Annotated in this window: 53 protein-coding genes and 1 riboswitch (2 of these 54 running past the window's edge); of the genes, 25 read left to right on the top strand and 28 right to left on the bottom strand. The window is 72.2% G+C overall.

The genetic code is table 11. The features are described from left to right. From AC3EO4_RS11715 to AC3EO4_RS11660, 12 genes are all read right to left on the bottom strand, one after another. Positions 1-827 carry the beginning of a PucR family transcriptional regulator gene (locus AC3EO4_RS11715; protein WP_431895323.1) on the bottom strand. The gene continues 1015 nt to the left of window position 1, outside the view, so only the first 827 of its 1842 coding nucleotides appear in the window; it begins with the start codon at positions 825-827; its stop codon lies off the left edge, out of view. A gap of 125 nt (positions 828-952) precedes the next feature. Continuing rightward, positions 953-1978, bottom strand: a complete 1026-nt coding sequence (locus AC3EO4_RS11710; protein ID WP_431895321.1) for a DUF917 domain-containing protein — start codon at positions 1976-1978, stop codon at positions 953-955. Positions 1979-2110: 132 nt separating this feature from the next. After that, positions 2111-3208, bottom strand: a complete 1098-nt coding sequence (locus AC3EO4_RS11705; protein WP_431895320.1) for a hypothetical protein — start codon at positions 3206-3208, stop codon at positions 2111-2113. Next, positions 3205-4512 carry an MFS transporter gene (locus tag AC3EO4_RS11700; protein ID WP_379568361.1) on the bottom strand — a complete coding sequence of 436 codons (1308 nt, stop codon included), beginning with the start codon at positions 4510-4512 and terminating at the stop codon, positions 3205-3207. Before AC3EO4_RS11700 ends, AC3EO4_RS11705 begins: the two co-directional genes overlap by 4 nt. 140 nt (positions 4513-4652) lie before the next feature. After that, positions 4653-5021: a nuclear transport factor 2 family protein gene (locus AC3EO4_RS11695; RefSeq protein ID WP_431895318.1), complete on the bottom strand. Its 369-nt coding sequence runs from the start codon at positions 5019-5021 to the stop codon at positions 4653-4655. Positions 5022-5172: 151 nt separating this feature from the next. Further along, positions 5173-6108 carry an NAD-dependent epimerase/dehydratase family protein gene (locus tag AC3EO4_RS11690; RefSeq protein ID WP_431895317.1) on the bottom strand — a complete coding sequence of 312 codons (936 nt, stop codon included), beginning with the start codon at positions 6106-6108 and terminating at the stop codon, positions 5173-5175. Beyond that, positions 6105-6497, bottom strand: coding sequence for a hypothetical protein (locus AC3EO4_RS11685; RefSeq protein WP_379568367.1), 393 nt, complete (start codon positions 6495-6497; stop codon positions 6105-6107). The genes AC3EO4_RS11690 and AC3EO4_RS11685 overlap by 4 nt, the downstream gene beginning before the upstream one ends. A 129-nt stretch (positions 6498-6626) precedes the next feature. Next, positions 6627-7322: a polysaccharide deacetylase family protein gene (locus tag AC3EO4_RS11680; protein WP_379568369.1), complete on the bottom strand. Its 696-nt coding sequence runs from the start codon at positions 7320-7322 to the stop codon at positions 6627-6629. A gap of 90 nt (positions 7323-7412) precedes the next feature. Next, entirely contained in the window at positions 7413-8171 is a 759-nt protein-coding gene (locus AC3EO4_RS11675; RefSeq protein WP_379568371.1) for an ATP-binding cassette domain-containing protein, read from the bottom strand. Then, a complete protein-coding gene (locus AC3EO4_RS11670; RefSeq protein WP_379568373.1) occupies positions 8168-9196 on the bottom strand; it encodes an ABC transporter permease in 1029 nt (342 codons plus the stop codon). The genes AC3EO4_RS11675 and AC3EO4_RS11670 overlap by 4 nt, the downstream gene beginning before the upstream one ends. Next, complete coding sequence (locus tag AC3EO4_RS11665) at positions 9193-10191, bottom strand: sugar ABC transporter substrate-binding protein (RefSeq protein WP_431895314.1); 999 nt, start codon at positions 10189-10191, stop codon at positions 9193-9195. The genes AC3EO4_RS11670 and AC3EO4_RS11665 overlap by 4 nt, the downstream gene beginning before the upstream one ends. Before the next feature lie 377 nt (positions 10192-10568). Then, entirely contained in the window at positions 10569-11762 is a 1194-nt protein-coding gene (locus AC3EO4_RS11660) for an epoxide hydrolase family protein (RefSeq protein WP_431895313.1), read from the bottom strand. 136 nt (positions 11763-11898) lie between these two features. Between AC3EO4_RS11660 and AC3EO4_RS11655 the strand changes: the two genes are divergently transcribed. Further along, positions 11899-14571: a DUF7824 domain-containing protein gene (locus tag AC3EO4_RS11655; RefSeq protein ID WP_431895311.1), complete on the top strand. Its 2673-nt coding sequence runs from the start codon at positions 11899-11901 to the stop codon at positions 14569-14571. A gap of 47 nt (positions 14572-14618) precedes the next feature. Continuing rightward, positions 14619-15257 carry a TetR/AcrR family transcriptional regulator gene (locus AC3EO4_RS11650; RefSeq protein WP_379568381.1) on the top strand — a complete coding sequence of 213 codons (639 nt, stop codon included), beginning with the start codon at positions 14619-14621 and terminating at the stop codon, positions 15255-15257. A 67-nt stretch (positions 15258-15324) separates the two neighbouring features. On the opposite strand, the gene AC3EO4_RS11645 is transcribed toward AC3EO4_RS11650, so the two are convergent. Together AC3EO4_RS11645 and AC3EO4_RS11640 are read right to left on the bottom strand one after the other, a co-directional pair. After that, the gene (locus tag AC3EO4_RS11645) at positions 15325-16125 is read right to left on the bottom strand and encodes an HpcH/HpaI aldolase/citrate lyase family protein (protein WP_431895308.1); all 801 of its coding nucleotides are present in this window, start codon (positions 16123-16125) and stop codon (positions 15325-15327) included. Next, positions 16122-17309, bottom strand: a complete 1188-nt coding sequence (locus AC3EO4_RS11640) for a CaiB/BaiF CoA transferase family protein (RefSeq protein WP_379568385.1) — start codon at positions 17307-17309, stop codon at positions 16122-16124. Before AC3EO4_RS11640 ends, AC3EO4_RS11645 begins: the two co-directional genes overlap by 4 nt. A 20-nt stretch (positions 17310-17329) precedes the next feature. Here AC3EO4_RS11640 and AC3EO4_RS11635 point away from each other — a divergent pair, with 20 nt between their 5' ends. Beyond that, entirely contained in the window at positions 17330-17965 is a 636-nt protein-coding gene (locus tag AC3EO4_RS11635) for a GntR family transcriptional regulator (RefSeq protein ID WP_431895306.1), read from the top strand. 43 nt (positions 17966-18008) lie between these two features. Here AC3EO4_RS11635 and AC3EO4_RS11630 read toward each other — a convergent pair whose 3' ends face one another. Both AC3EO4_RS11630 and AC3EO4_RS11625 read right to left on the bottom strand, forming a co-directional pair. Beyond that, positions 18009-18773, bottom strand: coding sequence for an inositol monophosphatase family protein (locus AC3EO4_RS11630; RefSeq protein WP_379568389.1), 765 nt, complete (start codon positions 18771-18773; stop codon positions 18009-18011). Between the two features lie 3 nt (positions 18774-18776). Beyond that, positions 18777-20090, bottom strand: coding sequence for a PucR family transcriptional regulator (locus AC3EO4_RS11625; RefSeq protein WP_431895303.1), 1314 nt, complete (start codon positions 20088-20090; stop codon positions 18777-18779). Between the two features lie 88 nt (positions 20091-20178). Here AC3EO4_RS11625 and AC3EO4_RS11620 point away from each other — a divergent pair, with 88 nt between their 5' ends. From AC3EO4_RS11620 to AC3EO4_RS11595, 6 genes are all read left to right on the top strand, one after another. Continuing rightward, complete coding sequence (locus AC3EO4_RS11620; protein WP_431895301.1) at positions 20179-21174, top strand: S-methyl thiohydantoin desulfurase family protein; 996 nt, start codon at positions 20179-20181, stop codon at positions 21172-21174. Further along, positions 21171-22472: a hydantoinase/oxoprolinase N-terminal domain-containing protein gene (locus tag AC3EO4_RS11615; RefSeq protein WP_431895299.1), complete on the top strand. Its 1302-nt coding sequence runs from the start codon at positions 21171-21173 to the stop codon at positions 22470-22472. The genes AC3EO4_RS11620 and AC3EO4_RS11615 overlap by 4 nt, the downstream gene beginning before the upstream one ends. Positions 22473-22511: 39 nt before the next feature. Continuing rightward, on the top strand, positions 22512-23825 hold the full coding sequence (locus tag AC3EO4_RS11610; protein ID WP_379568397.1) for a purine-cytosine permease family protein: 1314 nt from the start codon (positions 22512-22514) through the stop codon (positions 23823-23825). Between the two features lie 14 nt (positions 23826-23839). Beyond that, a complete protein-coding gene (locus AC3EO4_RS11605) occupies positions 23840-25357 on the top strand; it encodes a hydantoinase/oxoprolinase N-terminal domain-containing protein (RefSeq protein ID WP_379568399.1) in 1518 nt (505 codons plus the stop codon). Beyond that, positions 25350-26408 carry an S-methyl thiohydantoin desulfurase family protein gene (locus tag AC3EO4_RS11600; protein WP_431895298.1) on the top strand — a complete coding sequence of 353 codons (1059 nt, stop codon included), beginning with the start codon at positions 25350-25352 and terminating at the stop codon, positions 26406-26408. Before AC3EO4_RS11605 ends, AC3EO4_RS11600 begins: the two co-directional genes overlap by 8 nt. A 202-nt stretch (positions 26409-26610) precedes the next feature. Then, complete coding sequence (locus AC3EO4_RS11595; RefSeq protein ID WP_379568403.1) at positions 26611-27351, top strand: GntR family transcriptional regulator; 741 nt, start codon at positions 26611-26613, stop codon at positions 27349-27351. On the opposite strand, the gene AC3EO4_RS11590 is transcribed toward AC3EO4_RS11595, so the two are convergent. Next, the gene (locus AC3EO4_RS11590) at positions 27295-27948 is read right to left on the bottom strand and encodes a DedA family protein (protein WP_431895296.1); all 654 of its coding nucleotides are present in this window, start codon (positions 27946-27948) and stop codon (positions 27295-27297) included. The genes AC3EO4_RS11595 and AC3EO4_RS11590 overlap by 57 nt on opposite strands. A 139-nt stretch (positions 27949-28087) precedes the next feature. Between AC3EO4_RS11590 and AC3EO4_RS11585 the strand changes: the two genes are divergently transcribed. Then, positions 28088-28480, top strand: a complete 393-nt coding sequence (locus AC3EO4_RS11585) for an NUDIX hydrolase (protein ID WP_379568407.1) — start codon at positions 28088-28090, stop codon at positions 28478-28480. Here the strand turns inward: AC3EO4_RS11585 and AC3EO4_RS11580 are convergent. Beyond that, the gene (locus AC3EO4_RS11580; RefSeq protein WP_431895294.1) at positions 28470-29057 is read right to left on the bottom strand and encodes a TetR/AcrR family transcriptional regulator; all 588 of its coding nucleotides are present in this window, start codon (positions 29055-29057) and stop codon (positions 28470-28472) included. The two genes, AC3EO4_RS11585 and AC3EO4_RS11580, sit on opposite strands and share 11 nt — an antisense overlap. A gap of 57 nt (positions 29058-29114) precedes the next feature. Between AC3EO4_RS11580 and AC3EO4_RS11575 the strand changes: the two genes are divergently transcribed. The 8 genes from AC3EO4_RS11575 to AC3EO4_RS11540 all read left to right on the top strand — a co-directional run bounded on the left by AC3EO4_RS11575 (position 29115) and on the right by AC3EO4_RS11540 (position 39693). Beyond that, a complete protein-coding gene (locus tag AC3EO4_RS11575) occupies positions 29115-31037 on the top strand; it encodes a fumarylacetoacetate hydrolase family protein (RefSeq protein WP_379568411.1) in 1923 nt (640 codons plus the stop codon). Between the two features lie 170 nt (positions 31038-31207). Next, positions 31208-32524 carry a purine-cytosine permease family protein gene (locus tag AC3EO4_RS11570; RefSeq protein WP_431895292.1) on the top strand — a complete coding sequence of 439 codons (1317 nt, stop codon included), beginning with the start codon at positions 31208-31210 and terminating at the stop codon, positions 32522-32524. Next, a complete protein-coding gene (locus AC3EO4_RS11565; RefSeq protein WP_431895291.1) occupies positions 32521-34059 on the top strand; it encodes a hydantoinase/oxoprolinase N-terminal domain-containing protein in 1539 nt (512 codons plus the stop codon). The genes AC3EO4_RS11570 and AC3EO4_RS11565 overlap by 4 nt, the downstream gene beginning before the upstream one ends. Then, positions 34052-35095, top strand: a complete 1044-nt coding sequence (locus tag AC3EO4_RS11560; RefSeq protein WP_431895290.1) for an S-methyl thiohydantoin desulfurase family protein — start codon at positions 34052-34054, stop codon at positions 35093-35095. The genes AC3EO4_RS11565 and AC3EO4_RS11560 overlap by 8 nt, the downstream gene beginning before the upstream one ends. 4 nt (positions 35096-35099) lie before the next feature. Beyond that, positions 35100-36122: a DUF917 domain-containing protein gene (locus AC3EO4_RS11555; protein ID WP_431895288.1), complete on the top strand. Its 1023-nt coding sequence runs from the start codon at positions 35100-35102 to the stop codon at positions 36120-36122. Then, positions 36119-37567, top strand: coding sequence for a PucR family transcriptional regulator (locus tag AC3EO4_RS11550; RefSeq protein WP_379568421.1), 1449 nt, complete (start codon positions 36119-36121; stop codon positions 37565-37567). Before AC3EO4_RS11555 ends, AC3EO4_RS11550 begins: the two co-directional genes overlap by 4 nt. A 523-nt stretch (positions 37568-38090) precedes the next feature. Next, positions 38091-39095, top strand: a complete 1005-nt coding sequence (locus AC3EO4_RS11545) for an aldo/keto reductase (RefSeq protein ID WP_431895286.1) — start codon at positions 38091-38093, stop codon at positions 39093-39095. A 13-nt stretch (positions 39096-39108) separates the two neighbouring features. Beyond that, on the top strand, positions 39109-39693 hold the full coding sequence (locus tag AC3EO4_RS11540; RefSeq protein WP_431895284.1) for a TetR/AcrR family transcriptional regulator: 585 nt from the start codon (positions 39109-39111) through the stop codon (positions 39691-39693). 125 nt (positions 39694-39818) lie between these two features. Here the strand turns inward: AC3EO4_RS11540 and menD are convergent, their stop codons facing one another. After that, positions 39819-41477 (bottom strand): 2-succinyl-5-enolpyruvyl-6-hydroxy-3-cyclohexene-1-carboxylic-acid synthase, encoded by a 1659-nt coding sequence (gene menD / locus AC3EO4_RS11535; RefSeq protein WP_379568427.1) that lies wholly within the window; start codon positions 41475-41477, stop codon positions 39819-39821. Continuing rightward, positions 41474-42400: an o-succinylbenzoate synthase gene (locus AC3EO4_RS11530; protein ID WP_431895282.1), complete on the bottom strand. Its 927-nt coding sequence runs from the start codon at positions 42398-42400 to the stop codon at positions 41474-41476. Before AC3EO4_RS11530 ends, menD begins: the two co-directional genes overlap by 4 nt. A 51-nt stretch (positions 42401-42451) precedes the next feature. Between AC3EO4_RS11530 and AC3EO4_RS11525 the strand changes: the two genes are divergently transcribed. From AC3EO4_RS11525 to AC3EO4_RS11510, 4 genes are all read left to right on the top strand, one after another. After that, positions 42452-43711: an AMP-binding protein gene (locus tag AC3EO4_RS11525; protein WP_431895280.1), complete on the top strand. Its 1260-nt coding sequence runs from the start codon at positions 42452-42454 to the stop codon at positions 43709-43711. A gap of 51 nt (positions 43712-43762) precedes the next feature. Continuing rightward, positions 43763-44083 carry a hypothetical protein gene (locus AC3EO4_RS11520; protein WP_379568433.1) on the top strand — a complete coding sequence of 107 codons (321 nt, stop codon included), beginning with the start codon at positions 43763-43765 and terminating at the stop codon, positions 44081-44083. 171 nt (positions 44084-44254) lie between these two features. Next, the gene (locus AC3EO4_RS11515) at positions 44255-45592 is read left to right on the top strand and encodes an RNA polymerase sigma factor (RefSeq protein WP_379568435.1); all 1338 of its coding nucleotides are present in this window, start codon (positions 44255-44257) and stop codon (positions 45590-45592) included. A gap of 279 nt (positions 45593-45871) precedes the next feature. After that, on the top strand, positions 45872-46939 hold the full coding sequence (locus AC3EO4_RS11510) for a DmpA family aminopeptidase (RefSeq protein WP_431895278.1): 1068 nt from the start codon (positions 45872-45874) through the stop codon (positions 46937-46939). Between the two features lie 106 nt (positions 46940-47045). Here AC3EO4_RS11510 and AC3EO4_RS11505 read toward each other — a convergent pair whose 3' ends face one another. Beyond that, positions 47046-47423, bottom strand: a complete 378-nt coding sequence (locus AC3EO4_RS11505; RefSeq protein WP_379568439.1) for a hypothetical protein — start codon at positions 47421-47423, stop codon at positions 47046-47048. A 170-nt stretch (positions 47424-47593) separates the two neighbouring features. Between AC3EO4_RS11505 and AC3EO4_RS11500 the strand changes: the two genes are divergently transcribed. Together AC3EO4_RS11500 and AC3EO4_RS11495 are read left to right on the top strand one after the other, a co-directional pair. Next, positions 47594-48166, top strand: coding sequence for a TetR/AcrR family transcriptional regulator C-terminal domain-containing protein (locus tag AC3EO4_RS11500; RefSeq protein WP_431895276.1), 573 nt, complete (start codon positions 47594-47596; stop codon positions 48164-48166). A 240-nt stretch (positions 48167-48406) separates the two neighbouring features. Next, positions 48407-48604 carry a DUF5999 family protein gene (locus AC3EO4_RS11495; protein ID WP_354906855.1) on the top strand — a complete coding sequence of 66 codons (198 nt, stop codon included), beginning with the start codon at positions 48407-48409 and terminating at the stop codon, positions 48602-48604. Between the two features lie 3 nt (positions 48605-48607). Here AC3EO4_RS11495 and AC3EO4_RS11490 read toward each other — a convergent pair whose 3' ends face one another. After that, entirely contained in the window at positions 48608-49189 is a 582-nt protein-coding gene (locus AC3EO4_RS11490; protein ID WP_379568443.1) for an alpha/beta hydrolase family protein, read from the bottom strand. 206 nt (positions 49190-49395) lie between these two features. Between AC3EO4_RS11490 and AC3EO4_RS11485 the strand changes: the two genes are divergently transcribed. Next, complete coding sequence (locus AC3EO4_RS11485) at positions 49396-49737, top strand: hypothetical protein (protein WP_379568445.1); 342 nt, start codon at positions 49396-49398, stop codon at positions 49735-49737. On the opposite strand, the gene AC3EO4_RS11480 is transcribed toward AC3EO4_RS11485, so the two are convergent. From AC3EO4_RS11480 to AC3EO4_RS11455, 6 genes are all read right to left on the bottom strand, one after another. Beyond that, the gene (locus tag AC3EO4_RS11480) at positions 49721-50548 is read right to left on the bottom strand and encodes a hypothetical protein (protein ID WP_431895274.1); all 828 of its coding nucleotides are present in this window, start codon (positions 50546-50548) and stop codon (positions 49721-49723) included. The two genes, AC3EO4_RS11485 and AC3EO4_RS11480, sit on opposite strands and share 17 nt — an antisense overlap. A 172-nt stretch (positions 50549-50720) precedes the next feature. Further along, the gene (gene gcvP, locus AC3EO4_RS11475) at positions 50721-53561 is read right to left on the bottom strand and encodes an aminomethyl-transferring glycine dehydrogenase (protein ID WP_431895272.1); all 2841 of its coding nucleotides are present in this window, start codon (positions 53559-53561) and stop codon (positions 50721-50723) included. 148 nt (positions 53562-53709) lie between these two features. Then, a riboswitch (glycine riboswitch) is annotated at positions 53710-53801 on the bottom strand. Positions 53802-53835: 34 nt separating this feature from the next. Next, on the bottom strand, positions 53836-54456 hold the full coding sequence (locus AC3EO4_RS11470) for a MerR family transcriptional regulator (protein ID WP_379568451.1): 621 nt from the start codon (positions 54454-54456) through the stop codon (positions 53836-53838). A gap of 193 nt (positions 54457-54649) precedes the next feature. Continuing rightward, a complete protein-coding gene (locus AC3EO4_RS11465; protein WP_183661379.1) occupies positions 54650-55120 on the bottom strand; it encodes a bifunctional nuclease family protein in 471 nt (156 codons plus the stop codon). Positions 55121-55354: 234 nt separating this feature from the next. Then, a complete protein-coding gene (gene ftsR / locus AC3EO4_RS11460) occupies positions 55355-55981 on the bottom strand; it encodes a transcriptional regulator FtsR (RefSeq protein ID WP_379568453.1) in 627 nt (208 codons plus the stop codon). 23 nt (positions 55982-56004) lie between these two features. Further along, positions 56005-56498 carry the 3' portion of a double zinc ribbon and FHA domain-containing protein gene (locus tag AC3EO4_RS11455; protein WP_354906861.1) on the bottom strand. 10 nt of this gene lie beyond the right edge of the window, so 494 of the gene's 504 nt are visible here — the last part of the coding sequence; the start codon falls outside the window, past its right edge — the gene reads right to left on this strand; the stop codon is at positions 56005-56007.

The raw sequence follows: 56498 nt of genomic DNA, 5'->3' as shown, positions 1-56498 counted from the left end.
CGCTCTGCTCCCAAGTCCAGCTCTGCGCCCAGGCTCTGTCCCTCGGCCTCGGTCGCGGCCTCGGCGAGCAGGCGGTCGGCCAGGGCGGACTGGAGGGCGAAGTCGCAGGACGCCGCGAGCCGTTCGGCCGCCGCCCACGCCACCAGCGGGGCGACGGCCAGGCCGAGCACCGTCCGCACCACCGCGGGCCATCCGGCCGACCTCGCTGGGCCGCTCGCCACCAGCCTGCCCAGCGCCATCCCGTCAGGTCCAGGAACCTCCACTTCGACGGGCCACGGCGGCGAAGCGCCGGGCGACAGTGCGGCCGCCCGCCCTGCCAGCCGCACGCCGTACTGGTCGACGAAGGCCGCCGACGTGCCTGGCAGCTCGGCGTTGAGCACTCCCAGCACCCGCCGCGCCGAGGCCCCGGCCTCGACGAGCCTGCTCGCGCAGCGCGCGACGAGCTGGGTGCGCGCGGCCGAGGGACGGGCCGCGGCCGACGCCACCTCCACGGCCGTCACCAGCGGATCGGCGTCCACGAAGATCAAGGTGACGCCCAGGCGCTCGGCCAGCACCGCGCTTGAGCCCATGCCGCCCCCCGTGCCCGCCCCCGCCGCGGGCGCGATCACGCACGCCGCCGCCTGCTCCCACGCCCGCCGCATCGCCATCTCCACCGCCCAGCCGCCACCGGCGGCCTGGCCGATCAGCACCACGGCCGTGTGCGGGGCCACCGCGGAGAACACCGACAGGTCGTCGACGATGCGCACGTGGTGGACGGGGAGCTCGCCGGTGCCGTACATCCGCGCGCCGGCCAGCGGCCCCCCGTTGACCAGTTCGGCCACCGTCACCGGCGCCTCCCAGCCCTGCGCCCCGCTCCCCCGTGCGCCGCTCGTCTGGGCCCCGCTCCCGCGTGCGCCGCCCCCCGGTGTGCCGCTCCCCTGGGCGCCGCCTCCTGGTGCGCCGCTCCCCCGGGTCACAGCGGGACCCCGAACGCGTGCAGGCCGCCCAGCGCGCGGCCCTCGTCGGTGTGCCAGGCAGGGGCGGCGGGCAGCACCAGCACCTCGACCCTCATCCCCGGCCGTGCCTTGTCCACGTCGACCACCACCCCGTCGTCGGAAGAGATCATGCAGATCTGGTCGGGCGCCATGGCGACCGCGGCCCCGTCGGCCAGCGCGAGCACGATCTCGTTGTGCGCCTCCAGCCGTACCCGCCTGCCGAGCCCCCCGCTCTCCTCCACCACGATGCTCGACGGCACCGACGGCATCGCCAGGTCGGCGCCGTGCCCGCTGCTGCTCTCGACGGCGACGATCCGCCCCTCGCACAACCGCCGCACGCCGTACGGCGCGGCGGCCGACCGCGGCGCGCCCGGCCGTCCCGCCGCCATCAGCATCGACACGGTGCCCGGCACCAGGACCCGCGCGAGGTCGGCGGCCCGCATCGGGTAGCAGGCGGCCAGGCCCCACCCGCCGAACGACAGCGCCACGGGCCGCAGGGTCTCCTCCACCCTGTCGGGCGCCGTCTCGATCAGCACCAGTTCTCCCCCTGGCCCCGCCAGCGCCAGCGGGGTGGAGCTGATGCCGCCGAGGGTGTAGGTGGTCTGCTCCACGAGCGGGAACACCCTGCCCGTCCCGTCGCCGTCGACCAGCGGCAGGCCGAGCGTGGCCGCGGTGATCAGCGAGAGGAGCGCGTTCTCGGCGGCCAGGTTCAGCGCGACGATCGCGCCCGCGCGCGTGCCGAGCCTGCGTTCCAGCGCCTGGACGGCTCTGGCGGGCTCGCCGCCGCCCGGAAGCTGCTCGCCTAGGGCCGTCGTGGAGCCGACCAGGGTGACCGCGACGCACAGACTGTCCGGCGGGAGATCGGTGGCCGCCGGGAGCAGCACCGGTGTGTCGAGGACGGCCTCGGCCCAGTCGGCCGCCAGGTGGAAGGAGGACTCGGCCGCCCCGGTGGCGAACAGCCTCGATCCTGCGGCGAGCGCCGGCAGTTCGTCCCGCCCGATCACGCGCCCGATCATGCCCTCCCCCCGATCACGCCCGCCTCCGCAGCGGGAGATCTGCCGCCGGGCCGCGTGGGGCGAGGCCTGCCGGAAGGCGGCGGGGCGGCGCCACCGGGACGCGGACTCCGGGCGGGGTGGTCATGGGGTGGTTCCCGTGGCGGTGACGCGTACCCGGTACAGGCCGTCGGGCAGGTAGGACAGGGGGTTGACCGTCATCTCCCCGACGCGGGCCGAGCCCGGGACGGCCCCCGCGCTCACCACCCGCGTCAGCGCCTCGTCGCGCGCGTCGCCCAGTTCCCTGTCCAGCTCGGCCCTGCCTCTCGCCTGCACGATGCGTTCGACCCCGGCCATCGGGTCCGCCAGCGTCGCGCCGAAGGCCACCGCGGCGCGGAGGCGATCCGCGTCCTGGTGCGGGGTCCCGGGGCCGGCCCCGCCTCGGACGGCGGCGGCGGTGGCGCCGGCTGCGCACACCAGCGGGTACCGGCGGAAGTAGTGAGCCGACACGAGTCCCTCGCCGGTCCGCGCGAAGTACACGGGGATGCAGGGAAGCCACGCGGCCAGGGCGTCGGCCACCCGCTCCGCCTCGGGCCGCAGCGACGCGTTGAGTATCGCCTCGCCCTCCCGCTCGCGCAGTCCCGGCCTGCCGAACTCGTAGGACAGGGTGATGCGCGCTCCTGGCACCTCGGCGGCCACGAGGTCGGCGACCGCCAGCTCGTGGTCGGCCAGCACGGGCGAGCCGGTCGCGGTCACCGCGAAGTCCACCAGGCCGCAGGCGGCGGCGAAGGTCCGGACGGCGTCGGCGTCGAGAGCGGCCAGGGGGCGGCCGGTGAGGCTGTGCCCGCCGCGCACGATCACGGCCGCTCCCCGGGGATGGGCGACGTGGGGGGCGAGCACGGGCGGGCACGGCGCTCCCACCCTGATCGCGGCCACCGGCGCGGTCGGCAGGGAGTCCAGGTCCATCGCCACGCAGGCCGCGCGGATCTCCCCTGGCCCTCCGGCCGCGCCGGGCCCGAGGCCGTCCGGCAGGGCGCACTCGAGCGTGTCCTGGGCCCAGGGAAGCGCCGTGCCCGCCGCGGCGGGCATGGCGGGAAGTGCGGGCGCGGGGGGCACGGCGGGCACGGCGGGAAGTGAGGGCATGGCAGGCACGGCGGGCACGGACCACGAGGACGTCGGGACGCCGTCGCGGACGGCCACGACGGTGGTCGCGAGCCGTCCGGGAGCGACGCCGAGGATCATTCCAGCTCGCGCCCCTCGGTCTCCGGAAGCGGCACCGCGAGCAGGGCCGTGACCACCATGAACGCGTTGATCACCAGCATCGTCGCGGTGAACCCCGTCGCGTTGGCCAGCAGCGCGCCCACGGCCGAGGGCGCCAGCGTCGTGGCCACCAGCTGCGAGGCCGTCGCCCACGAGTAGCCGGTGCCGCGCAGCGCGGTCGGGTAGAACTCGCCGTTCCAGGTGTTCCAGACGCCCCACGCGCCCAGGCTGAAGAACGACAGGACGAAGTTGCCCGCGTACAGCTCGAAGGTGGAGTCGGCGAGCGCGAACCACAGGCCGCCGAGCGCCGCCGCCACGACGTACACGAGGAAGACCTTCTTGCGCCCGAACCGGCCGGTCAGCAGCGACGCGCTGACGTAGCCCGGGATCATCATCAGCGCGCTCAGCGCGGCGAACCCGAGGGAGGCGTCGAGCGTGAGGCCCTTCTCCTGCAGCAGCGACGGCAGCCAGGTCTGCAGGCCCCAGTAGCCCCAGTTGAAGGCGAAGTTCAGCAGGAGCATCACCACGGTGATCTTCGTCAGCCTGCCGCGCAGCAGGTCGAGCGGGTTGCCCACGCGCCGGGTCGCGACGGTGAAGGTGGCGTCGGCGTCGGGGCTGCCCAGCGTGCGCAGCACCTGGCGGGCCTCGTCCTGGCGGCCGCGGGCGGCCAGCCAGTACGGCGACTCCGGCACCCACGCCCTGATGGCGAACGCCCACAGCCCCGCCGCCGCGCTGGCGATGACGACGACGTGCCAGCCGAGGTCGCCGAACGCCACGGAGGCGCCGATGGCGGCGAGCATGCCGATGGGCCACCCGATCGACAGGTAGACCGCCGCCCTGCCTCGGCTCCTGGTGGGCAGCAGCTCGAGGAAGTAGGGGAAGGTGATGGTGTAGACGCCCGCCAGGGCCAGCCCCGAGGCGACGCGGAGGGTGACGAGCGTGGCCATGTCCGGTGCGAAGGCCGAGCCGAGGGCGATCACTCCGTAGGCCAGCAGCGACCAGAAGCAGGCGGGTTTGCGGCCGATGCGGTCGGCGACGGGCCCCCAGACGAGCGCGCCGGGGATCATGCCGAAGGCCACCGCCGAGAGGACCACGCCGACGCCCGCCTGGCCGATGCCGAGGTCCTCACCCAGGTCGCCGGAGACGTAGATGAGCGACAGCTGCTCCCACGACTCGATCACGAAGGCGATGAACAGGGCCAGGGCGATGAGCACGTGCCGGCGGGTGAACGGCATGCGGTCGAACGCCGCCCCGATGGGCAGGGTTCTGGAGTCGGTGGCGGTCATGGGTACTCCTCGGAGGAGGGGGGCGCTGCTGGGATATGGCGCACCCTAGGACCGCCCCCTCTCTCACCTCGTGTGCACGACGCCCATGTGGGGCGGGACCGCCTGTGCACCTTGCCCTGATATTTCAGGATACGCCCAGGTCAGAGGCCGTTCTCATGGACGTGCACGATGAGCCATTCACCGTCGAAGCGCCGCAGCACGGTCGTGGTCCGCACGATCTCGGGCTCGCCCGTGACGTAGTCGACGCGCAGAAGGTAGCGGGCCAGCGCGGCGTCGCCCCATACGTCCACGACCTCGTCGTAGGCCGTCACGCCCGTCTCCTGCGGGCCGTCGGTCGGCCTGGCGTCGCGCACCTTGTCCAGCTGGGCCCTGCTGGTGATCAGGTCGGGCGCCGCGGAGTCGAAGATCGTGGCCTCGGGGTGCAGCAGGCGGTCGATGCCCGCCCTGTCGCCTCTGGCGTAGGCGTCGTACATGCCGGTCACAACCGCCCACACTGCCTGGCGTGTCATCGTTGCCCTCTCATTCGTGCTCAATGTTCGGTCGACCCAGTCACTTTAGAACGCTCTGTCGGTACCGCCGACCGCGCGGGCCTGATGACCGGGGCCATGACGGGCACCGCCCCGATCGTCCGCACGGTCGAGCGGGCGGGCACGCCGCTGTTCAGGTGAGCGCTTCGCGCAGGCCCTTCAGCCCCTCGTGATGGGAGGGGAAGGCGGGATGCCAGCCGAGCTCCCTCTTGGCCTTGTCGTTGGACAGCCTGATGCGCGTCGACACCATGAGCGCGTACAGGTAGGGCAGGGCGGCCAGCAGGCGGGCGGGCACCGTGAGCGGCGAGGGCGCGCCCACCGCCGCCGCGACGGCCCCGACGTAGTCGGCGAAGGTCACCGGCTGGTCGTCGACGATGTTGTACGCCTGGCCGGGCCGCCCCCTGTCGAGCGCGGCGACGGCCGCCGCGGCGGCGTCGTGGATGTGGACGAGCGCGACGGTGCCGGACGGACGCGGCACCGGCAGGGCTCGCCGCCGGGTGAGGGCCGCCAGCTTCAGCGTCGACGGCTCGGGTCCGTAGAACATGCCGTAGCGCAGCGCGACGCCCTCGATGCCGGGAGTGCCGAACGCCTGCTCCTCGTTGGCGCGCATCGAGCGCATGTGCCGGTCGAACGCCCGGTGCCCGGTCGGGCAGGCGAACGGCCGGTCCTCGGTCAGCGGCAGGCTTCCGTGGTCGCGGTAGCCGTACCCGAGGAAGAACGACTGGGTGACGAAGCGGCGGGCGCCCAGGAGGGCGGCGGCGCGCAGCAGGTTGGCCGTGCCACGCTCGCGCAGCGCGTCGGTCGCGTACAGGTCGCGGTGGAACAGCGGCGGGCCGGTGATCGCGGTCGCCTGGTGGATCACCGCGTCGGCCGTGTGCCCTTCGAGCGCGGCCAGCAGCCCGCCGGCGTCCATCATGTCGGCCCTCACCGGCTCGGCGCCCTCCGCGCTCAGCCGCGCGGCGCCGCGCTCCGACCTGGTCAGCCCGAGCACCTCGTGGCCCGCCTGTCGAAGGAGCGGCACCAGCGCGCTCCCGACCGTGCCGGTGGCGCCGGCCAGCAGCACCCTCACGCAGCCTCCTCCGCCCTCGTCCCGCCGGTGCGGCGCAGCCGCAGCCACAGACCCGCGGCCGCCACCACCGAGATGGCCAGCAGCGTCCACGGGTCGGACGCGTTGCCGCCCATGGCCAGGTCGAGGGCGTGGTTGACGGCGTGGAAGGTGTTGGTGAACACGAACCCGGCCAGCACCAGCGCGACGACGTCACGCCACCACAGCGCGCAGAGCATCATCACGCCGATGCCGAGCTGGAACACGCCCGCGTCGTGCAGGAAGTGCTCGTGGTTGGGCCAGTTGGTGAAGCGGGCGAAGCTCGCCGGGTCGAGCCTGGCCCATCCGCCCGCGGCCAGCATGGGTAGCGCCGCCAGTACGACGGCGGCCTTGACAAGGGGTTGGGTACGCACGCGCGCCTGTCCTCTCTCCCGATTCTCGCAACAGGGACGGGACAACGGCCGGCCCCTGTGACATCAGGAGGGTGTGACGTGGCGCACATGACACGGGGTGATCACCTACGTGACCCCGGTCGGCAGGGATCAGCCGCACCAGAGGCGGTGGAAGACGTAGCCACGCTCCTTCAGCGTCTTGATGATCTTCGGGAGGGCGGCCACGGTCTGCCTCCTGTCTCCGCCTCCGTCGTGCAGCAGCACGATGCCGCCCGGCTCGACCTGCTTCAGCGTTCGCTTGGCGATCGCCTTCGCGCCCGGCCTCGCCCAGTCGCGCGGGTCCACCGTCCACAGCCGCACCCTCTTGCCCAGCGCCGCCGCCCGCTTGCGGACGCTCTTGTCCACCGCCCCGTACGGCGGGCGCAGGCACTGCGGCGCGTAGCCGGTCTGCTTCCTGATCTCGGCGTCGGTGTTGAGCACCTGCCGCTTGAAGGCGGGCCACGACAGCCCGCGCATGTCGGGGTGCGACCAGGAGTGGTTCTGGACGCTGTGGCCCTGCTCGAACACCCTCCTGGTCAGCGCCCTGTGCTGCCTGATGTTGGCGCCGAGCTGGAAGAACGTGGCGTGCACGCCGTGCGCGCGCAGGATGTCCAGCACCTGGCCGGTGTACTCCGACGGCCCGTCGTCGAAGGTGAGGTAGACCACCTTCGGCTCCGGCCCCGCGGCCTTCGGTTCGGCGTGCGCGGACGGTACCGCGCCCGGACCCGCCACCATCACCGTGACCGCCATCGCCGTGGCCACCATCGCCGTGGCCATGCCCGGACCCAGCGCACGCCAGCCCACCATCGCTCCCCCTTGCCCCCACGTCCTTTTCCGGCTTATCCATCCTCTCGCACATAAAGGGGGTTAATGATCTCTATTGAGGCATTAGGTCTGTCACTCCCGGGTGAGCTCGTGCTCCAACTGCTCCAGCTCCGCCCCTCCCGCCATGAGCGCGGTGAGCTCCTGCCGGGAGATGTCGGCCTTGCCGTACTCGCCGAGGCTGGTGCCCCTGTTGAGCAGCAGGAACCGGTCGCCGACCGGGTAGGCGTGATGGGGGTTGTGGGTGATGAACACCACGCCGAGACCCCGGTCACGGGCCCTGGCGATGTAGCGCAGCACCACCCCCGCCTGCTTGACGCCGAGGGCGGAGGTGGGCTCGTCGAGGATGAGCACCCTGGCGCCGAAGTGGACGGCCCTGGCGATGGCCACCGACTGGCGCTCGCCGCCCGACAGGGTGCCGACCGGCTGGTCGACATCGCGGATGTCGATGCCCATCGCGCGCAGTTCGTCCCTGGCGACGCGCCTGGCCGTGGCCACGTCGAACCTGCCCAGCGACTTGACCGGTTCGGAGCCGAGGAAGAAGTTCCGCCACACCGACATCAGCGGGATCATCGCCAGGTCCTGGTAGACGGTGGCGATACCCCTGTCGAGGGCGTCGCGCGGGCTGGTGAGCCGCGTCTCCTGGCCGTCGACGAGGAGCGACCCCGAGTCGTGCTGGTGGACGCCCGAAAGGATCTTGATGAGCGTGGACTTGCCCGCGCCGTTGTCGCCGAGCACGCACGTGACCTGCCCCGCCGTCACGCTCATCGACACCTCTCGCAGCGCCAGCACGCTGCCGAAGGACTTGCCGATGCCCTGGGTCTGAAGGATCAATGTTTCACCTCTTCGGCGTAGCGGCGGACCATGCGGTTGGCGAGGGTGGCCAGCAGCAGCATCGCCCCGAGGAAGAACATGAACCAGTCGGCGTCCCAGCCGAGGAAGACGATGCCCTTGTCGGCCATGCCGAAGATGACCGCGCCGATGGAGGCGCCGATCGCCGAGCCGTACCCGCCGGTGAGCAGGCAGCCGCCGATGACGGCGGCGATGATGTAGATGAACTCCTGGCCGATGCCCGCGTTGGCCTGCACCGAGGTGAAGCGCAGCGCCATGATCGAGCCGACCAGCCACGCCGCGAACGCGGTCGTCATGAACAGTGCGATCTTGGTGCGGGCGGCGGGGACGCCGACCGCGCGGGCGGCCTGCTCGTTGCCGCCCACCGCGAAGATCCAGTTGCCCGCGCGCGAGCGCATCAGCACCCAGGTGGCCACAGCCGTGACCAGGATCCACCAGATGATCGCCACTCTGAACCCGCTGTCGCCGATCGTGCCGCCGAACACCACCCGCGCCGACTCGAAGCCGGGAGCCTTGCGCAGCCCCGACACCTGCACGGTGCCGGTGATCATCTTGGTGACGCCGAGGTTGATGCCCTGCAGCATCAGGAACGTGCCGAGCGTGACGATGAAGCTGGGCAACCTGGTCCTGGTCACGATGAGCCCGTTGGCGAAGCCGACGGCCAGCGCGACCACCAGGCCCACCAGCATCGCCGACCACACGTTGAGCCCGAAGCGGGTGGACAGCGTGACCAGCACCAGCCCCGTGGTGCCGGTCAGCACGCCCGCCGACAGGTCGAACTCGCCGCCGATCATGAGCAGCGCGATCGCCACCGCCATGATGCCGAGCGTGGCGGCGGGGTCGAGCCAGTTGGCGATGCCGCTGACCGAGCGGAACACCGCCGACTGGCTCGCGAAGAAGACGAAGACCGCGATCGCGCCGACCACCGCGCCGAGCTCCGGCCTGACGAGCAGGCGGCGCATCCGGCCGACATCGCCCAGTCGCTCGTCGGCGGCGAGTGAACTCATCTGGTGCCGCTCTCGGCCAGCTTGGCGACCTGCTCGGCGTTGTCCTTGGTGACGAACCCCGGTCCGGTGTTGACGGGCAGCCCGCCGCCGACGGTGTTGAGGTTGGTCTTGTACAGGTACAGGAACGTGATCGGCAGGTAGCCCTGCAGGTACTGCTGCTGGTCGACGGCGAACAGGATCTCGCCGTCCTTGATGGCCGTCACCACGTCGCCTGACAGGTCGAAGGTGGCCAGCTTGGCCTGCGAGCCCGCGTCCTTCAGCGCGTCGCGCGCCGCGACGGCCACGCCGGGGTTCAGGGCGAGCACGCCGTTGATCGACTGGTCGGCCTGGACGCGCGCGGTGACCTTGGAGCTGACGTCGGCCTGGTTGCTGCCGTCGACCTGCAGCCGCTCCACCGACCCGCCGAGCGTCGCCTCGGCGCCCTTGCACCGCTGGTCGAGGCCGACGTTACCGGCCTCGTGGATCACGCACAGCAGCTTGGTGACGCCCGCCGCCTTCAACTGCTCGCCTGCGCCGCGTCCCGCGACGTCCTCCGACTGGCCGACGTGGGTGAGCGCGCCGAACTCCTTGGAGCGGTCGAGCCCCGAGTTGATGGTGATCACCGGGATCTTGGCGGCGACGGCCTTGCCGATCGACTCCTTCAGCGCGTCGGGGTTGGCCATGGAGACCACGATCCCGTCGACCTTCTGCGAGACCGCCTGGTCGATGAGCTGCGACTGCTTGCCCGCGTCGCCGTCGCCCTGATAGGTGACGGTGGCGCCGTACTGCTTGCCCGCGGCCTCCGCGCCGTTCTTGACCACGTCCCAGAACGCGTCACCGGGTGCGGCGTGAGTGATGACGGCGAAGTTCCCTCCGCCTGTGGGTGCGGGCGCGCTGGGCGGCGCGGCGCTCGCCGGTGCGGGTGCGGTGGCCGCGGCCTCCTGGCCGCCGCCTGCCGAGCATCCTGTGAGGGTCAACGCCCCCAGCAGGGCCAGCACGATCGGAGTTCGGTTCATGCGACACCTCCATGACCATCGGCTCGTTGTCGATGTAACCGCCGCATTACCCCCTGCGTCAACAGTTTGTCGTGACATTAGGACTTATAGATGTTCTTGTTACCACCGTCGGCCGCGACCGATCGGATCGCATGTGCCACAAATGCCCATTGACCGCACAGAAATGCGCGGGCCGGCCACCTGAAGCGGGGCGCCTCGCGTCCTCGTGGCCCCCGTCGTTCTCCCGCCCCTGACCTGCCGCGCACTGGCGCGCGTGGACGGGAGCCACCCGCCCACCACGGCCGCCCGACGCAGGCTTCGTCGACGTCCTCCACCGCCGCTCTTCGCGCGCGGTGGAGGGCGAGGGTCGGACAAGGGCGACGGGCGGCTCCGAAGGGTCAGCGCAGGGAGCGGCAGAAGGTCCGGATGTCGTCGGCGAGGAGGCCGGGGACCTCCATCGCGGGGAAGTGGCCGCCCGTGCCGTACTCCGACCAGTGCGTGATCGTGCCCCGCGGGTCCATGAGGCTGCGGATCGTGGTGTCGGCGGCGAAGACGGCGACACCGGTCGGCGGGCCGGCCTGCTCCTGCTGCCACTGCTCGGCCGCGCCCGACTCCTGGTGCGCGGCGAACGCCCTCCAGGCCTGCATGCCTTCGTACACGGCGTGCGCGGAGGACGCCCCCGACCCGGTGAACCAGTAGATGCTGATCGCGGTGAGCAACTGGTCCCTGTCGACCGCCTCGTCGGGAAGCGCGGCGGCCGGGTCGGTCCACTCGTGGAACTTCTCGGTGATCCAGGCGAGCTGCCCGACCGGCGAGTCGTTCAGCGAGTAGGCCAGGGTCTGCGGTCGGGTCGACTGCAGCGTCAGGTAGCCGAGGCCCTCGCTGCGGAAGGTGTTGAACCGCTCGGCGCGGGCCCGGTCGGCAGGTGGCAGGCCGTCGAGCTCGAGGGCGGGCCCGAACGGGGTCGAGGCGGCGGTTCCGGTGAGATGGACGCCGACCACGCGCCCCGGATCGGCCATCGGCAGCATCCCCGCGACTCCCGAGCCGACGTCGGTGCCCTGTGCCGCGTACCGCTCGTAGCCGAGGCGGCTCATCAGCTCGGCCCAGGCCTGCGCGACGCCGAACAGGCTGAAGCCCGCCTCGCCCATCGGGTTGGAGAAGCCGTAGCCGGGCAGCGACGGCACGACGACGTGGAAGGCGTCGGCGGGATCGCCGCCGTGGGCGCGCGGATCGGTCAGCGGACCGAAGAGTTTGACGAACTCGACAGGCGAGCTGGGCCAGCCGTGCGTGAGGATCAGCGGCAGCGCGTCCGGCTCGGGCGACCGCACGTGGAAGAAGTGGATCGTCTGCCCGCCGATCTCCGTGGTGAACTGCGGGATCTCGTTCAGCGCCGCTTCCTGCGCTCGCCAGTCGAACCCGGTGGCCCAGTACGTGGCGAGCCGCTTGAGGTAGTCGAGCGGGACGCCGCGGCTCCAGTCGTCGACCGGTGGACGGACCGGCCAGCGGGTGCCGGCCAGTCGCGCTCGGAGGTCGTCGAGGTCGGCCTGCGGAATCTCGATGCGGAAGGGACGGATCTCGCCGGTGTTCGTCATGCCCCCAACGCTAGACGGGATTGCGGAAAGATTCTTTCCGCAATTGGCGCCGACGGTGCGGCGAGGAAGGAGCGGGCATCCGGCACCCGCGCCGGCCTGCTCAGGATTGTCGGCGGGCTGTCCTATGGTCCCGATCATGATGAACGCCTGGGATGAGGTCCGCGCGGCGATCGACGCCGAGGACGGCGACGCCGTCGCCACGCTGGTGGCGGGGTTCGACACGGAGCAGCGCCGCCAGGTGGCGCGCGAGCTGCCCGGCTTCCTGCCGATCGCGCGCCAGGCCGGACAGGACAGGGACCGGGAGCGGGACCAGGAGCGCCAGGCCCGGTGGGCCGAGCTCCACGACCGTGCGGAGAGGATGGGCCGTTCGGTCTATTCCCTGGACGAGGCGCAGAACGTTCTCGGCACCGTGAGGGTCCGCGGTCGCTGGATCGAGCCCATGCGCGTCGCGGGGGCGGGCGTCATCTCGGGCGCCGCGGCCGCCGCCACCTGGCTCAACAGGCGCGACTTCGAGCGCGACTGGGAGCCGCCCGAGGCCGACGACGTCGCGCTGGTCGTCAGGGCCGTGGCGACCAGGCCGGCGGCCTGGCAGCAGGAGTTCGCGGTACGGCTGTCGCTGCGGCTGCGCGACACGCGTCCTCTGGCCGACCGGCGGGTCAGGCTGGCCCTGGAGCTGCTGCGCCGTACGGGTGCCGAGCCGCCGAAGCACGACCCGCTCACTCTCGCCTGGATCGCCGCGACCAGCACCGAGGACCTGGCAGGAGACCCGCTGCTGGACGCGATGGTGCCGAGGCTGTTCGAGGCCGAAGGCGTGGGCAGGCTCCTGCGCGACGACCGCGCATGGCCCGCCGCCCTCGTCACGCTGGCCGGCGAAGGCCGGATCGGCCGCGAGGCGCTGCTGGGCGGCTGCCGTACCCGGTTCCTGTGCGGTGGTCAGGCCGCCGACCAGCGATTCTTCGTACGCCTGCACGACATGCTCGAACCGGCCGCCGAGGAGGTCGCTCCGCACGCCGACGACTACCTGGCCTTATTGCCCTCCGCCCCGGCGAACGTCGGCGAGCTGGCGTTGAGACAGGTACGCCGGCTGGGCCCGATGCCGCCCGCGCGAGCGGGCGAGGCGGTCGAGGGGCTGCTGTTCCGCGCCGAGGGCAAGCTGGTGCGGGCCGGACTCGCCTGGCTCGACCGGCTCATGAAGGATCCAGCGGGCGACCTGGACGCCTACGCGCCCGCGCTGGCCGCCGCGATGCTGTGCGCGTCGGGCGAGGCCCGGGAGCGCGCGGTGAAGCTGGCGGTCAGGCACGCGGCACGGTTCGGCCCGCTGGGCGCAGAGACGATCAGGGACGCCGTCGCGCTGCTGCCCGCCCGCCAGGGCGCGGAGCTGGCTGCGGTCTTCGGCGGTGCGGCGGCGGCCGGGCCCGAGGCGGTGCGGTTCGTTCCGTCGCAGCTCGGGAGCGTGCCCGAGCCGCCGCGGATGCCGCCGCCGGTGCGCGACCCCGGCACGCTGGCCCGGCTCAGACTCTCCGAGTTCGACTGGTTGAGCTCCGAGCTCTGGCTGGACGGTTTCGTCCGGCTGGCGGACCACCGTCGAGCCGGGCAGGAGCGAGCCCGGCTGGTCACCGCGCTGGCTCCGCTCGCCGCGGGCTGCGGGGACGACAGGTACAGATGGCGGCCGTGGTGGCACACGGCCGACTGGGCGGCGGCGATGGCCAGGGAACTGGCCGAGCCCGGCGCGGAGCGCAGCGCCGGCGTGGGCGGCCGTGCGACCGTCGCGGAGCGGGTTCCTGCCATGGCGCACGGTCCCGCGGAGAAGATCATGCCCCTCGCCCGGTACGCCGAGGTGTACCAGGCGCAGGTGGAGGGCCGGCTGCCGCCGTACCTGCTGAGCACTCCGACGCGCCTCAACGGCCTGCTCGACCCGGACGTGCTGGTGGAGCGACTGGAAGGCTACGAGCGTGACGGCGTGGAGGCCCTGCCGCTGGACCTGCGGCAGGCGCTGCTGCGGCTCGGCCGTACCGTCACCGAGGAGGTCGCCTCGCGGGCGGCGGGCCTGACGGGGACGGCGGGGCGCAAGGTCGCCCGCTGGCTCACCGACCGGCCCGCCGAGCCGCGGGTCGTGCTGCGCTGGACGACCCACCAGGGCGACACCCGCATCACCTCCGAGTTCGTCTCGGGGGCCGAGTACCAGGAGGTGCTGGGCGACCTCCTCATCCCGCGCTTCCACGACGAGTCGTGCGAACGGCTGCTCGCCGTTCTCGCCGGGCACAGGGATCTGGCCGCCGCCAGAGCGGCCTGGACGCTGAGATCGTACTGGCCGCTGAACAAGCCCTCGCTCCAGGATCTCGACCTGCTGGTCACCGCAGACGGGCCGGCCGGGCCCGGCCTGGCGCTGCTGCTGGCCCACCATCTGATGGAGGGGCCCGACGGCGGGGCCGTACCGCCGCTGCTGCGCCTGGCCGCCACCGGGGCCCTTCCAGGCGAGGAGCTCGGCAGGCAACTGGCCGACCTGCTCAGGCGGAGCGAGAGCGGCCCGGCCGACGCGGTCGCCGCCCTCAGGACGGCCGCCGAACAGGGCGCGCACCGCGAGGTGTGGCAGGTGATGAGGGGCCTGCTGCCCGCCTGCCTGCCGGGCCCGGGCGAGCGGGCCACGACCGCGCACACCCGGCTGATGACCTTCGCGGCCGAGGTGGCCTCGTGGGCGGACGCCCGTGGCGAACTGGCGGTGGTCGCGGAGTTCGCGGGCCGGACGCGCGGCAGCGAGCTCGTCCGGCAGGCCCGCTTCCTGCACGAGCGTCTCACCGGCACGAGCTGAGACGTCAATACAGAACGGAATTGTATGTTCCGTTATATGCTGGGGACATGACAGCTGCACCCTTGAGCGGCCGCCGCGCCCAGGCCGCACGCAACGACGAACTGATCCTCGAGGCGGCCAGAGCCGTCTTCACCGCCGACCCCGGCGCCCCGATCTCGGCCGTGGCCGAGCGCGCGGGCGTCGGGATCAGCGCGCTCTACCGGCGCTACGGCAGCAAGGAGGCGCTGCTGCAGAAGCTCTGCGGCGACGGGCTCAAGCTGTACATCGCCGCCTGCGAGAAGTCGCTGGCCATGGACGGCGACCCGTGGGAGGCGTTCGCGACGTACATGGTCGAGATCGTCGAGGCCGACAGCAGCTCGCTGACCATCGCGCTGGCCGGCACCTTCCATCCCACCGAGGAGCTCTACCGCGACTCGACCCGCGCCGCGGAGCTGGCCGTCGAGGTCCACCGCCGGGCGATCGAGGCGGAGGTGCTGCGGCCGGACATCACCGTGGCGGACATCTCGCTGCTGTTCGAGCAGCTCGCCTCGATCAAGCTGGGCGACGAGCCGCGCACGGTGGAGCTGCGTCACCGCTACCTCGCGCTGATGCTCGACTCCATGCGGATGCCGCCCGCCCACCGCCCGCTGCCAGGCCCGCCCCCTTCGGAGGCGGAGCTGGAGCAGCGCTGGGCTCCCCCCTCCTGAACACGGCGGCGGGTGCCCGCAGCGAGCCGACCGGCCGCCGGCGCGCTACCGCGAGCGCCGAATGCGCTCAGGGCGCGAGCCGATCGGCGAGGGCCAGGGTACGGCGTGCGCGGGCGAGCACCGGCGCGTCCACGAACCTGCCGTCGGGCAGCGCCACCGCGCCCACGTCACCGGCCCGCTCGGCGGCCTCGGCGATCTCCCTGGCCCTGGCCACCTCCTCGGGCGTGGGTGTGAACGCCTCGCGGATCACCGGCAGCTGCCTGGGATGGATGGCCGCCCTTCCGAACAGCCCGAGCCCCCTGCCCCGCCTGGTGGAGGCCAGCAGCCCTGCCTCGTCGCCGATGCCGGCGTACACCGACATCGGCACGGGCGGCAGCCCCGCGGCGGCCGCGGCCAGCACCACCTGCAGCCGCAGGTGGTCGAGGGCCGCCTCGTCGGTGATGGACAGCTCGGCCGTCAGGTCCTGCTCCCCCAGCGCCACCCCGGCCACCCTGGGATGGGCGGCGATGGCGGCCGCGTTCACCACCCCCGCCGCCGATTCCAGCAGCGCGTGGATCGGCACGTCGAGGTCCACCAGGTCCAGCGTCGCGACCGACTCGACCTTGGGCACCCGCAGCGCGGCCGGCGGCGAGCCGGCCAGCGCCCGCAGGTCGCGGCGGCCCGCCTCCGTGGTGGGGTCGTTGACGCGCACGTGCACGGCGGCCCGTCCCGCGCCCAGGTAGTCGACGACGTTCCGCCTGGCCTCGTCCTTGCGGGCCGGCGCGACCGCGTCCTCCAGATCGACGATGACCACGTCGGCGCCCGACGCCACGGCCTTGTCGAACCGCTCGGGCCTGTCTCCGGGCACGTACAGCCAGGTCAGTGTCATGCGACCACCCCGTTCCCGCGCAGTTCGTCGATCTCCTCCTGCGTGTAGGCGAGCTCGCCGAGCACCTCGTCGGTGTCGCTGCCGAGGCTGCGGCCCGTCCAGCGCACCTCGCCGGGGGTCTCCGACAGCCGGAACAGCACGTTCTGGACGGTGATCGGGCCGAGTTCCTCGTCGGGCAGCTCGACGAAGGTGTCCAGCGCCGCGTACTGCGGGTCCTCGGCGATGTCGCGCACGTCGTAGATCGGGGCGATCGCGGCCTGCGCCTCCTCGAAACGGGCGACGACCTCCTTGGCGTCGCGTTCGGCGATCCAGGCGCCGACCGCCTCGTCCAGCTCCTCGACGTGCTCGACCCGGCCCGCCCCGCTGGCGAACCACGGCTGGGCGACCAGGTCGGCCCGTCCCACGAGGGTGACCACGCGCTCGGCGATGGTCTGCGCGCTGGTGGAGACGGCCAGCCAGCGGCCGTCCCTGGTGCGGTAGGTGTTGCGCGGCGCGTTGCTGCTGGAGCGGTTGCCCGTGCGCCGGGGGACCACGCCGAGCGCCTTGTAGGCGGTCATCTGCGGGCCGAGCAGCCCCAGGATCGGCTCGATGATCGCCATGTCGACGACCTGGCCGCGCCCCGTCCGCTCGCGGGCGTGCAGGGCGACCATCACGGCGTAGGACATGGCCAGGCCCGCGATGCCGTCGGCGAGTGCGAGCGGGGGCAGTGTCGGCGGCCCGTCGGGCTGGCCGGTCATCGCGGCGAACCCGCTCATCGCCTCGGCCAGCGTGCCGAACCCCGGCTGTGCCGCCATCGGCCCGAACTGCCCGAACCCCGTCATCCGCGCCACGATCAGGCGCGGGTTGAGCTCCATGAGGTCTTCGGGCGCCAGCCCCCAGCGTTCGAGTGTGCCGGGGCGGAAGTTCTCCACCAGCACGTCGGAACGGCGTACGAGGCGGCGCAGGATCTCCTGCCCCTCCCGCCTCGACAGGTCCACGGCCGCGGCGCGCTTGTTGCGCGACAGCGACTTCCACCACAGGCCGACGCCGTCCTTGGCCGCGCCGTGCCCTCGGGAGGGGTCGCCGCGGCGCGGATGCTCGATCTTGATGACGTCGGCGCCGAAGTCGCCCAGCATCATCGCGGCGGAGGGCCCCGCGAACAGCGTCGCGGCGTCGATCACCCGGATATCGGCAAGACTGCTCATAATCCTATATCTTATAAGTTATGCGACCGCCGTTGAGCAAAGCGGACTACGTCTACGAGGCGCTGCTGGAGGAGATCCGCACCGGGCAGATTCCCGGCGGCACCCCCCTGCGCGCCGCCGCCGTCGCCACCAGGCTCGGCGTGTCGGTCACTCCCGTCCGTGAGGCACTGCGCCGCCTGGAGAAGGACCGGCTGATCAGCTACGAGGCGCATCACGGGGCGACCGTGGTCGACCTCGGCGACGAGGCGCTGGAGGAGTTCTACGGGGTGCGAGCCGTCGTCGAGGGCCTGGGCGCGCGGCTGGCGGCCGCCCGCATCGGCGCGGCGGAGCTCGACGGGCTCAGGCGGCTGCACGAGTCGATGGTGGCGGACGCGGCGCAGGGAAGGCACGACCTGTTGGGCGGCAAGTCAGAGGAGTTCCACCTGCGGATCGCCGACATCGGCGGCCCCGCCTTCCTCGGCCGGCAGGCCAGAGCGGTCAGGGCCAGCTTCCCCGTCCCGGCTGGGGCGTCGCTGTGGCTGGACGTCGAGCTGGCAGGACGGCAACTCGACGCGCACGAACGGATCCTGCGGGCGCTGGAGACCGGCGACGGCGAGACGGCGGAACAGATCATGATCGAGCACGTCCGGGCAGGCGCCGCCCACCGCAGGGGCTGACCCCTGGATCCGGGGCCGCACCCGCCGGAGGCTCAGGGACCGGTCAGCGGGCCACGTCGGCCAGGGCCGAGGCGGCCAGGTCGAAGCCGCCCACATGGGCCAGGTAGTCGCCGGGGACCAGCGGATCGCCGAGATAGACGCCGCCCGCCTGCCGTACCAGCAGCGCGCCGGCGGCCACGTCCCACGGGTGCGACAGCCGCCCGTAGGCCACGTCCGCCCAGCCGCCCGAGACGTGCGCCAGTTTGAGCGCCGCGCTGCCCAAGCGTCTCACCGCGGCGAAGGAGCCGATCACCCTGGCATAGCGGTCCAGCGCCGCCTGCCCGTGCTGGTCCAGGTCACGGGGGGTGGGATAGCTGCTCAGCAGCATCGCCTCACGGTCGCGCGCGGCGCCCCTGGAGCGCAGCGGGGTCCCGTTGCACCAGGCGCCCTCGGTGGAGGCGGTGAACTCGTCCTCCCGCACCGGGTCGTAGACGACGCCTGCGACCAGCTCACCGTCCACCGCCGCGGCGATCGACACGCAGAAGAACGGGATGCCTGCGGCGAAGTTGGCGGTGCCGTCGATCGGGTCGACGTACCAGGTCACCTCGCCGGATCCGGTGGTGCCGCCCTCCTCCCCCACGATCACGCTTTCGGGGCGGTGCGAGAGGATCACCTCGCGGATCGTCTCCTCGGCGGCGCGATCGTGCTCGGTCACCGGGTCGTGGAAGTCACGCTTGGTGTCGACGGGCGGGCGGGAGCGGAACGCCTTGCGCAGCGGCCCTCCCACCGCTCTTGCGGCTTCCGAGGCGATGTCCAGTAGTTCCGTCATGTCTCATATCCTTGCCGCTCTGCACGCCAACTGCAGCGCCAGGCGCTGTTGGGGGTCGTCCAGGTCGGCCTGCAGGAGCGTCTCGATGCGCTTGATGTTCCTGCTCACGGCATTGCGGTGCATGCGCACCTCCTCGGCGGCCTTCGCAGGCGAGCCGTGATGGTCGAGATATGCCCGCAGGATGTCCAGCAGCAAACCCGCCCTCTTCTGTCGCAGTATCGGCTGCAGCAGTTCCCGCACCGCCTGCTGGGCGGCGTCGGAGGAGTACCACTCCTCCAGCATGCGGTCCAGGCCCGCCAGGTCGTAGGTGGCCAGCGCGGTGGAGCCGCGGCGCAGCGCCGTACGGGCCTCCGACGCCGAGGTGCGCAGCCCGAGCACGCCCTGGTGGGCGGTGCTGACGCCGCAGCGCAGCTCGACGCCGGCCGGCCGTACCCGCTCGAGGAGCCGCGCGGCGTCGGCGACGGCCGCGCGCAGGCCCGCCCGTCCCTGGTCGCGGGGCGAGGTGCGGACCACGATCAGCGCTCCGTCGGCCATCGCGACGCTCCACTCGGGCCCCACCAGCTCCCGCACCACCCTGCCCGCCCGCGCCGCGACGGTGTCCAGCAGCGCGTACGGCTCGGGCCCCTCCACGCGCAGCACCACGTGCCAGCCGTCGACGGGCAGGCCGAGCGTCCTCGCTCGGGGTGCGAGCTCCTGCGCCTGCTTCTCAGGGGCGATCAGCAGCTCGGTCAGCACCTGCGCGCGCGAGCGGGCGGGCGCCTCGTCCGTGGGACCCGCCGCGGCCGCGAGCTCGGCCAGCCGCAGCACGATCCTGGTCGCCCGCCCGAGATGGTCGTCCCTGTCGGGCGCGGAGAAGTCGGCGCCCACCTCGACGCCGAGCGCGGACCCCGCCTCCTGGGCCATCCGCGAGGGCACGCCGCCGGCGCCGAGCACGCCGCGCACCGCCTTCTCGGCCCTGACCAGCGCGTCCGAGGCGTCCCCCGCGATCGCCCCATTGATCGCCACCACGAGTTCGGCCAGATCGCCGTCCGCCGCGAGCAGCGCGACCCCGGCGCGTTCGGCCAGCGCGGCGGCGCCGCGCCCCACCTCGGCCTCCGCCGTCAGCACCAGCGCCGCCGCCTCCGCGGCGCCCGCGTCCCGCAGCGCCACCTCCAGGCGGTAACCGGCGGCCTCGAGGGAGGCGGCCGCGGTCAGCACCAGCACCGAGCCGCGCGACTGTGACACGACCCGCCGCAGGTCCTCCACCAGCCGCACCCCGGTCGCGGGGCGCGGCGTCAGCGGGCCCGCCAGATGCCGCAGGTCATCCACCCAGTACATCCATGAAGTGTGCCACGGGCACACTGATCCCCCAAAGAGGGTCTCTCGGCACATCAACACTGACCTGCGACTTCCTACTGTGGGAGGCATGGACATCGACACCGGGTCCCTGCCCGCCTACGCCAGGGGATGCGCCGTCCTCGGCTCCGGCGGCGGCGGCCCCGTGACGATCACCAGGTCCGCCGCCCTCCAGGCGCTGTCCGACCACGGGCCCGTCCGCGTCGTCCAGCCCCGCGACCTCGACCCCGACCTGCTGGTGATGCCGGTCGGCAGCGCGGGCTCGTCCGCGGTGATGGCCGAACGCGTCGGCGGCGCCGACGAGCCCCTGTACCTGCGCCGGAAGGTCGAGCAGCTGTACGGCACGCCCGTCGGCGCGGTACTCGCCAGCGAGATCGGCGGCGCGAACGGCTGCCTGGCGGTGGCCTGGGCCGCCCGCCTCGGCCTGCCCCTCGTCGACGCCGACGGCATGAGCCGTGCCTTCCCCCGCATGGACCAGACCGTCATGCAGTTGCGCGGCATCTCCCCCACCCCCGCCGTGCTCTGCGACGGCCGCGGCAGGACCGTGGTCATCGACCACGTGGACGGACGCTGGCTGGAACGGCTGGTGCGCGCCGCGCTCGAACCGTTCGGCGGCCAGGTGGCGACCACCGAGTACGTCATGCGCGGCCGCCAGGTCGCCGCCGCCACCGCGCTCGGCTCGGTCACACGCGCGCTGCGGCTCGGCTCCGAGCCGCCCGCGCCCCTCGTCTCGGGGAAGGTCGCCGAGACCGGCTCGATCGTCATCGAGGGCCTCGGACCCGACCTGGGCCGTCTGGTCCGGATCGAGGCGGGCACCGAGTTCCTGGCCGTCCTGGAGGACGGCGCGCCGCTGGCCGTGGTGCCCGACGTGATCGCGCTGCTCGACGCCCGCACCGGTGAGGTCGTCGACGCCGAGCACGTCAGGTACGGCCTGCGGGTGGACGTGGTCCGCGTGCCCTGCGACCCGGTCTGGCACACCGAGGAGGGCCTGCGCATGGCCGGCCCGGAGGCCTTCGGCCTCAACGGTCTCAGCGGCCTGCCCGCGCCCACCGAGGTGAGGTCGTGAAGGCCGGGGTCGACGTCGGGCCCACCAACACCGACGCCGCCCTGCTCGACGACGCGGGCGCGGTACTGTCCACCGTCAAGGTCGCCTCCGTCCCCGGCGACCCGGTGGCCAGCGTCACCGCCGCCCTGGCCCGTCTCGCCGCCCCTCCACCGGCCCAGGTGGCCGTCGGCCTGCACGGGGCGGCCGCCGCGGTCGACGGCAGGCGCGGCCTGTGCAGGGTCGCGGTGTTGCGCCTCGGCGGTCACGAGGCGGAGGCGGTCAGGCCGCTGTTCGGCTGGCCCGACGACCTGCGGCGCGCCGTCGACGCCGGCAGCGCCATCGTGGACGGCGGCGGCGGGCTCGACCGCGAGGACTGGACCCCGCTCGACAGGGACGCCGTCGCCCGCTTCGCCGCTTCCGTCGCCTCCACCGCGCAGGCGGTCGCCATCACCGGCCTGTTCTCGCCCCTTGACGGCGAGCAGGAGCAGGAGGCGGCCGAGATCGTCCGCGCGGAGCTCGGCGACCTGCCGATCGCGCTGTCGGCCGATCTCGGCACGCTCGGACTGCTCGAACGCGAGAACGCCACCGTCCTCGACGCCGCTCTGTCCGGGTTCGCCACCGGCGTGGCCGAACGCCTGGCGGCCGCGCTGGCCCCGGTGACCGCCGTCCACGTCACGCGCGGCGACGGCACCCTCATGAGCCTGGAGCACCTGGCCAGGCACCCCGGCCTGAGCCTCGGCAGCGGCCCCGCCAGCATGCTGCGCGGCGCGGGCGTGCTGACCGGGCTCGGGGACGCCGTCGTCGCCGACGTCGGGGCCCGCAGGATCAGGGTCGGGGTGCTGGCGGGCGGCTTCCCCGAGGAGGCCGTCAGCGGCGCCCGCATCGGCGGCGTGCCCGTCGGCCTGCGCATCCCCGAGCTGATCAGGGTGGCCAGGCCCTTCGAGCCGGCCGAGCTGGCCGAGGCCGTCGACCGGATGCAGCCGGGCGCCGGACGGCTGCCCCTGGTGGTCGTGGGCGGCGGGGCGCATGCCGTACCGGATGGGCTGCACCCCGAGCACGCGACCACGGCCGGCGCGATCGGCGCGGCCACCAGCCCCGTCGGCGGGCAGTACGAGCGCGTCGTGCGCCTGCCCGACCGCGCGGATCTGCCCGCGGCGATGGAGGCGGTGGTCGAGCAGGCCAGGGCCAGCGCCGTCCGCGCCGGAGCCGACCCCCTGCACGTGCGGATCCTCGAGGCCGCCGACACCCCGCTGGGATACCTGCCCGGCCCCTTCGTACGGCTGCGCGCCAGGGCCGCGGGCCCGCCCGCGCGGCTGTGACCACCCCCCTGTGAAAGCCCCCGTGAAAGGCATGTCTCCATGGCGACAACGACAACGGATGAGGACTACCCGCTGGAGCGGGTGCCGCCGAGCGCCCGCTACCCCTGGTTCAACGTGGCGGTGCAGCGTTTCGGCCAGCTGTCGGACCTGACCCAGTTCCTGCTCGGCGCCACGCTCGGCGCGGGCCTGTCGTTCTGGGGCGCGTTCTGGGCGTTCACGCTCGGCTCGGTGATCCTGGAGATCGTCTGCATCTTCGTGGGCATCGCCGGCATGCGCGAGGGCCTGTCGACCTCGGTGCTGGCCAGGTGGACCGGTTTCGGCCGCTATGGCTCGACGCTGATCGGCGTCATCATCACCCTCAGCCTGTTCGGCTGGTTCGGCGTGCAGACCGCGGTCTTCGCGGCCGGCCTGCACTCGATCATGAGCTGGCTCCCGCTGTGGGCCTGGTCGCTGATCGCGGGCCTCGGCGTGACCGCGCTGGTCATCCGCGGATTCAAGGCCATGGGCATGACCGCCTTCATCACCGTGCCCGCCTTCCTCGGCCTGGCCGGATGGGCGATGTGGGTGGAGATCTCCCGCCATGACCTGGGCGCCCTCGTCGCCTCGCCGCCGTTCGGGGAGCCCATCTCGATCGCCACCGGCGCCACGATCGTGGCCGGCTCCTACATCGTGGGCGCGGTCACCACGCCCGACATGACGCGCTTCAACCGCAATACTGGCGATGTGATCAAGCAGACGCTGGTGGGCATCTCGCTCGGGGAGTACGTGCTCGGCCTGGCCGGCGTACTGCTGGCCTACGCGGTGAAGTCCTCCGACGTCATCGCCATCATCACCGCCTCCTCCGGCGTGATCGGCGTCATCGTGCTGATCTCCGCCACCGTGAAGATCAACAACTGGAACCTGTACTCCTCGGCGCTCGGCCTGCTCAACGCCGTCGAGTCCACGATCGGCCTGAAGCTGAACAGGGTCGCCGTGACCGTCGGCATCGGCGTGCTCGGCAGCGTCCTGGCCGCGATGGGCATCCTGGAGCGCTTCACCGACTTCCTGCTCATCCTCGGCGTCATCACCCCGCCGATCGCGGGGATCATGGTGGCCGAGTACTTCGTGGTCAAGCGCTGGCGGCCCGCCCTCGAGTCCTCACGCGAAGAGGGCAGGCTGCCGGAGACCGAGCCGACCTGGGTGCCGGCGACGCTGGTCATCTGGGCGGCGGCGGCGCTGGTCGGCTGGCTGAGCGAGCATCACCAGTGGATCGGCATCCCCGCGCTCAACTCCCTCCTGCTGGCCGGCCTGGCCTACATCGTCGCGGGCAAGCTCGGCCTGGTCCGAGGGACCCGCGAACTCCTCACCGTCTGAAGGAACCCACCTACATGCGCATCGGCATCGACGTCGGCGGCACCAACACCGACGCAGCCCTCATCGGAGACGGCGGCGACGTGCTGGCCACCGTCAAGTCCCCCACCACGGAGGACGTGACCAGCGGCGTCGCCGCGGCCCTCGCGGGCCTCGGCGCCACCCGGGTGTCCGCGGTCATGATCGGCACGACCCACTTCGTCAACGCGCTCGTCGAGGCGGCCCGCCTGGAGCCGGTGGCCGCCGTACGGCTCGGCCTGCCCGCCACGGCGGCGCTGCCGCCCATGGTCGACTGGCCGCAGCGCCTGCGCAAGGTCGTCGAGGGCGCCGTCCACCTGTGCCACGGCGGCCACGAGTACGACGGCACCCCCATCGCCGACCTCGACCCCGGCGAGCTGCGGCAGGTCGCCGCCGACATCAGGCGCAAGGGCCTGCGCACGGTCGCGATCTCGTCGGTCTTCTCCCCCGTCAGCGACTCCTCCGAGAGGCGCGCCGCCGACATCCTGGCCGCCGAGCTGGGCCCCGAGGTGCACATCTCGCTGTCCAGCGAGATCGGCCGCGTGGGCATGCTGGCCAGGGAGAACGCCACGATCGTCAACGCCGCGCTGCGCCCCCTCGCCGAGCGCACCGTGGCCGCCTTCGGCCAGGCGCTGGAGGTGGCGGGCATCGACGCGCCGCTGTTCCTGTCGCAGAACGACGGCACGCTCATGGACGTCTCCAGGGCGCTGCGCTACCCGGTGGCGACCTTCGCCTCGGGTCCCACGAACTCGATGCGCGGCGCCGCCTACCTGTCGGGGCTGACCGACTGCGCGGTCGTCGACATCGGCGGGACCACCACCGACGTGGGCATCCTGGTCGGCGGCTTCCCCCGCGAAGCCTCAGGTGAGGCGATGGTCGGCGAGGTGCGGACGAACTTCCGCATCCCCGACGTGCTGTCGATCGGCATCGGCGGCGGCTCCCTCGTGGCGGACGACGGCTCCGTCGGGCCGCGCAGCGTCGGCTACCGGTTGCCGGAGGAGGCGCTGGTGTTCGGCGGCGGCACGCTGACCGCCACCGACCTGGCCGTGGCCGCAGGATACGCCGCCATCGGCGACCCCGCGCTCGTCGCGGGCGTCGATCCGTCCCGGTCGCTGAAGCTCATCGCCGACCGGGTGGCCGACGCCGTCGACAGGATGCGCACCACGCCCGACCCGCTGCCGGTGGTGCTGGTGGGCGGCGGCAGCGTCCTGGTCTCCGACCTGCCGGGCTTCGACGACGTGCGCAGACCCGACCACTTCGCCGTGGCCAACGCCGTCGGCGCCGCCATCGCCCAGGTCGGCGGAGAGGTGGACAAGGTCTACTCCGGCCCGCGCGAGACCGTCCTGCGGGAGGCGAAGACCGAGGCCGTGACCCGCGCCGAGCGGGCCGGCGCCCGCGCCGGCAGCGTGCGCATCGCCGAGGTGGAGGAGGTCCCGCTGGCCTACCTGCCCGGCGACGCGACCCGCATCAGGGTGAAGGCGGTCGGCGACCTGGACTTGGAGAAGATCAATGCGTGAGATCGGCGTCGAGCAGCTGGACGACATGGCCAGGGGCGCGGGCATCCTCGGCACCGGCGGCGGCGGCGACCCCTACGTCGGCAAGCTGCTGGCGAGGGAGGCGATCAGGCGTCACGGCCCGGTGAAGCTCTACGACATCGCCGAGGTCCCCGCCGACGCGACCGTCGTCCCCGTCTCCAGCATGGGCGCGCCCACCGTGCTGCTGGAGAAGCTGCCGGCGGGCACCGAGGAGCTGGCCGCGCTGCGCGCCCTCGAGGCCGTCATCGGCCGCCGCGCCACCCACATCGTGCCGATCGAGGTCGGCGGCGTGAACTCGATGATCCCCATCGCCGCCGCCGCGCAGGCGGGGCTGCCGCTGGTCGACGGCGACGCCATGGGCCGCGCCTTCCCTGAGGCCCAGATGGTGCTGCCCACCCTGATCGGCGTGTCGAACACGCCCATGGCCATCGCCGACGACAAGGGCAACACGCTGGTGCTCGACGCCGTCTCCAACCACTGGGCCGAACGCATCGCGCGCGCCGCCTGCGTCCAGATGGGCTGCCAGGTCTCCTGCGCGGACACCGTGCTGCGCGGCGACCAGCTCGCCGACGGTCTGGTCCCTGCCACGCTGACGCTGGCGGAGGATCTCGGGCGGGCCGTACGGCGGGCACGCGCCGCCCACGCCGACCCGGTCGCCGCGGCGACGTCCGTGCTCGGCGGCGTCACCCTGTTCACCGGGAAGGTCGTGGACGTCGAGCGGCGCACCACCGGCGGGTTCGCCCGCGGCAAGGCGCTGCTGGCCGGCGAGGGGAGCTTCGAGCTGAGCTTCCAGAACGAGCACCTGCTCGCCCGCAGGGACGGCGCGATCGTGGCGACCACGCCCGACCTGATCTGCGTGCTCGACACCGACACCGGCGAGCCGGTGACCACCGAGGCGATGCGGTACGGCCTTCGCGTCACCGTGATCGGCGCGCCCTGCGACCCGCGGTGGGTGACGCCTGCAGGGCTCGAGCTGGCCGGGCCCCGCTACTTCGGCTACGACTGCGACCACCGGCCTCTTCCTGCCGCCTGACCCCCGGCTCCTGGCTGCCACCCGGAGCCCGCCTCCGGCTCCGGGACCGCGACCCGGGGCCCTCCCCGAGGCCGGGGCCGCGTGCGATCCCCTTCGCCACGCGACCCCGGCCCGCTCCTCGGACCGGCAGGCCCCTCACCCGCGCCTGTGCAACGTCGATGAAATATTTGTCAGGACATTCTGACCTCGCTAACCTGATCACATGACCGCGAACCTGGCGATCGACCTGGACCGCTCCAGTCCCGTCCCCCTGTACTTCCAGGTAGCCGAGCAGATCGCCGAGGCCATCAGGCGTGGCGACCTCGCCCCCGGCTCCCGGCTCGACAACGAGATCCTCCTCGCCGACCGGCTGGGCCTGTCCAGGCCGACGATCCGCCAGGCCATCCAGTACCTCGTCGACAAGGGCCTGCTGGTCCGCAAGCGCGGTGTCGGCACCCAGGTCGTCCACGGCCAGGTCAAGCGCTCGGTCGAGCTGACCAGCCTCTACGACGATCTGCGCCGGGCCGGCCAGGAGCCCGCCACCCAGGTCCTCGCCCTCGAACCGCGGCCCGTGGACGAGCAGGTCGCCCAGGTTCTCGGCCTGTCCCCCGGCGAGGAGGCCCTCTATCTCGAACGGCTCCGCTTCGCCTCCGGCGAGCCGCTGGCGTTGCTGCACAACTGGCTGCCCGTCGGCCTGGCCCCGCTCACCTCCGAAGGCCTGCAGGGGCGCGGCCTGTACGAGCTGCTGCGCGCCGCGGGGGTCCGCATGCGCGTCGCCAACCAGCGCATCGGCGCCCGGGCCGCCTCCGCCACCGAGGCCAAGCTGCTCGACGAGCGCAGGGGCGCGCCGCTGCTGACCATGATCCGCACCACCTACGACGACCAGGGCAAGGCCGTCGAGCACGGCTCACACGTCTACCGGGCTTCCCACTACTCCCTCGAGGTCACGCTCATCGAGCGCTGAGGCCCGGCCGGCCTTCCTCTTGACGTACCAGGTGGTGCCGATCCCGAACAGCACGGCGGCGGCCAGGCCCACCCACGAGAACCCCTTCAGCCACTTCTCGGCGACGATCCCCAGGTAGTAGATCACCGCCGTGGTGCCGCCCGCCCAGACGACGCCGCCCAGCACGTTCGCGACCAGGAACTTCCAGTACGGCATACGCAGGGCCCCCGCCAGCGGCCCTGCCAGGATCCGCAGGAGGGCGATGAACCGCCCGAAGAACACCGTCCACATCCCGCAGCGGTGGAAGTAGTGCTCGGCCTTGGCGATGTGGCTCGGGCCGAAATGCTTGGGGAAACGCCTGCCGAGCCGGTCGAAGAGCGGTTTGCCGCCCCGGCGGCCGATGCCGTACCCGATCGAGTCGCCGACGATCGCGCCCACGCTCGCGCACACGCCCACCCAGACGGGGCTGACCACTCCCTTGGCCGAGAGCAGGGCGGAGCTGACCAGGACGATCTCGCCGGGGAGCGGGATGCCCAGGCTCTCCACGCCGATCACGAGGCCGACCAGCGCACAGATCCACAGCGGCGGGATCGCCTGCAGCCACTCGTCGATATGCATCCGGCCACCTTAGTCAGTCGGCACGACCGGTTCGAGGCCGTGAGCGTTCACGGATGGCCGCCGAACAGGAGGAGCTACCCTGTGAAAGGGCCTGTTTCGGGCTGACGACCTGCGGCAATCGTCGAGAAGGGAGAAGCTGATGATCGACAAGGTCGCATGGGTGCTCCTGGAGGACGGCAAGCTGCTGGGCACCCGTTCCCACGGCAAGGAAGCCTTCTACCTTCCCGGTGGCAAGCGCGAGCCGGGCGAGAGCGACACCGACGCCCTCCTGCGCGAGATCGCCGAGGAGCTGACCGTCGAGCTCGTGCCGGGCACGTTCCACAACGTGGGCACGTATGAGGCGCCCGCCCACGACAGGGCCGGCGTCACGGTGCGCATGACCTGCTACACCGCCGACTACAAGGGCACGCTCCGGCCCAGCGCCGAGATCGCGGAGATCGCCTGGCTCACCCACGCCGACCGCGACCGCGTCTCCGCCGCCAACCGCCTCGTCCTCGACACCCTGCACACCCAGGGGCTGCTCATCCCCTGACCGTCAGCAGCGCGCCCGAGATCAGCATGCCCAGCGTGCCGAGCACCTCCTCGGGGTCGATGCGGTCGGGCGCCAGAAGCCACTGCTGGTGGATGCCGATGACGGCGCCCACGATCGTGACGGCGAGCGCCTCGGCGCACACGCCGGGAGGCAGCGGGAGGTGCTCCAGCCATCTCCTGCACTGCTCGCGCAGCGTGTCGTGGATCTGGACGTACCGGCCGCGGATGGGCGAGTCAGGCTCCAGCGCCTCCACCAGGAGCGTGACGAAGAGCTTGGAGGTGGGTTGCCTGAGCAGGGCCTCGACCCCTTCCATCAGGTGGTCGAGCTCCGCCGCGCCCCGCTCGAGGTGCCCGGCGTAACCGGACCTGATCAGGTCCACCGAGCGTTCGAGCACGGCCAGCAGCAGGCCCTCCTTGCTGCCGAAGTGCCACGGGATGGATCCCCTGCTGATCCCCGACCGCTCGGCCACGTCGGCGAACGTCGTCTGCCGGTAGCCCTTCTGCGCGAACAGCTCGGCCGCCGCGGCAAGGATCAGCTCGCGGCTCTCCTGACTGGTCTGCTCTCGTCGCGTTGTCACGCCACCTCCTCTTGTGCTAGCAATCATATTCTATGCTGGCCAACACAGGAGGTCGTTTTGCGCTTCGTCACCTACGCCTCGGCTGACGGCGACAGGGTCGGTGTCATCGACGGGGACCTGATCCGCGCCCTGCCCCGGGGCACGGCTCTGATCGAGCTGCTCCCCTCGCTCCACGAGGCGGGCGAGCGGGCGCTCGCCGAACCCGACGAGAGCGTCGCGCTCGCCGACGTCAGGCTGAAAGCGCCCGTTCCCAGGCCGCCGTCCCTGCGCGACTGTCTCTGCTTCCTCGACCACATGCGCGGCTGCCTCAAGGCCGCCGGCGGCGCGGGAACGCTGGATCGGGTCTGGTACCAGATCCCCGCCTTCTACTTCGCCAACCCCGCCACCGTCATCGGACCCCACGACGACGTGCCCATCTCCCCCGGCAGCGCCTGGTTCGACTTCGAGCTGGAGATCGGCGCGGTGATCGGGGCGGCCGGCCGCGACCTGACCCCGGAGCAGGCGGAACGGCACATCGCCGGCTACACCCTCTACTGCGACTGGAGCGCCCGCGACCTGCAGGTCCTCGAAACCCAGCTCAGGATCGGCCAGGCCAAGGGCAAGGACGGCGCGACCACGCTCGGACCATGGCTGGTCACGCCCGACGAGCTGCCGTTCCTCGAGAACGGCAGGCTCGCCGTCCAGGTGCGGGCCGAGGTCAACGGCGTGCCGATCGGCGAGGGCGGCACCGACGCCATGGACTGGTCCTTCGGCGAGGTGATCTCCTACGCCTCCCGCGGAGTGGAGCTCCAGCCGGGAGACGTCTTCGGCTCCGGCACCGTCCCCGGATGCTGCCTGCTGGAGCACCTCGACTTCGGCGACCTCGGCGCGTTCCGCGGCTGGCTCAAGGACGGCGACGTGGTGTCCCTGCGCGCCGAGGGACTGGGCGAGGTGCGGCAGACCGTCCGGGCCGGCGTGGCCCCTCACCCTCTCCCGGCCAGGCAGGACCCGGCCGCCACGGTCCGCCGGCCGCGGGTGAACCCGGCCGCCTCCGCCCTGCCGTACACCAAGGGGCTGCACCAGGTCGGTGACGGCGTCTGGGCGTGGCTGCTGCCCGACGGCGGGTACGGCTGGAGCAACGCCGGGCTCGTCGCCGGCGACGGCGGCTCCCTGCTGGTCGACACGCTCTACGACCTGCCGCTCACCGCCGAGATGCTCGCAGGCATGCGGCCGATCACCGATCGGCATCCGCTCGGCCACGCCGTGCTCACCCACGCCAACGGCGACCACACGCACGGCGGACAGCTCCTGCCGGACGCGGTACGCGTCATCGCCGCCGAGGGGACCGCGCACGAGATGCGCACCGAGATGCCGCCGGAGCTGACCGCCGCCCTGCAGGTCATGGACCTCGGGCCGACGCTCTCGCCGTACCTGCGTGACCGGTTCGAGCCGTTCGACTTCGGCGGCATCCGCCTGCGCACCCCCGACGAGACCTTCGACCGGCGGTGCACGATCGACGTGGGCGGGCGCGAGGTCCACGTGCTCAACCTGGGGCCCGCCCACACCGAGGCCGACACGGTCGTGCACGTCCCCGACGCCGGCGTGCTGTTCGCGGGCGACCTGCTGTTCATCGGCTGCACGCCGATCGTGTGGCACGGGCCCATCGCCAACTGGATCGCCGCCTGCGACACGATGATCGGCCTCGGCGCGCACACCGTGGTGCCGGGACACGGCCCGGTGACCGACGCCTCCGGCATCCACGCGGTCCGCGGCTACCTCGGCCACGTCGTCGAGCAGGCCGACGCCGCCCACGCCAAGGGGCTGGACCTCCAGGAGGCGGCGTTCGGAGTCGACCTGGGCGAGTACGCCGACTGGCTGGACGCCGAAAGGGTCGTGGTCAACATCTACCAGCGTTACCGCGAGATCCACCCCGACCAGCCGGCACTCGACCGGTTCGCGCTGTTCGGCCTGATGGCCGAATGGGACCGCCGACGGTCGTGACCCCCGCACCCTTGTAGCTCGGCCGAGGAGACCCCGCCCCGCCGTCCGCGGGGTCGGGTCGCCGCGGTGCAAGGTGCCCCACGTATCCGGATATATGGTGCGATCTGCATCTATGCAGGTAAACGTGTCGTCCTTAGCGTTCTCCCAAGCTTGTCTCTTGGGAGGGCACCATGGCCCCTGCAGTCGACGACCACTCACTCAGCCGAGTACCCGCGAGCGCCCGCTACCCCTGGTGGTCGGTCGCCGTTCAGCGGTTCGGGCAGGTCTCCGCGCTGACCCAGTTCATGCTGGGCGCCGCGCTCGGCTTCGGCCTGAGCTTCTGGGACGCGTTCTGGGCCCTGACGTTCGGCGCGCTCATCCTGGAGTTCGCGATGATCCTCGTCGGGATCATCGGCATGCGGGAGGGCCTGTCCACCTCCATGCTGGCCAGATGGACCGGCTTCGGTCGCGGCGGCTCCGCGGTGATCGGCCTGGCCATCGGGATCAGCCTGGTCGGCTGGTTCGGCATCCAGTCCGGGATCTCCGCCCGCGGCCTGCACGCCCTGATCGGCGGCCCGCCGGAGTGGGTGTGGGCGATCGGCTTCGGTCTGGCCGTCACCGCCATCGTGATCGCCGGGTTCCGTTCGATGGCCTGGACCGCGTACGTCACGGTCCCGCTGTTCCTCGCCCTGGTGGCCTGGTCGATCATCTCGGAACTGAGCGGGCACTCCCTCCGCGCGCTCGTCTCCTCCCCGCCGCCCGGCCCGCCCATGACGGTGTTGCAGGGCACGGCGCTGGTGGCGGGCAGCCTCATGGTCGGTGCCGTGATCACCTCGGACATGACGCGGTTCAACCGCACCGCGGGCGATGTCATCAAGCAGACGGTCATCGGGGTCACGCTGGGCGAGTACGTCATCGGGCTGGCCGGAGTCCTGCTGGCGCACGCCGTCGGGAGCTCCGACATCATCGCGATCGTCGTCTCCTCCGTCGGCCTCGTCGGGACCCTGGTGATCGTCGCGGGCACGCTGAAGATCAACGACTGGAACCTCTACTCGGCGGGCCTCGGACTGCTCACCTTCATCGGCGTGGTCAGCGGCCGCCGTCCGAGCCGCGTCGCGATCACCGCGCTCGTCGGCGTCGCAGGAACGCTGCTGGGGGCCGCGGGCATCCTCGACCGGTTCACCGACTTCCTGATCCTGCTGGGCGTGGTCTTCCCGCCGATCGCCGGAATCATGATCGCCGAGTACTTCGTCGTCCGCCGCTGGCGCGGCCGGCTCGCCGAGGGCCGCGACACCGGCGCCGCCCCGGCCAGCGCCCCCATGTGGGTGCCTGTGACGCTGGTCATCTGGGTGGTCGCCACGCTGATCGGCGTGTTCGTCACGGCCGGACTGGGCAGCGTCAACTCGCTGGTGGCCGCCTTCGTGCTCTACGCGGCGTGCGGACGGCTCGGCCTGATCACCGAAATCGGAGCCAGCACGACCGAGACCGTGGAAAGGGCGAGAGCGTGAGGATCGGCATCGACGTCGGCGGCACGAACACCGACGCCGTCCTGATGGACGGCGACCGGGTGGTCGCCGCGGTCAAGCGGAACACCAGCAAGGACGTCACCAGCGGCATCGTCTCCGCCATCGCGGGACTGGACCTCCAGGGCCCGGTGCACGCCGTGATGATCGGCACCACGCACTTCATCAACGCGCTGGTGGAGGCCGACCGTCTCGCGCCCACCGCCGCCGTACGGCTCGGCCTGCCCGCCACCACGGCGCTGCCGCCCTTCGTCGACTGGCCCGATCCGCTGGTCGAGGCCGTCTCGGGACGCGGCTACCTGTGCCACGGCGGTCACGAGTTCGACGGGCGGACCATCTCCGAACTGGATCAGGACGAGCTGCGCCGTACCGCCGAGGACATCAGAGCCCGCGGCATCCGCTCGGTGGCGATCTCCTCCATCTTCTCCCCGGTGAACATCGAGTTCGAGGAGCGGGCCGCGCAGATCCTGGCCGAGGAACTGCCCGGCGTGCCCATCTCGCTCTCGCACGAGATCGGCAGGATCGGGCTGCTGGAACGGGAGAACGCCACGATCGTCAACGCGGCGCTGCGGGAGCTGGCCGACGACATCGTGGACGGGCTGGGCCAGGCGATGGCGGGGCTCGGGATCGCCGCGCCCCTCTACCTCAGCCAGAACGACGGCACGCTGATGGACCTCGAGTTCGCCAGGCGCTATCCGGTGGCCACGTTCGCCTCCGGCCCGACGAACTCCATGCGCGGCGCCGCCGTACTGTCCGGGCTCGGCACCTGCGCCGTCGTCGACATCGGCGGGACGACGAGCGATGTGGGCGTGCTCAACGCCGGCTTCCCCCGGGAGGCGACCGCCGAGGTCACGGTCGCCGGCATCAGGACGAACTTCCGCATGCCCGACGTGCTGTCGATCGGCATCGGCGGCGGCAGCCGCGTGCACCCGGGCCACCGGGTCGGTCCCGACTCCGTCGGGTACCGGCTCGCCGAGCACGCGCTGGTCTTCGGCGGCTCGACGCTGACCGCGACCGACATCGCCGTCGCCGCGGGGCGCGCCGACATCGGCGATCCCTTGCTGGTCTCGCACCTGGACAAGGAACTGGTCGGCGCGGTGCTCGAGCGCATCGCCGACGACGTGGCCGAGGCGGTGGAGCGCATGCGGACCAGCCCCGAGCCGTTGCCCGTCGTGGCCGTGGGCGGCGGATCCATCCTCCTGCCCGACGAACTGGCGGGGTGCGGCGAGGTCCGCAGGCCCGAGCACTACGCGGTGGCCAACGCGATCGGCGCCGCCATCGCGCAGGTCGGCGGCGAGGTGGACCGCATCTACACGGTCGCGCCAGGGCGGAGGGAGAAGATCCTCGACGAGGCCCGGCAGGAGGCGGTGGACCGGGCGATCGCGGGCGGCGCCAGGCCCCGCAGCGTCGACATCGTCGAGCTCGACGAGATCCCCCTGCCCTACCTGCCGGGAGACGCCATAAGGATCAAGGTCAAGGCGGTAGGAGAGCTGTCCATCGAGGAGGCCGCGCATGCGTGAGATCGGGCTCGACCACCTGGCCGACATCGCCAGAGGGGCGGCGATCCTGGGCACCGGCGGAGGCGGGGACCCCTACATCGGGCGGCTGATGGCCCGCGCCGCGCTGCGCGAGCACGGGCCCGTCGAACTGGTCCCGCTGGCGGAGGTTCCCGACGGCGCGATGGTGCTGCCGGTCGCCGGGATGGGCGCGCCCACGGTGATGGTGGAGAAGCTGCCGTCGAGCGCGGAGATGTCCAACGCCGTCGAGGCCCTGTGCGGCTACCTGGGCCGCCGCCCCACCCACATCGCCTGCGCCGAGGTGGGCGGGGTCAACTCGCTGATCCCGGTGGCCGCGGCCGCCAGGCTCGGCCTGCCGCTGATAGACGCCGACGGCATGGGCCGGGCCTTTCCCGAGCTGCAGATGTTCATCCCCGCCCTGTACGGCGTGCGCGCCTCCCCCATGGCGTTGGCCGACGACAAGGGCAACAGGTCGGTCCTCGACACCGTCGGCAACCACTGGACGGAGCGGCTGGCCAGGGCCGCCACCGTGGAGATGGGCGGCTCGGCCACCACCGTCCTGTACGCCATGGACGGAGCCAAGGCCCGCGAGTCCATGGTGCCCGCCACGCTCTCGCTCAGCGCCGAGCTCGGCGCGCTGGTGGCGGCCAGGCGCGGCGAGGCCGCGGCCGCGGTCGCCGAGCGGCTGGGCGGCCGGGTCCTGTTCGCCGGCAAGGTCCTCGACGTCGAGCGCCGCACCCAGGGTGGCTTCGCCCGCGGTACGGCCAGGCTCCACGGCGGCGCGGGCGAGCTGCGGCTGTCGTTCCAGAACGAGCACCTGCTGGCGGAGCTGGACGGCGTCCCCGTGGCCACCACGCCCAACCTGATCTGCGTCCTCGACCAGCAGACCGGTGACCCGGTGACGACCGAGGCGCTGAGGTACGGCCACCGCGTCACCGTGCTGGCCGCGCCGTGCGACCCGCGCTGGCTGACCCCCGAGGGCCTGGCGCTGGCCGGGCCCAGGTACTTCGGCTACGACCTCGACCCCGTGACACTCTAGAAGGGTGATCGAAGAGCAGGACGTCGCCGCCCTCGAGCGCGGCTGCGTCCTGCTCGGCTCCGGCGGCGGCGGCCGCACGGCGACGGCCGCACGGCTGCTGCGGGTCAAGCTGCGCGCGGCGCCCGTGCCGCTCGTTGCCGTGTCCGAGCTGCCGCCCGGCGCCATGGTCGTCCCTGTGGGGCTGGCTGGAGCGACCGGGATGCTGGAGGAGAAACCGCCATCGGGCACCGAGATGGTCGCGGCCATCGCGGCCGTGGCCCGCTGGAGCGGCAGCGAGGTCAACGCGATCATGTCGATCGAGGCCGCCGGCATCAACGGGCTGATGGTCTTCGCCTGCGAGCGTCCCGTGGTCGACGCCGATCTGATGGGGCGGGCCTTCCCCAGGTTGGGGCAGTCGTCGACCTCGCGCAAGGGCGTGCAGGCCGGGCCGTACGCGCTGGTGGACGCGGCGGGCCGTACCACGATCATGGACAGTTTCGACCCCGAGGCGGGCGAGCGGCTCATGCGCGGCGCGCTGCGGGCCTGCGGCGGGTGGGCCGCGTTCGCGCACTGGCCGATCCGCGCGGCCGACCTGCCGGAGCAGGCAGTCGTCGGCAGCCTCTCCCGGGCGCTGGCGCTCGGCCGTACGATGCTGGCCCTGCCCGAGCGGGCGCCTCGCGCTCCCGCGCTCGGCGGGCGCCTGCACGGAGCGGGGCGCGTCGTCGAGGTGGTCAGATCGGCGGGCGGCGACGGCAGGGTGACCATCCTCGACGACGGCGGCGCGGTGCTGCGCGTGGAGATGGAGAACGAGTATCAGGTCGTGTTCGCCGACGGTGTGCCCGTCGCGACCACACCCGATGTGATCTGCCTGCTCGAAGCGAGGACGGGCCGGCCCCTGGCCTGCGACGAGGTACGGCAGGGCCCGCGCGTGGAGGTGCTGCAGCTGCCCGGTCCCTCCTTCTGGCGGCGGCCCGACCGCCTGCCGCAGGTCTGGCCCGCCGCCTTCGGCATCGACGTGCCGCCCCGCCTCATCGACGGCCGGCCATGAACGTCGCCGACCTCCTGGACAGGGCCGACCTGACCGTGCTCGGCGGCCCTGCCGCGCCCGGACGGCAGGTGACCGGCATCCGCATGGCGATGGGCGCGGCCGGTGCCGGTGACCTGGTCGTCCTGCTCGATCCCGACAGGACCAGCTGGCGGCTGGACGCCGAGCTGAGCAAGGCGGTCGAGGCGGGCGCGGCGGCGCTGATGGTGCCGGGGACCGAGCCGCTGCTGCGCAGCACCGTGCTGCTGGCCGAGCGGCTGGCGACACCGGTGCTCGGCTGCCCCGCCGACCCGCTGGACACGGCCGTACGGCTGGCGGTGCTGATCGCCTCCCCCGACGTGGACGTGGCCAGGCGGGTGCTGGCCGCGCACCAGGCGCTCGACACCGCCACCCCCACCCTGGAGGAGATGCGCGACCTGGCCAGCGCGGTGGTGCGGGCGGAGGTCACGGTGCTGGCCAGGGACGGCGCCCTGTTGCTCGGCCCGCCGATCGACGAGCGGGTCAAGGTGTCGCTGCCGGTCCGCCAGCGGCTGGCGGGCGGCGGCGTCGCCGTACCGGTGCTCGCGCTCGAAGGCCGCAGCGCGGAGTTGTGGCTCGTCGTGGCCGGTACGGCCGGCGGCGAGGAGGTGCTCGCGGTCGCCGCGGCCGCGGCTCAGCGGTCGCTGGCGCTGCGCAGGCTGGAGCTGGAACGCGACGCCAGGCGCAGCTCGGCCCTGCTCGGCGAGCTGCTGCAGGCAGGCGATGACCCCGGACCCTCCCTGCGCAGGCGGGCGGCGGAGGCGGGCTGGCGGCTGGACGGCTGGCACACGGGCATCCGCATCGACGTGAGCCGTCCCGTCGACGTGGTGACCCTGACCGGCGACATCATCGCCACCCTGTCGGCGGAGTCCGTCGACGCGGTCGTCGTCGCCGAGGACGGCGGCTGGGTCGCCTGGGTGACCACCGACATCGAGCCGGGCGCCGACGCGGTGAACCGGCTCGCCCTCCTGGTACGGCAGGCCCAGCGCCGCATGGCCGACCTGGACCCGCTCGTCGGCATGGCCCGCCCGCACCACGGCCCCGGCGGCATCGCGCGCAGCCTGTCGGAGGCCCGTGACGCCGCCCGGCTGGCCGCCGCCCGCGCGGAGACCGGCAGGTTCGTCCACGTCGACCGGCTCGGGCTCGCCCAGCTGCTGCTGGCCTGGACCAGGACGGACACCTTCGTCCCCGCGGCCAGATCGCTGCTCGCCGCGCTGGCGGCCGACCCCGGTGACCTCACCAGGACGCTCACCGTGTACCTGGACACGGAATCGTCCCTGATCGAGACGGCGGCCGTGCTCGGCGTCCACCGGAACACGGTGGCCCGCAGGATCGCCAAGATCGAGCGGCTGCTCGGTGTCGATCTCACCGATGCCGACACCCGCCTGGCCCTCCACCTGGCCTGCCGCGTCGCCGTCCCGGACCAGTGAGCGGGCCCTCCACACCTGACGAGCCCGAAGCCGCCACACCCCCGGCCACCCTCTCCATCCAGCGGTACCCCACCAGCCCCGCCACCCGCCGGCACCCCACCGTCCCACCACCCTCTCCACCCGCCAGCACCCCACCGTCCCACCACCCTCTCCACCCGCCAGCACCCCACCGTCCCACCACCCTCTCCACCCGCAGGCACCCCACCGTCCCCGCCGCCCGCCAGCACCCCACTCCTTCCCGCCGCCCTCTTCGCTCGCCGGCGCCCCATCCGTTCCCACCACCCTCTTCACTCGTGCACCCCAGCCGCCCCGCCACCCGTCAGCGCTCCACCCGTCCCGCTCCCCACCCGCCGGCACCTCGCCCATCCCCGCCACCCTCGCCCCGCTCGCTGCGCCGTGCGGCTCGATCGCTCACCCGCGTCGGCCTCTGCTCGCCGGCTCGCCGTGCACTTTGGCCGAACATTGCACAATCATGGGATGACAGATTTTGAAATCTGTCAGCCCATATGCCATAGTCGTCACCATGAGAACTCTCGGAACCACCGGCCCCCGCGTCTCCGACCTCGGCCTGGGCACCATGGGCATGTCCGACCTGTACGGCCCCGCCGACGGGGCCGAGTCCATCGCCACCATCCACGCCGCCCTCGACGCCGGCATCACCCTTCTCGACAGCGGCGACTTCTACGGCATGGGCCACAACGAGCTGCTCATCCATGACGCGCTCAAGGATCGCGACCGCGACGCCGTGCAGATCAGCGTGAAGTTCGGCGCCCAGCGCGACTACGACGGCAACTGGCTCGGCTTCGACGGCCGCCCCGCCGCGGTCAAGACGTCACTCGCCTACACCCTTCGCCGCCTGCGCACCGATCACGTCGACATCTACCGGCTCTCCCGCGTCGACCCCGCCGTACCCATCGAGGAGACCGTGGGCGCCATCGCCGAGGAGGTCGAGAAGGGCCACGTCCGGCACATCGGCCTGTCAGAGGTCGGCGCCGACACCATCAGGCGCGCGCACGCCGTCCACCCGATCGCGGACCTCCAGATCGAGTACTCCCTGCTGTCCCGGGACATCGAGGCCGCCATCCTGCCGACCTGCAGGGAGCTCGGCATCGGCGTCACCGCGTACGGCGTGCTGTCGCGCGGCCTGCTCAGCGGCCACTGGTCGAAGGACCGCCGGCTCGCCGCGGGCGACTTCCGCTCGGTCAGCCCCAGGTTCGGCGGTGACAACCTCGCGCACAACCTGGCCCTGGTCGAGGGCCTGCGCGATCTCGCCGCCGCCAAGGACGCGACCGTCGCACAGCTCGCGATCGCCTGGGTCCTCGCCCAGGGCGAGGACATCGTCCCGCTGGTCGGCGCCCGCCGCCGTGACCGGCTCGCGGAGGCGCTCGGCGCGCTCGACGTAAGCCTGACCCGCGACGACCTCGACCGCATCCAGTCGATCATCCCGGCAGGCGCGGCCGCCGGAGGCCGCTACGCCGCCGCGCAACTGGCCCACCTCGACAGCGAGCAGCCTGTCGTCGACAACTGACAGACTTGGTCACATGACAGATGGCACCCTGACCGCCGAGCAGATCATCACCGCCGCCCAGGACGTCCTGCGCAGGTACGGGCCTGCCAAGACGACGGTGGTCGACGTGGCGCGGGCGCTCGGGGTCAGTCACGGGAGTGTCTACCGGCACTTCCCCAGCAAGGCCGCGCTACGGGAGGCCGTCACCCAGCGCTGGCTCGACGAGTCGCACGCCCCGCTGATGGCGGCGGTCAGGACTCCAGGGCCCGCGGGCGCCCGGCTGCACAACTGGCTGGCCGTCCTGTTCGCCGCCAAGAGGAAGAAGGCCCTCGACGATCCCGAGCTGTTCGCGACCTACATGGTCCTGGTCGCGGAGTCGAGTGAGGTCATCGAGCGGCACCTGGCGGACCTGGTCGGCCAGCTGGAACGGATCATCGGGGACGGCGTGGCCAGAGGTGAGTTCACACCGGTGGACGTGCGTGCGACGGCGCGTGCCGTGTTCGACTCGACGGTGCGCTTCCATGATCCCGTCTTCGCGCCGGACTGGGGCAAGCCGGGCATCGAGCGCGCGTTCGACGCCGTCTGGAACCTCATCCACGCAGGCCTCGCCAAACGCTGACCAGCAGCCCGATCGCCCGACCATCCGCCGCCCACCCGAACCTGCCGGCTCCCGGACTTCGGCGACAGCCGCGGCACCAGGTTCGCCAGGGGACCCGTGGGCTCGCTCCAGCGGCCGGTCGGCCGTCAGCCGAAGACGTCGCGGACCGCCGCCTGTGCGACCTCTCTCAAGTGCGCGTGCAGGACCGCGTTCGACTCCCGGTCGGTGCGGACCTCCACCAGGCGCAGTCCCTCGCCGCGAATCGCCTTGGGCAGGTCGGAGATCTCCTCCACCAGCTGGTACGGCGTCCCGGTGGCGGCCGCCACGTACCCCAGGTCCACCCCGTGCGGCGTGCCGAACACCCGCTCGAACGGATCTCTGACTCCCGCCTGCGGCAGCAACGAGAAGATCCCGCCCCCGTCGTTGTTCACCACGACCAGGCACAGGTCGGGACGCGGTTCCCTGGGACCCAGGATCAACCCGTTCTGGTCGTGCAGGAAGGTCAGGTCCCCCAGCAGCGCGTATGACGGCCCGTTGTGCGCCAGCGCCGCTCCGATGGCCGTCGACACGAGCCCGTCGATCCCCGAGACGCCTCGGTTGGCCAGCAGCCGCAGCCCGCGCCGGGGCCGCATTGCCTGGTCGAGGTCTCTGATCGGCATGGACGATCCGCAGAACAGCAGCGCCCCGTTCGGCAGCGAGTCGGCCAGGTCCCTGGCGATGCGCGGCTCGGTCATCCCCGACGAGTCCAGGAGGGAGTCGACGGCCGTCCTGGCCGCGGCGTCGGCCCGCCGCCAGGAGTGCAGCCAGGCGTCGTCGCCGGCGGCGACGGGGATCTCGACCGCCTGCGCCACCTGGGTCGCCGACCGTGTCGGGTCGGGCCAGCGGGCCAGGTCGGTGGCCACCACGATGTGCTCTTCGGCTCGCCGCAGCCATGACAGCAGCGGCCTGGACAGTCCTGGGCGTCCGAGCGTGACGACCACGTCGGGCTGGTGGGCGTCGGCGAAGGACTGCGTCCCCAGCAGGAAGTGGTAGGTGGAGATGGCGTGGTCGCCGTACCGGCCGCCCCCGTTGGGCTCCGACAGCACGGGCCAGCCCGCCATGCCGGCCGCGGCGATGTAGCGGCGCACGTTCGCCGCGCCGTCGCCGACGACGAGCACGCCGCGCCTGGTCGGCGGCAGGTGCAGCGCCACGGGCGGCGGCGCGACGCGGGCCCGCACCCACGATCCGGCCGTGTCGCCGTCGAGGGACTCGACCCACGAGGTGTCGCCGTCGGGGATCAGAGGCTCCCTGAAGGCCAGGTTCAGGTGGACCGGGCCGGGGTCGGAGGGCCCGAGCGCGCGCTGGTAGGCGCGGGCCGCCAGCGACCGCCAGTAGGCCACCTGGCCGGGCCGTTCCTCGGGCGCTCCGACCTCGGCGAACCATCTGGTGGCGTTACCGAAGATCTTCAGCTGGTCGATGGTCTGGTTGGCGCCGGTGCCGCGCAGCTCGGGCGGCCGGTCGGCGGTCAGCACCAGCAGCGGCACCCCCGACTCGCTCGCCTCGATCACCGCGGGGTGGAAGTTGGCGACCGCCGTGCCGGAGGAGCAGATCAGCGCCACGGGCCGCTCGGATCTGCGGGCCAGTCCCACTGCCAGGTAGGAGGCCGAGCGCTCGTCGATCCGCACGTGCAGCCGCACCCGCGACTCGGAGTGGAGGGCCAGCGCGAGCGGAGCCGAGCGGGACCCGGGAGCCATCACGACGTCGGTGAGGCCGCAACGCACGAGCTCGTCCACCAGCACGGTGGCGAGCGCGGTAGCCGGGTTCACAGGTCCGCCTCCTGCATCCGCCGCAGCCACGACGGCGACTCGATCTCAAACTCCGACAAAAGCGAATAATCCACTGCCGGACGGGACACCGGCAAGAACCCGTCGACAGGCGTCAGCGAGTCGCCCACCACGTCGCCCGACAGCAGCGACATGGTGCCGAGGCCGCACGCGTACGGCAGGCTGGGCAGCGCCGCCGCCAGCGCGACCCCCGCGGCCAGCCCCACCGAGGTCTCCACCGCGCTCGACACCACCGCGGGCAGCCCGCACGCCTCCACCACCCGCAACGCCGCGCGGACCCCGCCCAGCGGCTGCACCTTCACCACCGCGATGTCGGCGGCCTCCGCGGCCCGTACCTTCAGCGGATCCTCGGCCCGCCTGATCGACTCGTCCGCCGCGATCGGCACGTCGACCGCCCGTCGCACCGCGGCCAGCTCGTCCAGCGTGGCGCAGGGCTGCTCGGCGTACTCCAGGTCGAAGGCGTCCAACGCCTTCAGGTGGCGTATGGCGGTCGGCACGTCCCAGGCGCCGTTGGCGTCGACCCGCACCTTGCCCGAAGGCCCCAGAGCGTCACGGACCGCCTCGACCCTCGCCAGGTCGTCGGCGAAGGTCTGCCCCTGCTCGGCCACCTTGACCTTCGCGGTGCCGCAGCCCGCCTGCCGTACCAGCTCGTGGGCCTGCTCGGCCGAGACCGCGGGGATCGTCGCGTTGACCGGGATCCGCGAGCGTACCGGGGCGGGCCAGCCCTCGAAGGCGGCCTCACGGGCGCACGCCAGCCAGCGCGCGCACTCGCGCGGGCCGTACTCCGGGAAGGGTGAGAACTCCCCCCACCCCGCGGGCCCCTCGATCAGCACGCCCTCGCGCGCCGTCTGGCCGCGGAAACGGGTGCGCATCGGGATCCGGAAGACCCGCGGCCCAGAACCCATCAACGCACCTTCCCAGCTGACACCTCGTCTGTCGCCACTAACCTTACGAGCATGTGGAGGAACCCGTCGCATCCGGACCGGCCCCTGCGGGCGCTCGTTCTCCCGCCGGGCCCCCGGCTGTTCGAGGCGGTCGCCGCGGCGCTGGCCGGCGAGGGTCCCGCCGTCCTCCCCCTGTCCCCCGACCACGCGGGCGCGGCCCTGCGCTCGCTGCGCCCGACGGAGATCGAGACGGTCGACGGGGTACGGCAGGCCGCGGGCCCCGGCGTGCCTGCGGACGTGGCTGTCGTCATCGCCACCTCGGGAAGCACCGGCGCCCCCAAGGGCGTCATGCTGACCGCCGCCGCGCTCACGGCCTCCGCCACCGCCTCCCTGCGCCGTCTGGAGGCCTCGCCGGGCCAGCGATGGCTGTGCTGCCTGCCGCCCTCCCACGTCTCCGGCCTGCAGGTGCTCGTCAGGTCGTTGCTCGGCGGCACCGAGCCGATCATCCACGACCGCTTCGACCCCGAGGCCGTCGCCGCGTGCGGGGCCGAGCACGTCTCGCTGGTGCCCACGCAGCTCCACCGCCTGGTGGAGCGGGGCGCCGACCTGCGCGCCTTCGCGACCATCCTGCTGGGCGGCGCCGCGCCACGACCGGGCCTGGTGGAGGCCGTGCGCGCGTCGGGCGCCAGGGTCGTGACGACCTACGGCAGCAGCGAGACCAGCGGCGGCTGCGTCTACGACGGCCGGCCCCTTGAGGGTGTGGACCTGAGGATCAGGCAGGACGGCAGGATCCTCATCGCGGGGCCCGTCCTCTTCTCCGGCTACCGGCGCGCCGATGGCCCACCCGCCGAACACGGCTCCCCCGGCGGCGACGGCCTCCGCGACGGCCAGGGCTCCGGCGACGGCTCCCAAGGCCGCGACGGCGACGGTTTCCGGGACGGCGACGGCCCGTGGGAGGGCAGCTGGTTCGCCACCTCCGACCTCGGCGCCATCGAGAACGGCAGGCTGCGCGTCCTCGGCCGCGCCGACGACGTGATCAACACCGGTGGCGAGAAGGTCGTCGCCGCCGCGGTCGCGGGTGTCCTTGCCCTGCATCCCTTGGTCGCGGACGTGGCGGTGGTCGGTCGTCCGCACCCGGAATGGGGCGAGGCGGTCCTGGCCGTCGTCGTGCCCGCCGACCCCGCCAGCCCGCCCACTCTGGACCAGTTGCGCGCCTACTCCCGTGATCGGCTCCCGGCCTATGCCGCCCCGCGTGAGCTGCGGCTTCTGTCCGCACTTCCCCTGCTGCCCAATGGTAAAACCGATCTCGCGGCACTTCAGACCGGAACCTGACGGCCGCCGGATGCGTCTTATAGGAGCAGCTGGAAGAAGGAGGAGACCTTCATGAACCCAACCCGCAGGACGTGGGTGTCCGCGGCGGCCGTCGGCGTGATCGTCGTCGGTGGCGTCTATGTCGCGGCGGCCGCCTCGGCGGGCAGGCTCGAGAAGGTGAGTCAGGAGACGAGGGCCGTGGTGAACACACCCGCGCCGTCCGACCAGCCCGCTGAGACGAACACCACTACCGACGACGACACGGTGGTCTCCCACGAGGTCAACCAGGACCCGCAGGCGGCCGTCGACTACTGGACCGACGCACGCATGGAAGGCGCGGAGCCGATGCCCATGCCGGAGGCCACAGGCAAGCTGAACGACGTGGACGACTAGGCGTTTCACGTCCGACGGGCGGCCGCCGGCTTCGGCGGGCGCCCGTTTTTTCATCGTGCCCGGGAACAAATGGCCGCGGACGGCGTTATTGATACTGGTGCGACGAGCGGCCAGAGCCGCCCCACCACAAACTTTCTACTGACTGCGACTCCGTATGGAGGAGGTGTCCTCATGCCCCGAACCGCCGTGGCGACCTCGCCCGCGACCCTCGACCAGCTCCTTGACCGAGGGCGAGCTCAGGGTCACCTTTCCCTGGCGGAGCTGCGGGAAGCATTTGCTGTAGCGGGGATCAGCCCGACCGAGGGCCGTTCCATCCTGCGTGAGCTCACGGAGGCCGGGGTGAGCCTGGCCGCCGAGAACGAGCCCGCGCTCGGGAAGGCCACCAGCGCGAAGAAGGCGACCACCACGCGCAAGAAGAGCACGACCACCAAGACGACCACCGCCAAGGCGCCGAAGCAGGCGAAGACGGTGGCCGCCGACACCGTACCCGAGCAGGCCGACCGGCCCGCGGAGGATGTCGAGGCGCCCGAGGACCTGGAAATGGCCGCGGAGGACGCGGACATCGAGCAGGAGACGCTCGACCTCGACGACAACCAGTCGGTGATGGGCGACTCCGTCCACACCTACCTCAAGTCGATCGGCCGCCGCACGCTGCTGACCGCGGCCCAGGAGGTCGACCTGGCCAGGCGGATCGAGGCCGGCCTGTACGCCGAGTACAAGCTTGACAGCGACCCGAGCATCTCCCCCGCCTACCGCGACGACCTGGAGATGGTGATCGAGGACGGCAAGCGCGCCAAGGACCACATGCTGGAGGCCAACCTCCGTCTGGTCGTGTCGGTGGCCAAGAAGTACACCGACCGCGGCATGGCCCTGCTGGACGTCGTGCAGGAGGGCAACCTCGGCCTGATCCGCGCGGTGGAGAAGTTCGACTACACCAAGGGCTTCAAGTTCTCGACGTATGCGATGTGGTGGATCAGGCAGGCGATCCAGCGCGGCTTCGCCGACTCGGCCCGCACCATCAGGCTGCCCGTCCACGTCCTGGAGATGCTGTCGAAGCTGTCGCGTGTGGAGCGCGACATGCACCAGCGTCTCGGCCGCGAACCCACGCCGGAGGAGCTGGCCGTCGAGCTGGACAAGACGCCCGACCAGATCGAGGAGCTGCTGCGCACCAGCCGCCAGCCCATCTCGCTCAACGCCACGATCGGCGAGGACGGCGAGACGACGATCGGCGACCTGATCGAGGACGTCGACTCCCCCGAAGCGTCGGAGATCGTCGACCGCCAGCTCCTGGGTGACCAGCTGCGCGGCGTCCTGGACAACCTGTCGCCCCGCGAGGCGCGCATCATGGCGCTGCGGTTCGGCCTGGTGGACGGCAAGCCGCACACCCTGGACGAGATCGGCAAGCACCTGGGCCTGACCCGCGAACGGATCCGCCAGCTGGAGAAGGAATCCCTGTCCAAGCTGCGCCATCCGAGCAACACTCGCCCCCTGCTCGACTGGGCGAGCTAGCCACCGAAGCGAACGCCCGGCACCACCCGTGAGGTGCCGGGCGTTCTTCGTGCGCGCGGCAGGCCCACGCGCCCGCCACGGGCGTCCTCGGCGCCGGCCACGGGGGACGCGCCGGGCAGCGGGTACGGGCCGAGGCGAGGCAGGGGCCTTGCCGTGATCGGCAGGCGTGCCGAAGAATGCGGATGTGGCCCGGCCGGCCTCGACGAGCTGCCCCGGGGCGACCGCTTCTCCACCACGAGGATGACGACGGCGGCCATCCCGGAGACCGAGGAGAGCCCTATGAGAGCCCGCGACCTGCCGATCACCCTTGACGGTCGCCCAGGCCGCTGGAACGCGATCACCGACGTGCCCGGCGTCGAGGTCGGCTACGTCACCCTGACCGAGGGAGGGGCCCGCACGGGCGTGACCGCGATCCTGCCGAGGGGCAGGGACGGCGTCGGCGTGCCGTGCGCGGCGGCCACCCACTCCCTCAACGGCAACGGCGAGATGACCGGCACCGCGTGGATCGAGGAGATCGGCGCGCTGACCCTCCCCGTCACGATCACCAACACCCACGCGGTCGGCACCGTCCACCGGGGAGTGATCGACTGGGTGGCGGGCGCGCACCCGCGCCTGGCCGCCGAGTGGCTGCTGCCGGTGGTCACCGAGACGTGGGACGGCTACCTCAACGAGATCAACGCCCCGCACGTCCGGCCGGAGCACGCCGCCCAGGCCATCGAGGCCGCCGCGTCGGGCCCTGTCGCCGAGGGCAACGTCGGCGGCGGCACCGGAATGAACTGCTACTCGTTCAAGGGCGGTTCCGGTACGGCCTCGCGGCTGGTCGAGCACGGCTCCGACACCTGCACGGTGGGCGTGTTCGTGCAGGCGAACTTCGGCAGCCGTCATGAGCTGACCATCGCGGGGCACAGGGTCGGGCCCCTGCTGCTCGACGACGACCCGATGGGCACCACGAACTGGTACGCCCCCTCGGGCGCCGGCTCGGTGATCGCGGTGATCGCGACCGACGCGCCGCTGCTCCCCGGGCAGTGCAAGGCGCTGGCCCGCAGGGTGCCTCTGGGCCTGGCCAGGACCGGCACGACGGGCAGCCACTTCTCCGGGGACATCTTCCTGGCCTTGTCCACGGCCAACGCGGGCGCGCTGACGAGCGGCTTCGTCACCGAGGAGGACTACCAGAGCCTGCGGTTCGTGCCGTGGGGGCGGCTGGACCCCTTCTTCGCCGCCGTGGTGGAGGCGGTGGAGGAGTCCGTGCTCAACGCCCTCACCGGGGCGGAGGAGATGACCGGCAGGAACGGGCACCGCTCCCCCGCGCTGCCGATCGCCCGCACGATCGACCTCATCACGTCCTGACACGCGAAGCGCACGCCGCCGCGGGGACAGCGTGCGCACTCGTACGGCGGCGGAACCGGGTGCGCCCGGTTCCGGCAGCGGAACCAGACGTGCCAGGAGCGCCCGGTCAGCGGGCGGAGGGCACCAGGCGGGGCAGGGTCGGGATGCCGGTGAGCCTGTTCTCCTCGCGGAGCGTGCGCAGCTTGTCGACCTCGGCGGTCCAGCGCGCGCCGTCGGGCGTGGCCTTGGCCTTGCGGCGGGCGATGCGGTCGTCGTAGGCCTTCACGCCGAACGTGGAGCGCTGACCCGCCTCGGCCGCCCTCAGGGCGTCGGTGAGCGCCTTGTCGAACAGCAGGCCCGCCGCGCGCAGCTCGAACTCCGGAGCGTCGGCCTCGCGCAGGTCGTGCACCACGGACTCGGCCTGCCTGGCCTTCTCGATCAGTTCGGGGAAGCTCTTGGAGATCTCCTGGTCGGCGTGGAAGCGCACCTCGGCCTCACGGCTCACACGCGGACGGAAAAACGCCATCGGACAGCTCCCTTTCACTCGTTACGACCGGTAGCGTACGCGGTCCGGCGCCCGAACACCCACTCGGGTGACCACACCCGGGCCGTACGGCATCCCATGGCTTCGACACGCCCATGGGGAAACAGGTGACCGCCTTTACAAAGTATGGCATGGTGATCTCCATGCCGGCCAAGCGACCGCCCGTCCCGCTGTCCCGCGAGCGCATCATCGACGCCGCCCTCCACATCGCCGACGGCCAGGGCCTGCGCAGGCTGACCATGCGCAGGCTCGGCGACGCGCTCCAGGTGGAGGCCATGGCCATCTACCACCATCTGCCCCGCGGCAAGGAGGCGCTGATGGACGCGCTGGCCGAGCACGTGACCGCCATCCAGGTCGATCCCGCCACGAGCTGGCAGGAGACGGCCAGACAGTGGTGCAGAGCGCAAAGAGAGGCCCTCAGGGAGCACCCGGGAGTGCTCGCGCTGGCCCTGACCAAACCCCCCAAAGGGGCTACGGCGATCGCCATCATGGAGCAGGTCGAGCAGTTGACGGACGCTGGGCTGACCGAGGCCGCCGAAGCCGTGCGCACGATGCGCGCGTTCGTCTTCGGCAGCGTCGCGGTGGAGGTCCAGCAGTCGGGCTGGGCCGACCCGGAGCGCGACACATGGACCCGCCGCGACGAGCGCGCCGACGCCGACTTCGAGCGCGGCCTGGAGGCGATGCTGCGAGGACTGGCCTCATAACCCAGGGTTTACCAGCCCGTCGGCGTGTCGACGTTGGTCCGTTATCTTGTGTAAGGCACCCTGTGTCGTGGGTCACATGGTCTGAACCACCCCCGGGGATCCTCCTTGAATCGTCCGAACGGGCTATGTCGGAAACTGTGACGCACGCCGCACACTTGGCGCAGAATACGAAACAGCCCAGAGCCGCTCCCCCGCCGCTTCCAGCGAGGGAGCCACCCAAGAGATATCGGAGGCACGCCGATGTGCCCGCACGACCCGGCCTGTCCGTCTGCTGAGGCGCCCGACCGCGAGGCCGCACGCACGCTCGCGTCGCACCCCGAGCAGGGATGGAGCCTGCTGTGCAACGGTGTGGTCCTGTTCGAGGACACCGGGGAGCTGCTGCCCAGCGGCGACGTCATCGCCCCCCACAGGCCGTTGCCGCTGGTCGGCGCCGCCTGACCGTCAGTACCGCCCCGCGAGCCAGTCGGCGACCACCTCACCGACCTTCGCGGGGTCCTTCTTGAGGTCGTGCCCCTCCCCTCGCAGCACAACCAGGCGTGCCGCGTCGGCGGCGTCGGGCACCCCGAAGGGATCCCTGTCCCCGTTCACGACCAACACGTCCACCCCAGCGCCCCGCAGCTCGTCCGCTCGCGACTTTTCCGGCTTTCCCGGTGGGTGCAGGGGGAAGGCCAGCGCCACGACCGCGTCCGCGCCCGCCGCCTCGGCCGTACGGCACGCGACCCTGGCCCCGTTGCTCCTGCCGCCCTGGACGAGCGGGATCCCCGGCCAGCGCCCGGTCAGCTCCTTGATGACGGCCAGCCACGCCTCGTCCTGGCGCACGGGCGAGCCCGGCGCCCTGGCCCCGGCCCGCCTGAACGGCTGGGTCACCCTGGCCACCGTGGCCCCCATGGCCGTGGCCGCTTCTCGTACGGCCAGCAGGTCGGGCGCGTCCACGCCGCCGGCCGAGCCGTGAGTGAGGACCAGCAGGAACCTGGGCCGCTCGACCTCGTCGACGTCGACCAGTGCCGCCCCCCGCGGCGTCATGATCTCCACCCTCCCACGGTAGCCGCCCGGGCCTTTCCCGCTCCGCACCGACCCACACCCTCGGGCTTGGACGTCGGCGTCCTCGGCAGGGGCGCCCGGGAGTCCCGGGCGCGGCGCGGGAGTCAGGGTCGACCCTCATGGCGGGGCGGGAGGGATCCTTCCGGGGAAGGATGGCAGCGCGTCGGACGCCGTGGGACATTGGCCGCATGTCTGAGATCCGTGACGAGCTGCGAGCCACCCTTGAGACCCGCAAGGACCTGGGTCCCGACTATGAGGCCGCCCTCGTCGAGTCCTTCGTCGCCAAGCTCGACGCCACCATCGCCGAGCGGGTCAGGGCGGAGGTGAGCGCCCAGCGCCCGTCCAAGAAGAAGAAGGGCGACAAGGGCGCCGCCCCGATCGCGCCCATCGCGCTCGGCTCCATGGGCATGGCCATCCCCCTGTCGGCCATCGCCGGGGGTCAGGCGGGCTTCGCCGGCCTGGCCCTGGTGTGGATCTGCATCGTCATCATCAACGTGGCCGCCGCCGGCGCCCTCATGCGCCGGGACTGAGGGACTCCGCGTCGAGGTCGCGGTGGAGTCGCAGGCGCACCTGCGCGGCCAGTTCCTCGTCGGGGTGGGTGAGGCCGTAGTCCCAGACGCGCTCGGCGTCGTCGGCGCGCCCCCGTAGCGGCAGCGTGCGAGCGAGCAGCTCGATGGCCAACGCGCTGGTCTCCGCCTCCTGGCTGAACTCCACCGCGCCGGCGAACTCGGCGCACGCCAGTTCGAGGTGGGCGATGCCGAGCAGGACCCGCAGCCGCCCCTCGTGCGCGCCTTCAGCCAGTGGCAGCGCCTCGACGAGCACCGCGGCCGCCTCTCCAGGCTCGCCGCCGTCCAGCAGCAGCTCGGCCAGCTCCTGGGCGGCGCGGGAGCTCAGGTCGGGGTCGCCGACCGCGATCGCCGCCCGCAGCTCGCGCTCGGCCTCCTCCTCTCCGGTGGCCAGGTGAGCCAGCGCGAGATGCGCCAGGGGAAGATAGGCGGCCGTCCCGACGCCGATGACGGCCTGCCACGCGCCCCTGGCCTGCTCGGCGTTGCCCTCCCGCTCGAAGCCGCGCGCGAGGTGGCAGGCGGCCTGCGCGGCGTACTCGGGGTGTCCCGTGGCCAGCGCGGCCCGGGCGGCGGTCCTGGCGCCCGCCAGGTCGCCCCGCTCCTCCAGCACCACGGCGAGCCCGACGGCGGCCTGCGCCCTGTCGTGACCCTCGGGGTCGGCGGACAGCTCCGCGAAGATCGCGGCCGCGCCTTCCAGATCGCCGCTCTCTGCGAGACGGCGGGCCCGCTCGAGCGGGCCGGTGGTCAGCGGGGTGTCGAGCTCGGGGGACGTCAACAAGGCTCCTTCGACGGCGACCAACCGATGGCGATCAACGTCGAGCCTAACGATTTCGGGCCGCCGCGTCGCCCGACATGACCATCCTGTGCACCGGTGTTGGCTCCGGCCCGACGAAGCCGGACGGGCGGCCTTCCGTGGGAAGGCCGCCCGTCCTCGGTCGCTCGATCGGTCAGTCCTCGTACGCCGACAGGGGCGGGCAGGCGCAGACCAGGTTGCGGTCGCCGTAGGCCTGGTCGATCCTGCGCACGGGCGAGAAGTACTTCCCGTCGCGCAGCCCCTGGACGGGGTAGGCGGCCTCGGTCCGCGTGTACGGGTGCGTCCACTCGTCGGCCACCAGCGACTCCGCGGTGTGCGGGGCGTTGCGCAGCGGGTTGTCGGTCTTGTCGTAGGAGCCGTCGGCCACCTTGGCGATCTCGCCGCGGATGGCGACCATCGCCTCGACGAACCTGTCGATCTCGGCCAGGTCCTCGCTCTCGGTCGGCTCGATCATGAGCGTGCCCGCGACGGGGAAGGACATGGTCGGCGCGTGGAAGCCGTAGTCGATCAGGCGCTTGGCCACGTCGTCGACCGTGACGCCGGTCTCCTTGGTGATCTGGCGCAGGTCGATGATGCACTCGTGGGCGACCAGGCCGCCACGCCCGGTGTAGAGCACGGGGTAGTGCGGGGCCAGGCGCCTGGCGAGGTAGTTGGCCGACAGGATGGCCTGCTCGGTGGCGGCCTTGAGGCCCTCACCGCCCATCATCCTGACGTAGGCCCACGAGATCGGCAGGATCCCGGCCGAGCCGTACGGCGCGGCCGAGACGGGGCCGACGGGCGAGCCGTTGTGCAGCGGGTGTCCCGGCAGGTAGGCGGCCAGGTGACCGCGGACGGCCACGGGACCCACGCCGGGCCCGCCACCGCCGTGCGGGATGCAGAAGGTCTTGTGCAGGTTGAGGTGGGAGACGTCGGCGCCGAACTCGCCCGGCTTGGCGAGACCGACCAGGGCGTTGAGATTGGCCCCGTCGACGTAGACCTGGCCGCCCGCCTCGTGGACCTTGGCGCAGACCTCGGTGATCGTCTCCTCGTAGACGCCGTGCGTGGACGGGTACGTCACCATGATCGCGGCCAGCGTGTCCGCGTGCTTGGCGATCTTGGCGTCGAGGTCGGCCAGGTCGACGTTGCCGTCGTCGTCGCAGGCCACGACCACGACGCGCATGCCCGCCATGACGGCGCTGGCGGCGTTGGTGCCGTGCGCGGAGGAGGGGATGAGGCAGACGTCGCGGTGGGTGTCGCCGTTGGCGCGGTGGTAGGCGCGGATGGCCAGCAGCCCGGCGAACTCGCCCTGCGAGCCCGCGTTCGGCTGGATGGAGACGGCGTCGTAGCCGGTCACCTCGGCCAGCCAGCCCTCCAGCGTCTCGACCAGCTCGACGTAGCCGCCGGCCTGCTCGACGGGCGCGTAGGGGTGGATGCCCGCGAACTCGGGCCAGGTGATGGGCTCCATCTCGGTGGTGGCGTTGAGCTTCATCGTGCAGGAGCCGAGCGGGATCATCGACCTGTCGAGCGCGATGTCCTTGTCCTGGAGCCTGCGCAGGTAGCGCAGCATCGAGGTCTCGGAGTGGTGGCTGTGGAAGACCGGGTGGGTGAGGTAGTCGCCTTCCCTGACCAGTTCCCCGGGCAGCGCGTCCTCACCGGCCAGGTCGGTCAGCGAGACGCTCACGCCGAACGCGGCGGCGACCTGCTCCAGGTGGGCCAGGGTCGTCTTCTCGTCGCAGGCGATCGAGACGTGGTCGGCGTCGGCCGCCCACACGTTGATCCCGCGCTCGGCGGCGGAGGCGACGACCTGGGCGGCCCTGCCGGGCACGCGGGCCAGCACGGTGTCGAAGAAGACGTCGTGGACGACCTCGACCCGTCCCCCGCGCAGGGCGGCGGCGAGCGTGACGGCCATGCGGTGGGTGCGCTGGGCGATGCGGCGCAGCCCCTCGGGGCCGTGGTAGACGGCGTACATGCCGGCGATGACGGCCAGCAGCACCTGGGCGGTGCAGATGTTGCTGGTGGCCTTCTCCCTGCGGATGTGCTGCTCGCGGGTCTGCAGGGCCAGGCGGTAGGCGGGGTCGCCGTCGACGTCCACCGACACGCCGACGAGCCGTCCCGGCATCTGCCGCTGCAGGCCCTCGCGGACCGACATGTAGGCGGCGTGCGGCCCGCCGAAGCCGAACGGCACGCCGAAGCGCTGCGAGGAGCCGATCGCGATGTCGGCGCCCAGGTCGCCGGGGGCGGCGACCAGCGTCAGCGACAGCAGGTCGGCGGCGGCCACCACCAGCGCGTTGTGCGCGTGGGCCGCCTCGGCCAGGGCGCGGAAGTCACGCAGGCGGCCGGAGGCGCCCGGGTACTGCACGAGCACGCCGAAACACTCGGGCAGCTCGCCGTCGAGGGAGTCGACGACCAGCTCGATGCCCAGCGGCTCGGCCCTGGTGGCCAGGACGGCCTTGGTCTGGGGCAGCGCGTCCGCGTCAACGACGAAGACGTTGCTCTTGGACTTGCCGGCCCTGCGCGCCAGCGTCATCGCCTCGGCGGCGGCCGTGGCCTCGTCCAGCAGGGAGGCGCCCGCCACGTCGAGGCCGGTCAGATCGGAGACGACGGTCTGGAAGTTGAGCAGCGCCTCGAGCCTGCCCTGGGAGATCTCGGGCTGGTAGGGCGTGTAGGCGGTGTACCAGCCGGGGTTCTCCAGCAGGTTACGCCTGATCACGGCCGGGGTGATCGTGTCGTAGTAACCCAGGCCGATCATCGAGGTGAGCACCTTGTTGCGGTCGGCCAGCGCCCGCAGCTCGGCGATCACTTCGGTCTCGCCGGCCGCGGCGGGCAGCCTCAACTGGTCCTTGGCCCTGATGGCCTCGGGCACGGCGACAGCCACGAGGTCGGCGACCGACTCGAAACCGACCGCCTCCAGCATCTTGGCCTGCTCGGCGTCCGAGGGACCGATATGACGGGTCGCGAAAGGCGGGGCAGCGAGGTCGCTGAGGGGCTCGGTCATGGATCTGCCTCCCAAGGCTGATGGAGAGCGCACGGGCTTATGCCGGGTCTCCCCCTCTGTCATCAACCTGAGAGGTTCGCCCGCGATTCCGCGGGCTTGCACCGTCGGTGAGACGCGCCTGGCTGGCGTGCCTGCTTTCCAGAGTTGCCTCACCCGAGCGGTACTGGATGCCTGAGAGATTCCGGGGAGGGTTGCTCCTTCGGCGCCCCGGATGCCCGGGGACTCTCCCGCACGGGGTCGTCAGCTACAGGCCTAGGCTACCAGCGTTCGGGGATCAGCCCAGTCGGCGAGCCTTGCGGCGCTGGGCCAGTTCGTCAGCGGGATGGTCGGCCGGGACGGTGTCCTCGACCGCCGCCCGTTCCCCCGGCAGCTCCGCGAGCGATCCCTCGACTTCGCGCCAGACCCTGCCCAGCGCGATACCGAACACTCCCTGACCGCCTTGCAGCAGGTCGATGACCTCGTCGGCCGAGGTGCACTCGTAGACGCTCACTCCGTCGCTCATGAGCGTGATCCTGCTGAGGTCGCCGACGCCCCTGTCTCTCAGGTGCTGGACGGCGGTGCGGATCTGCTGGAGCGACACGCCGGTGTCGAGCAGCCGCTTGACGACCTTGAGCACCAGGATGTCGCGGAAGCTGTAGAGGCGCTGGGAACCCGAGCCCTGAGCGGCTCTTATCGTGGGTTCGACCAGGCCCGTGCGCGCCCAGTAGTCCAGTTGCCTGTAGGTGATGCCGGCCGCCGCGCAGGCCGTGGGGCCGCGATAGCCGATGTCGCCAGGCAGAGTCGTAGGCTGCTCGTCGAAGAGCAGGCCCTGCTCACCCGCACGCTGGCGCGCACTCTCGCGCCGCACCGGGTCTTCCTGGCCGGCCGTCTTTCCCTCGCCGCTGCTGACCGCCACGCGGACCTCCGGCTTTCTCTCATCCCGTGGTCTGATCTGGGGGTTCGCAAAGGACAACCACAGGTTTCACTTGCACCGTAGGACCGTGACCATCCGCAGTCAACGATCCGGCTCGGCGCGTCGTGAAGCGTAAATGCAGTGAAATGCGTACCCCAGGTGTCGGCCAAGGGTACGAGCCTTCACGAAGGGAGTCCTACCCAGCGCGTCCGAAGTCCTCGGGCGTGATGGTGTCAAGGAACTCCCTGAACTTCTCCACCTCATCCTCCTGGTCATCAGGGATGATCACCCCGGCCTCCTGCACGACCTCCTCGCTGGCGAAGATCCGCGCACCGGTGCGCAGTGCCAGGGCGATGGAGTCGGACGGGCGCGCGCTGACCTCGACGCCGTTGGAGAACACCAGATCGGCGAAGAAGATCCCATCACGCAGAGCGACGATGTTGACCGCGCGCAGGCCGACGCCCAGCGCGCTCAGCACATCCCTGAACAGGTCGTGGGTCAATGGCCTGGGCGGCGGCTCCTCCGCTTGGGCAAGGGCGATGGCCGTGGCTTCGGTCATTCCTATCCAGATCGGGAGAAACCTCTCACCCTGCGCCTCCTTGAGCAGAACGATCGGCTGATTTGTGGGCATTTCAACGCGAACGCCCACTACCTCCATCTGCAACACGGGCTGCTCCGAATTCACGATCCATGGGCCGGAATCTTCCGCACTTCAACGTAACACCCACTGGGTAAGTAATATCCCTGCCCCTGAGGCTCCCAGCCAACCTACCCGCCTCCGTGATCCCTTCGCTCACCGCCTCCACCCCCTGCGGCGTCGGCGGAGCGGGCGTTCGAAACTCTCGCAGCGGCCGCGCGGGAGCGCGCCGGACGTGTCCCGAACGGGTATGGCGGCCGGGACTCAGCCGCCGAGAACAGAGCGGACGGCGGCCCGCAGAAGGGCGGCGTGCAGGTCGAGGAGCTGCCCCGACAGCTGTCTGGCCGTCTCGCCGGCCTCGCCGATGGCGCCGGGGGCGCGCCGTTTGAGAATGGGGGCGACGGTCTGCTCGACCAGACCGGCCTCGCGCTCGGCCGCGGCCTTGACCGCGCGCAGGTGCCTGGCGTGCAGGCCGTACTTGGCCAGGGAGCCGACGCTGCGGGCCACGTTCAGCGCGTCCTCGTCATAGCGCCTGGCGACCGGCGCGAGCAGGCCGTAGTCCTCGAGCTCGGTGAGCGTCTCGTCGTCGAGCCCGCTGGCCTCCAGCAGCTCGGCGCGGCTGAACCTGACCTCCTTGGCCTCGGGCAGGGCCCGCGGGCGGCCGAGCTCCTCGGCCATCTTGTCCTTGATGACGCGCAGCGGCAGGTAGTGGTCGCGCTGCTCGGTGAGGATGAAGCGCAGCTGCTCCACGTGCATGTAGGTGAACTTGCGAAACCCGGAGGGGCTGCGCTCTGGCTCGATCAGCCCCTCGCTCTCGAGGAAACGGATCTTGGAGATGGTGACATCGGGGAAGTCGCCCTGCAGCAGGGCGAGCACCTCCCCGATGCTCATGTGCGACCGCGCCGCCTGGGAGCTCATGCGCCCCGCGTGAGGAAGACGAGGCGGAACTTGCCGATCTGCACCTCGTCGCCGCTGTGGAGGGGAACCTCCTCGATGCGCTCCCTGTTGACGTAGGTGCCGTTGAGGCTGCCGACGTCGCGGACGGTGAAGGCGCCACCGGGATGCCGGTAGAACTCCACGTGCCGCCGCGAGACCGTGATGTCGTCGAGGAAGATGTCGCTCTCGGGGTGCCTGCCCGTCGTCGTCAGGTCACGGTCGAGGCGGAAGCGGCTGCCCGCGTTGGGGCCGCGTGTCACGACGAGCAGCGCCGCGCCGGGCGGGAGTTGCTCGACGGCGGCCCGCTCGGCAAGGAGGGCGTCGGCCGTCTCCGCCTCATACGCCTCGATTCCCGCGACGGAGATCGTCGAGGTGGTGTCTCCCGAGACCTCATGTCTGGTCAGCGGCGACCCACACCGGGAGCAGAAACGGGCATCCTCGGGGTTGGCATGACCGCACTGCGTACAGTAGA

The sequence above is a fragment of the Nonomuraea sp. bgisy101 genome (assembly GCF_057708945.1).
The sequence above is the reverse complement of the archived record's forward strand: the minus strand, read 5'-3'. Positions and strand labels throughout refer to the sequence as shown.

Coding starts and splice junctions, on each gene's coding strand:
- AC3EO4_RS11705 (WP_431895320.1), bottom strand. CDS start 3,208: ATGATCCTCGGCGTCGCTCCCGGACGGCTCGCGACCACCGTCGTGGCC.
- AC3EO4_RS11700 (WP_379568361.1), bottom strand. CDS start 4,512: ATGACCGCCACCGACTCCAGAACCCTGCCCATCGGGGCGGCGTTCGAC.
- AC3EO4_RS11695 (WP_431895318.1), bottom strand. CDS start 5,021: ATGACACGCCAGGCAGTGTGGGCGGTTGTGACCGGCATGTACGACGCC.
- AC3EO4_RS11680 (WP_379568369.1), bottom strand. CDS start 7,322: ATGGTGGGCTGGCGTGCGCTGGGTCCGGGCATGGCCACGGCGATGGTG.
- AC3EO4_RS11670 (WP_379568373.1), bottom strand. CDS start 9,196: ATGAGTTCACTCGCCGCCGACGAGCGACTGGGCGATGTCGGCCGGATG.
- AC3EO4_RS11665 (WP_431895314.1), bottom strand. CDS start 10,191: ATGAACCGAACTCCGATCGTGCTGGCCCTGCTGGGGGCGTTGACCCTC.
- AC3EO4_RS11660 (WP_431895313.1), bottom strand. CDS start 11,762: ATGACGAACACCGGCGAGATCCGTCCCTTCCGCATCGAGATTCCGCAG.
- AC3EO4_RS11655 (WP_431895311.1), top strand. CDS start 11,899: ATGATGAACGCCTGGGATGAGGTCCGCGCGGCGATCGACGCCGAGGAC.
- AC3EO4_RS11650 (WP_379568381.1), top strand. CDS start 14,619: ATGACAGCTGCACCCTTGAGCGGCCGCCGCGCCCAGGCCGCACGCAAC.
- AC3EO4_RS11645 (WP_431895308.1), bottom strand. CDS start 16,125: ATGACACTGACCTGGCTGTACGTGCCCGGAGACAGGCCCGAGCGGTTC.
- AC3EO4_RS11640 (WP_379568385.1), bottom strand. CDS start 17,309: ATGAGCAGTCTTGCCGATATCCGGGTGATCGACGCCGCGACGCTGTTC.
- AC3EO4_RS11635 (WP_431895306.1), top strand. CDS start 17,330: ATGCGACCGCCGTTGAGCAAAGCGGACTACGTCTACGAGGCGCTGCTG.
- AC3EO4_RS11630 (WP_379568389.1), bottom strand. CDS start 18,773: ATGACGGAACTACTGGACATCGCCTCGGAAGCCGCAAGAGCGGTGGGA.
- AC3EO4_RS11625 (WP_431895303.1), bottom strand. CDS start 20,090: ATGTACTGGGTGGATGACCTGCGGCATCTGGCGGGCCCGCTGACGCCG.
- AC3EO4_RS11620 (WP_431895301.1), top strand. CDS start 20,179: ATGGACATCGACACCGGGTCCCTGCCCGCCTACGCCAGGGGATGCGCC.
- AC3EO4_RS11610 (WP_379568397.1), top strand. CDS start 22,512: ATGGCGACAACGACAACGGATGAGGACTACCCGCTGGAGCGGGTGCCG.
- AC3EO4_RS11605 (WP_379568399.1), top strand. CDS start 23,840: ATGCGCATCGGCATCGACGTCGGCGGCACCAACACCGACGCAGCCCTC.
- AC3EO4_RS11600 (WP_431895298.1), top strand. CDS start 25,350: ATGCGTGAGATCGGCGTCGAGCAGCTGGACGACATGGCCAGGGGCGCG.
- AC3EO4_RS11595 (WP_379568403.1), top strand. CDS start 26,611: ATGACCGCGAACCTGGCGATCGACCTGGACCGCTCCAGTCCCGTCCCC.
- AC3EO4_RS11590 (WP_431895296.1), bottom strand. CDS start 27,948: ATGCATATCGACGAGTGGCTGCAGGCGATCCCGCCGCTGTGGATCTGT.
- AC3EO4_RS11585 (WP_379568407.1), top strand. CDS start 28,088: ATGATCGACAAGGTCGCATGGGTGCTCCTGGAGGACGGCAAGCTGCTG.
- AC3EO4_RS11570 (WP_431895292.1), top strand. CDS start 31,208: ATGGCCCCTGCAGTCGACGACCACTCACTCAGCCGAGTACCCGCGAGC.
- AC3EO4_RS11560 (WP_431895290.1), top strand. CDS start 34,052: ATGCGTGAGATCGGGCTCGACCACCTGGCCGACATCGCCAGAGGGGCG.
- AC3EO4_RS11550 (WP_379568421.1), top strand. CDS start 36,119: ATGAACGTCGCCGACCTCCTGGACAGGGCCGACCTGACCGTGCTCGGC.
- AC3EO4_RS11545 (WP_431895286.1), top strand. CDS start 38,091: ATGAGAACTCTCGGAACCACCGGCCCCCGCGTCTCCGACCTCGGCCTG.
- AC3EO4_RS11540 (WP_431895284.1), top strand. CDS start 39,109: ATGACAGATGGCACCCTGACCGCCGAGCAGATCATCACCGCCGCCCAG.
- AC3EO4_RS11530 (WP_431895282.1), bottom strand. CDS start 42,400: ATGGGTTCTGGGCCGCGGGTCTTCCGGATCCCGATGCGCACCCGTTTC.
- AC3EO4_RS11525 (WP_431895280.1), top strand. CDS start 42,452: ATGTGGAGGAACCCGTCGCATCCGGACCGGCCCCTGCGGGCGCTCGTT.
- AC3EO4_RS11520 (WP_379568433.1), top strand. CDS start 43,763: ATGAACCCAACCCGCAGGACGTGGGTGTCCGCGGCGGCCGTCGGCGTG.
- AC3EO4_RS11515 (WP_379568435.1), top strand. CDS start 44,255: ATGCCCCGAACCGCCGTGGCGACCTCGCCCGCGACCCTCGACCAGCTC.
- AC3EO4_RS11510 (WP_431895278.1), top strand. CDS start 45,872: ATGAGAGCCCGCGACCTGCCGATCACCCTTGACGGTCGCCCAGGCCGC.
- AC3EO4_RS11500 (WP_431895276.1), top strand. CDS start 47,594: ATGGTGATCTCCATGCCGGCCAAGCGACCGCCCGTCCCGCTGTCCCGC.
- AC3EO4_RS11495 (WP_354906855.1), top strand. CDS start 48,407: ATGTGCCCGCACGACCCGGCCTGTCCGTCTGCTGAGGCGCCCGACCGC.
- AC3EO4_RS11490 (WP_379568443.1), bottom strand. CDS start 49,189: ATGACGCCGCGGGGGGCGGCACTGGTCGACGTCGACGAGGTCGAGCGG.
- AC3EO4_RS11485 (WP_379568445.1), top strand. CDS start 49,396: ATGTCTGAGATCCGTGACGAGCTGCGAGCCACCCTTGAGACCCGCAAG.
- gcvP (WP_431895272.1), bottom strand. CDS start 53,561: ATGACCGAGCCCCTCAGCGACCTCGCTGCCCCGCCTTTCGCGACCCGT.
- ftsR (WP_379568453.1), bottom strand. CDS start 55,981: ATGAGCATCGGGGAGGTGCTCGCCCTGCTGCAGGGCGACTTCCCCGAT.